This is a genomic window from Mycobacterium shunyiense (genome assembly GCF_058270035.1).
In genome coordinates this window covers 277,037-330,450 of sequence record NZ_JBZDPT010000022.1, presented here as the reverse complement: position 1 = coordinate 330,450, position 53,414 = coordinate 277,037, and the positions used below count along the sequence as shown (strand labels likewise).

Annotated in this window: 61 protein-coding genes and 4 tRNA genes (1 of these 65 cut by a window edge); 29 read left to right on the top strand and 36 right to left on the bottom strand. The window is 66.5% G+C overall.

Going from position 1 to position 53,414, the window contains the following annotated elements; all coding sequences use genetic code 11:
- Nucleotides 1-848: the 5' portion of an acetyl-CoA hydrolase/transferase family protein gene (locus AC4ELS_RS16720; RefSeq protein WP_064957300.1), read on the bottom strand. The gene continues 466 nt to the left of window position 1, outside the view; 848 of the gene's 1,314 nt are visible here — the first part of the coding sequence; the start codon lies at nucleotides 846-848; its stop codon lies beyond the left edge, outside the window.
- 73 nt (nucleotides 849-921) lie between these two features.
- Here AC4ELS_RS16720 and AC4ELS_RS16715 point away from each other — a divergent pair, with 73 nt between their 5' ends.
- Nucleotides 922-2,145, top strand: a complete 1,224-nt coding sequence (locus AC4ELS_RS16715; protein ID WP_499048199.1) for an MFS transporter — start codon at nucleotides 922-924, stop codon at nucleotides 2,143-2,145.
- Here the strand turns inward: AC4ELS_RS16715 and tgt are convergent.
- A complete protein-coding gene (gene tgt / locus AC4ELS_RS16710) occupies nucleotides 2,138-3,382 on the bottom strand; it encodes a tRNA guanosine(34) transglycosylase Tgt (protein ID WP_499048197.1) in 1,245 nt (414 codons plus the stop codon). The two genes, AC4ELS_RS16715 and tgt, sit on opposite strands and share 8 nt — an antisense overlap.
- Nucleotides 3,383-3,448: 66 nt before the next feature.
- On the opposite strand from tgt, the gene AC4ELS_RS16705 reads away from it, so the two are divergent.
- Nucleotides 3,449-3,898: a lipoprotein LpqH gene (locus AC4ELS_RS16705; RefSeq protein ID WP_064885798.1), complete on the top strand. Its 450-nt coding sequence runs from the start codon at nucleotides 3,449-3,451 to the stop codon at nucleotides 3,896-3,898.
- On the opposite strand, the gene AC4ELS_RS16700 is transcribed toward AC4ELS_RS16705, so the two are convergent.
- Entirely contained in the window at nucleotides 3,885-4,793 is a 909-nt protein-coding gene (locus AC4ELS_RS16700; protein ID WP_499048195.1) for a haloalkane dehalogenase, read from the bottom strand. The two genes, AC4ELS_RS16705 and AC4ELS_RS16700, sit on opposite strands and share 14 nt — an antisense overlap.
- Before the next feature lie 138 nt (nucleotides 4,794-4,931).
- Between AC4ELS_RS16700 and AC4ELS_RS16695 the strand changes: the two genes are divergently transcribed.
- The 3 genes from AC4ELS_RS16695 to AC4ELS_RS16685 all read left to right on the top strand — a co-directional run bounded on the left by AC4ELS_RS16695 (nucleotide 4,932) and on the right by AC4ELS_RS16685 (nucleotide 8,650).
- Nucleotides 4,932-5,432 (top strand): lipoprotein LpqH, encoded by a 501-nt coding sequence (locus AC4ELS_RS16695; RefSeq protein WP_064885896.1) that lies wholly within the window; start codon nucleotides 4,932-4,934, stop codon nucleotides 5,430-5,432.
- Nucleotides 5,433-5,539: 107 nt separating this feature from the next.
- Nucleotides 5,540-6,853 (top strand): PE-PPE domain-containing protein, encoded by a 1,314-nt coding sequence (locus AC4ELS_RS16690; RefSeq protein ID WP_448446257.1) that lies wholly within the window; start codon nucleotides 5,540-5,542, stop codon nucleotides 6,851-6,853.
- Between the two features lie 24 nt (nucleotides 6,854-6,877).
- Nucleotides 6,878-8,650, top strand: coding sequence for a penicillin-binding transpeptidase domain-containing protein (locus tag AC4ELS_RS16685; RefSeq protein ID WP_448446254.1), 1,773 nt, complete (start codon nucleotides 6,878-6,880; stop codon nucleotides 8,648-8,650).
- 26 nt (nucleotides 8,651-8,676) lie between these two features.
- Here the strand turns inward: AC4ELS_RS16685 and AC4ELS_RS16680 are convergent, their stop codons facing one another.
- Nucleotides 8,677-10,032, bottom strand: a complete 1,356-nt coding sequence (locus tag AC4ELS_RS16680; protein WP_448446252.1) for a WS/DGAT/MGAT family O-acyltransferase — start codon at nucleotides 10,030-10,032, stop codon at nucleotides 8,677-8,679.
- Nucleotides 10,033-10,142: 110 nt separating this feature from the next.
- Here AC4ELS_RS16680 and AC4ELS_RS16675 point away from each other — a divergent pair, with 110 nt between their 5' ends.
- Both AC4ELS_RS16675 and AC4ELS_RS16670 read left to right on the top strand, forming a co-directional pair.
- On the top strand, nucleotides 10,143-10,553 hold the full coding sequence (locus tag AC4ELS_RS16675) for a hypothetical protein (protein WP_448446250.1): 411 nt from the start codon (nucleotides 10,143-10,145) through the stop codon (nucleotides 10,551-10,553).
- A complete protein-coding gene (locus AC4ELS_RS16670) occupies nucleotides 10,513-12,288 on the top strand; it encodes a peroxidase family protein (protein WP_448446248.1) in 1,776 nt (591 codons plus the stop codon). The genes AC4ELS_RS16675 and AC4ELS_RS16670 overlap by 41 nt, the downstream gene beginning before the upstream one ends.
- A gap of 16 nt (nucleotides 12,289-12,304) precedes the next feature.
- Here the strand turns inward: AC4ELS_RS16670 and AC4ELS_RS16665 are convergent, their stop codons facing one another.
- On the bottom strand, nucleotides 12,305-12,862 hold the full coding sequence (locus AC4ELS_RS16665) for a TetR/AcrR family transcriptional regulator (protein WP_448446246.1): 558 nt from the start codon (nucleotides 12,860-12,862) through the stop codon (nucleotides 12,305-12,307).
- Nucleotides 12,863-12,969: 107 nt separating this feature from the next.
- Between AC4ELS_RS16665 and AC4ELS_RS16660 the strand changes: the two genes are divergently transcribed.
- Nucleotides 12,970-13,836, top strand: a complete 867-nt coding sequence (locus AC4ELS_RS16660) for an SAM-dependent methyltransferase (RefSeq protein ID WP_499048193.1) — start codon at nucleotides 12,970-12,972, stop codon at nucleotides 13,834-13,836.
- Between the two features lie 139 nt (nucleotides 13,837-13,975).
- On the opposite strand, the gene AC4ELS_RS16655 is transcribed toward AC4ELS_RS16660, so the two are convergent.
- The 3 genes from AC4ELS_RS16655 to AC4ELS_RS16645 all read right to left on the bottom strand — a co-directional run bounded on the left by AC4ELS_RS16655 (nucleotide 13,976) and on the right by AC4ELS_RS16645 (nucleotide 15,066).
- Nucleotides 13,976-14,066: transfer RNA gene (locus tag AC4ELS_RS16655), tRNA-Ser, on the bottom strand.
- A gap of 41 nt (nucleotides 14,067-14,107) precedes the next feature.
- Entirely contained in the window at nucleotides 14,108-14,563 is a 456-nt protein-coding gene (locus AC4ELS_RS16650) for a nucleoside deaminase (protein ID WP_064885819.1), read from the bottom strand.
- Nucleotides 14,560-15,066, bottom strand: coding sequence for a tRNA adenosine deaminase-associated protein (locus tag AC4ELS_RS16645; protein WP_064885821.1), 507 nt, complete (start codon nucleotides 15,064-15,066; stop codon nucleotides 14,560-14,562). Before AC4ELS_RS16645 ends, AC4ELS_RS16650 begins: the two co-directional genes overlap by 4 nt.
- A 98-nt stretch (nucleotides 15,067-15,164) precedes the next feature.
- Here AC4ELS_RS16645 and AC4ELS_RS16640 point away from each other — a divergent pair, with 98 nt between their 5' ends.
- Nucleotides 15,165-16,109, top strand: a complete 945-nt coding sequence (locus AC4ELS_RS16640) for a prephenate dehydrogenase (RefSeq protein ID WP_499048270.1) — start codon at nucleotides 15,165-15,167, stop codon at nucleotides 16,107-16,109.
- On the opposite strand, the gene AC4ELS_RS16635 is transcribed toward AC4ELS_RS16640, so the two are convergent.
- Genes AC4ELS_RS16635 through AC4ELS_RS16615 form a run of 5 tightly spaced genes read right to left on the bottom strand, consistent with a single transcriptional unit; the run spans nucleotide 16,072 to nucleotide 20,179 of the window.
- On the bottom strand, nucleotides 16,072-16,659 hold the full coding sequence (locus tag AC4ELS_RS16635; protein WP_064885826.1) for a putative glycolipid-binding domain-containing protein: 588 nt from the start codon (nucleotides 16,657-16,659) through the stop codon (nucleotides 16,072-16,074). The genes AC4ELS_RS16640 and AC4ELS_RS16635 overlap by 38 nt on opposite strands.
- Nucleotides 16,656-17,438, bottom strand: a complete 783-nt coding sequence (locus tag AC4ELS_RS16630; protein ID WP_064957386.1) for an ABC transporter permease — start codon at nucleotides 17,436-17,438, stop codon at nucleotides 16,656-16,658. Before AC4ELS_RS16630 ends, AC4ELS_RS16635 begins: the two co-directional genes overlap by 4 nt.
- The gene (locus AC4ELS_RS16625) at nucleotides 17,435-18,106 is read right to left on the bottom strand and encodes an ABC transporter permease (RefSeq protein ID WP_064885828.1); all 672 of its coding nucleotides are present in this window, start codon (nucleotides 18,104-18,106) and stop codon (nucleotides 17,435-17,437) included. The genes AC4ELS_RS16630 and AC4ELS_RS16625 overlap by 4 nt, the downstream gene beginning before the upstream one ends.
- A gap of 2 nt (nucleotides 18,107-18,108) precedes the next feature.
- The gene (locus AC4ELS_RS16620; RefSeq protein WP_064885830.1) at nucleotides 18,109-19,215 is read right to left on the bottom strand and encodes an ABC transporter ATP-binding protein; all 1,107 of its coding nucleotides are present in this window, start codon (nucleotides 19,213-19,215) and stop codon (nucleotides 18,109-18,111) included.
- Between the two features lie 31 nt (nucleotides 19,216-19,246).
- A complete protein-coding gene (locus AC4ELS_RS16615) occupies nucleotides 19,247-20,179 on the bottom strand; it encodes a glycine betaine ABC transporter substrate-binding protein (RefSeq protein WP_499048191.1) in 933 nt (310 codons plus the stop codon).
- 114 nt (nucleotides 20,180-20,293) lie between these two features.
- Here AC4ELS_RS16615 and AC4ELS_RS16610 point away from each other — a divergent pair, with 114 nt between their 5' ends.
- On the top strand, nucleotides 20,294-20,689 hold the full coding sequence (locus tag AC4ELS_RS16610) for a LapA family protein (protein WP_064957315.1): 396 nt from the start codon (nucleotides 20,294-20,296) through the stop codon (nucleotides 20,687-20,689).
- Between the two features lie 4 nt (nucleotides 20,690-20,693).
- Here AC4ELS_RS16610 and AC4ELS_RS16605 read toward each other — a convergent pair whose 3' ends face one another.
- Both AC4ELS_RS16605 and AC4ELS_RS16600 read right to left on the bottom strand, forming a co-directional pair.
- Complete coding sequence (locus AC4ELS_RS16605; protein WP_448446234.1) at nucleotides 20,694-21,716, bottom strand: phosphotransferase family protein; 1,023 nt, start codon at nucleotides 21,714-21,716, stop codon at nucleotides 20,694-20,696.
- A 9-nt stretch (nucleotides 21,717-21,725) separates the two neighbouring features.
- Nucleotides 21,726-22,334, bottom strand: coding sequence for a histidine phosphatase family protein (locus tag AC4ELS_RS16600; protein WP_064885899.1), 609 nt, complete (start codon nucleotides 22,332-22,334; stop codon nucleotides 21,726-21,728).
- A gap of 48 nt (nucleotides 22,335-22,382) precedes the next feature.
- Between AC4ELS_RS16600 and AC4ELS_RS16595 the strand changes: the two genes are divergently transcribed.
- Nucleotides 22,383-23,138, top strand: coding sequence for an SDR family NAD(P)-dependent oxidoreductase (locus AC4ELS_RS16595; protein WP_064885840.1), 756 nt, complete (start codon nucleotides 22,383-22,385; stop codon nucleotides 23,136-23,138).
- Between the two features lie 60 nt (nucleotides 23,139-23,198).
- Nucleotides 23,199-23,945: a GntR family transcriptional regulator gene (locus AC4ELS_RS16590; protein ID WP_413784931.1), complete on the top strand. Its 747-nt coding sequence runs from the start codon at nucleotides 23,199-23,201 to the stop codon at nucleotides 23,943-23,945.
- 51 nt (nucleotides 23,946-23,996) lie between these two features.
- Here the strand turns inward: AC4ELS_RS16590 and AC4ELS_RS16585 are convergent, their stop codons facing one another.
- The 6 genes from AC4ELS_RS16585 to AC4ELS_RS16560 form a co-directional block, all read right to left on the bottom strand.
- Complete coding sequence (locus AC4ELS_RS16585) at nucleotides 23,997-25,331, bottom strand: MFS transporter (RefSeq protein WP_499048189.1); 1,335 nt, start codon at nucleotides 25,329-25,331, stop codon at nucleotides 23,997-23,999.
- A 185-nt stretch (nucleotides 25,332-25,516) separates the two neighbouring features.
- A complete protein-coding gene (locus AC4ELS_RS16580; RefSeq protein WP_064885845.1) occupies nucleotides 25,517-26,215 on the bottom strand; it encodes a phosphonatase-like hydrolase in 699 nt (232 codons plus the stop codon).
- A 26-nt stretch (nucleotides 26,216-26,241) separates the two neighbouring features.
- Complete coding sequence (locus AC4ELS_RS16575; protein WP_064957318.1) at nucleotides 26,242-27,378, bottom strand: TIGR03364 family FAD-dependent oxidoreductase; 1,137 nt, start codon at nucleotides 27,376-27,378, stop codon at nucleotides 26,242-26,244.
- An 88-nt stretch (nucleotides 27,379-27,466) separates the two neighbouring features.
- On the bottom strand, nucleotides 27,467-29,344 hold the full coding sequence (locus AC4ELS_RS16570) for an alkyl/aryl-sulfatase (RefSeq protein WP_499048187.1): 1,878 nt from the start codon (nucleotides 29,342-29,344) through the stop codon (nucleotides 27,467-27,469).
- Nucleotides 29,345-29,362: 18 nt separating this feature from the next.
- A complete protein-coding gene (locus AC4ELS_RS16565) occupies nucleotides 29,363-30,235 on the bottom strand; it encodes an NAD(P)-dependent oxidoreductase (protein ID WP_499048185.1) in 873 nt (290 codons plus the stop codon).
- Nucleotides 30,232-31,107: an NAD(P)-dependent oxidoreductase gene (locus AC4ELS_RS16560; protein WP_499048183.1), complete on the bottom strand. Its 876-nt coding sequence runs from the start codon at nucleotides 31,105-31,107 to the stop codon at nucleotides 30,232-30,234. The genes AC4ELS_RS16565 and AC4ELS_RS16560 overlap by 4 nt, the downstream gene beginning before the upstream one ends.
- A gap of 102 nt (nucleotides 31,108-31,209) precedes the next feature.
- On the opposite strand from AC4ELS_RS16560, the gene AC4ELS_RS16555 reads away from it, so the two are divergent.
- The gene (locus AC4ELS_RS16555; protein ID WP_499048181.1) at nucleotides 31,210-31,548 is read left to right on the top strand and encodes a winged helix-turn-helix transcriptional regulator; all 339 of its coding nucleotides are present in this window, start codon (nucleotides 31,210-31,212) and stop codon (nucleotides 31,546-31,548) included.
- A gap of 5 nt (nucleotides 31,549-31,553) precedes the next feature.
- Here AC4ELS_RS16555 and AC4ELS_RS16550 read toward each other — a convergent pair whose 3' ends face one another.
- Nucleotides 31,554-32,054, bottom strand: a complete 501-nt coding sequence (locus AC4ELS_RS16550) for a metallophosphoesterase family protein (RefSeq protein WP_064885855.1) — start codon at nucleotides 32,052-32,054, stop codon at nucleotides 31,554-31,556.
- A 64-nt stretch (nucleotides 32,055-32,118) separates the two neighbouring features.
- Here AC4ELS_RS16550 and AC4ELS_RS16545 point away from each other — a divergent pair, with 64 nt between their 5' ends.
- The gene (locus AC4ELS_RS16545) at nucleotides 32,119-32,475 is read left to right on the top strand and encodes a hypothetical protein (RefSeq protein ID WP_064957322.1); all 357 of its coding nucleotides are present in this window, start codon (nucleotides 32,119-32,121) and stop codon (nucleotides 32,473-32,475) included.
- A gap of 103 nt (nucleotides 32,476-32,578) precedes the next feature.
- Nucleotides 32,579-32,992 (top strand): hypothetical protein, encoded by a 414-nt coding sequence (locus tag AC4ELS_RS16540; RefSeq protein WP_110916783.1) that lies wholly within the window; start codon nucleotides 32,579-32,581, stop codon nucleotides 32,990-32,992.
- Nucleotides 32,993-33,119: 127 nt separating this feature from the next.
- Here AC4ELS_RS16540 and AC4ELS_RS16535 read toward each other — a convergent pair.
- Nucleotides 33,120-33,192 (bottom strand) — tRNA-Arg (locus AC4ELS_RS16535).
- A gap of 37 nt (nucleotides 33,193-33,229) precedes the next feature.
- A tRNA-Ser gene (locus AC4ELS_RS16530) sits at nucleotides 33,230-33,321 on the bottom strand.
- 88 nt (nucleotides 33,322-33,409) lie between these two features.
- On the opposite strand from AC4ELS_RS16530, the gene hisC reads away from it, so the two are divergent.
- A complete protein-coding gene (hisC, locus tag AC4ELS_RS16525) occupies nucleotides 33,410-34,492 on the top strand; it encodes a histidinol-phosphate transaminase (protein WP_448446219.1) in 1,083 nt (360 codons plus the stop codon).
- Nucleotides 34,489-34,962: a DUF4334 domain-containing protein gene (locus AC4ELS_RS16520; RefSeq protein WP_064885863.1), complete on the top strand. Its 474-nt coding sequence runs from the start codon at nucleotides 34,489-34,491 to the stop codon at nucleotides 34,960-34,962. Before hisC ends, AC4ELS_RS16520 begins: the two co-directional genes overlap by 4 nt.
- On the opposite strand, the gene AC4ELS_RS16515 is transcribed toward AC4ELS_RS16520, so the two are convergent.
- Complete coding sequence (locus tag AC4ELS_RS16515) at nucleotides 34,959-35,504, bottom strand: TIGR03086 family metal-binding protein (RefSeq protein WP_448446216.1); 546 nt, start codon at nucleotides 35,502-35,504, stop codon at nucleotides 34,959-34,961. The genes AC4ELS_RS16520 and AC4ELS_RS16515 overlap by 4 nt on opposite strands.
- Nucleotides 35,505-35,523: 19 nt before the next feature.
- Between AC4ELS_RS16515 and AC4ELS_RS16510 the strand changes: the two genes are divergently transcribed.
- On the top strand, nucleotides 35,524-36,339 hold the full coding sequence (locus AC4ELS_RS16510; protein ID WP_448446214.1) for a crotonase/enoyl-CoA hydratase family protein: 816 nt from the start codon (nucleotides 35,524-35,526) through the stop codon (nucleotides 36,337-36,339).
- Here the strand turns inward: AC4ELS_RS16510 and AC4ELS_RS16505 are convergent.
- Together AC4ELS_RS16505 and AC4ELS_RS16500 are read right to left on the bottom strand one after the other, a co-directional pair.
- Complete coding sequence (locus AC4ELS_RS16505; protein WP_448446212.1) at nucleotides 36,326-37,234, bottom strand: NAD-dependent epimerase/dehydratase family protein; 909 nt, start codon at nucleotides 37,232-37,234, stop codon at nucleotides 36,326-36,328. The two genes, AC4ELS_RS16510 and AC4ELS_RS16505, sit on opposite strands and share 14 nt — an antisense overlap.
- A complete protein-coding gene (locus AC4ELS_RS16500) occupies nucleotides 37,235-37,669 on the bottom strand; it encodes a hypothetical protein (RefSeq protein WP_064847794.1) in 435 nt (144 codons plus the stop codon).
- Between the two features lie 46 nt (nucleotides 37,670-37,715).
- Between AC4ELS_RS16500 and pdxR the strand changes: the two genes are divergently transcribed.
- Nucleotides 37,716-39,113: a MocR-like pyridoxine biosynthesis transcription factor PdxR gene (gene pdxR, locus AC4ELS_RS16495; protein ID WP_499048175.1), complete on the top strand. Its 1,398-nt coding sequence runs from the start codon at nucleotides 37,716-37,718 to the stop codon at nucleotides 39,111-39,113.
- 13 nt (nucleotides 39,114-39,126) lie between these two features.
- Here pdxR and AC4ELS_RS16490 read toward each other — a convergent pair whose 3' ends face one another.
- The 4 genes from AC4ELS_RS16490 to bsh form a co-directional block, all read right to left on the bottom strand.
- Nucleotides 39,127-39,276 carry a hypothetical protein gene (locus tag AC4ELS_RS16490; RefSeq protein ID WP_499048173.1) on the bottom strand — a complete coding sequence of 50 codons (150 nt, stop codon included), beginning with the start codon at nucleotides 39,274-39,276 and terminating at the stop codon, nucleotides 39,127-39,129.
- A gap of 58 nt (nucleotides 39,277-39,334) precedes the next feature.
- Nucleotides 39,335-40,060, bottom strand: coding sequence for a cutinase family protein (locus tag AC4ELS_RS16485; protein WP_055118496.1), 726 nt, complete (start codon nucleotides 40,058-40,060; stop codon nucleotides 39,335-39,337).
- 140 nt (nucleotides 40,061-40,200) lie between these two features.
- Nucleotides 40,201-41,118: an acyl-ACP desaturase gene (locus AC4ELS_RS16480; RefSeq protein ID WP_055118498.1), complete on the bottom strand. Its 918-nt coding sequence runs from the start codon at nucleotides 41,116-41,118 to the stop codon at nucleotides 40,201-40,203.
- A gap of 115 nt (nucleotides 41,119-41,233) precedes the next feature.
- A complete protein-coding gene (gene bsh, locus AC4ELS_RS16475; RefSeq protein WP_064885873.1) occupies nucleotides 41,234-42,259 on the bottom strand; it encodes a bile salt hydrolase in 1,026 nt (341 codons plus the stop codon).
- A gap of 89 nt (nucleotides 42,260-42,348) precedes the next feature.
- On the opposite strand from bsh, the gene AC4ELS_RS16470 reads away from it, so the two are divergent.
- The 4 genes from AC4ELS_RS16470 to AC4ELS_RS16455 all read left to right on the top strand — a co-directional run bounded on the left by AC4ELS_RS16470 (nucleotide 42,349) and on the right by AC4ELS_RS16455 (nucleotide 44,555).
- The gene (locus AC4ELS_RS16470) at nucleotides 42,349-42,624 is read left to right on the top strand and encodes a hypothetical protein (RefSeq protein ID WP_064885875.1); all 276 of its coding nucleotides are present in this window, start codon (nucleotides 42,349-42,351) and stop codon (nucleotides 42,622-42,624) included.
- Between the two features lie 66 nt (nucleotides 42,625-42,690).
- A complete protein-coding gene (locus tag AC4ELS_RS16465; protein ID WP_499048172.1) occupies nucleotides 42,691-42,999 on the top strand; it encodes a hypothetical protein in 309 nt (102 codons plus the stop codon).
- A gap of 146 nt (nucleotides 43,000-43,145) precedes the next feature.
- Nucleotides 43,146-43,937: a hypothetical protein gene (locus tag AC4ELS_RS16460; protein WP_498883710.1), complete on the top strand. Its 792-nt coding sequence runs from the start codon at nucleotides 43,146-43,148 to the stop codon at nucleotides 43,935-43,937.
- A 96-nt stretch (nucleotides 43,938-44,033) separates the two neighbouring features.
- Entirely contained in the window at nucleotides 44,034-44,555 is a 522-nt protein-coding gene (locus tag AC4ELS_RS16455; RefSeq protein WP_448446201.1) for a DUF1990 domain-containing protein, read from the top strand.
- A gap of 44 nt (nucleotides 44,556-44,599) precedes the next feature.
- Here the strand turns inward: AC4ELS_RS16455 and AC4ELS_RS16450 are convergent.
- Nucleotides 44,600-44,689: transfer RNA gene (locus AC4ELS_RS16450), tRNA-Ser, on the bottom strand.
- A 19-nt stretch (nucleotides 44,690-44,708) separates the two neighbouring features.
- The gene (locus AC4ELS_RS16445; RefSeq protein ID WP_055118620.1) at nucleotides 44,709-45,221 is read right to left on the bottom strand and encodes a MarR family winged helix-turn-helix transcriptional regulator; all 513 of its coding nucleotides are present in this window, start codon (nucleotides 45,219-45,221) and stop codon (nucleotides 44,709-44,711) included.
- 67 nt (nucleotides 45,222-45,288) lie between these two features.
- On the opposite strand from AC4ELS_RS16445, the gene AC4ELS_RS16440 reads away from it, so the two are divergent.
- Nucleotides 45,289-46,266, top strand: a complete 978-nt coding sequence (locus tag AC4ELS_RS16440; protein WP_499048171.1) for an NAD(P)H-quinone oxidoreductase — start codon at nucleotides 45,289-45,291, stop codon at nucleotides 46,264-46,266.
- 5 nt (nucleotides 46,267-46,271) lie between these two features.
- Here the strand turns inward: AC4ELS_RS16440 and AC4ELS_RS16435 are convergent, their stop codons facing one another.
- On the bottom strand, nucleotides 46,272-47,468 hold the full coding sequence (locus AC4ELS_RS16435) for a cysteine desulfurase-like protein (protein ID WP_064885881.1): 1,197 nt from the start codon (nucleotides 47,466-47,468) through the stop codon (nucleotides 46,272-46,274).
- Between the two features lie 125 nt (nucleotides 47,469-47,593).
- On the opposite strand from AC4ELS_RS16435, the gene AC4ELS_RS16430 reads away from it, so the two are divergent.
- Genes AC4ELS_RS16430 through wzm form a run of 5 tightly spaced genes read left to right on the top strand, consistent with a single transcriptional unit; the run spans nucleotide 47,594 to nucleotide 52,638 of the window.
- On the top strand, nucleotides 47,594-49,552 hold the full coding sequence (locus AC4ELS_RS16430; RefSeq protein WP_448446197.1) for a DUF6541 family protein: 1,959 nt from the start codon (nucleotides 47,594-47,596) through the stop codon (nucleotides 49,550-49,552).
- A gap of 23 nt (nucleotides 49,553-49,575) precedes the next feature.
- The gene (locus AC4ELS_RS16425; protein ID WP_064885884.1) at nucleotides 49,576-50,091 is read left to right on the top strand and encodes a bacterial proteasome activator family protein; all 516 of its coding nucleotides are present in this window, start codon (nucleotides 49,576-49,578) and stop codon (nucleotides 50,089-50,091) included.
- 6 nt (nucleotides 50,092-50,097) lie between these two features.
- Nucleotides 50,098-50,895 carry a galactan export ABC transporter ATP-binding subunit Wzt/RfbE gene (wzt, locus tag AC4ELS_RS16420; RefSeq protein WP_055118629.1) on the top strand — a complete coding sequence of 266 codons (798 nt, stop codon included), beginning with the start codon at nucleotides 50,098-50,100 and terminating at the stop codon, nucleotides 50,893-50,895.
- Nucleotides 50,855-51,811, top strand: a complete 957-nt coding sequence (gene glfT1, locus AC4ELS_RS16415) for a galactofuranosyltransferase GlfT1 (RefSeq protein WP_064885909.1) — start codon at nucleotides 50,855-50,857, stop codon at nucleotides 51,809-51,811. Before wzt ends, glfT1 begins: the two co-directional genes overlap by 41 nt.
- On the top strand, nucleotides 51,808-52,638 hold the full coding sequence (wzm, locus tag AC4ELS_RS16410) for a galactan export ABC transporter permease subunit Wzm/RfbD (RefSeq protein ID WP_064885886.1): 831 nt from the start codon (nucleotides 51,808-51,810) through the stop codon (nucleotides 52,636-52,638). Before glfT1 ends, wzm begins: the two co-directional genes overlap by 4 nt.
- Nucleotides 52,639-52,642: 4 nt before the next feature.
- Here wzm and AC4ELS_RS16405 read toward each other — a convergent pair whose 3' ends face one another.
- A complete protein-coding gene (locus AC4ELS_RS16405; protein ID WP_064957340.1) occupies nucleotides 52,643-53,062 on the bottom strand; it encodes a pyridoxamine 5'-phosphate oxidase family protein in 420 nt (139 codons plus the stop codon).
- A 100-nt stretch (nucleotides 53,063-53,162) separates the two neighbouring features.
- On the bottom strand, nucleotides 53,163-53,414 hold a 252-nt coding region (locus tag AC4ELS_RS16400; protein ID WP_499048170.1), incomplete at its 5' end, for an MspA family porin.

Here is a 53,414-nt window from a genome sequence, read left to right as displayed (position 1 = left end):
GAATTGCCGTCGAGCCAGGCGTAGAGCTCGGACGAGCCGAACGCGAACGTCGTCACGCTGACACCGTCATAGAGTCCCTTGCCTGCGTTGGTGACCTTGCCGGCCCGGTGCAACTGCATGCAGCCGTCGGTGAACATCTCGCTGTGCAGCCCGTAGTCTCCCCCGTCTCCCTCGGCGAGCAGCGCGGCGATCTGGCTGGGAATGGAGCCGATGCCGGTCTGCAGGGTCGCGCCGGACGGGATGTAGGCGACCGCGTGCCTCGCGATCGCCCTGTCGACGTCGGAGGGCGACGCCGGGGGAAGCGCGAGCGGTGTGTCGGTCGAGTGCACGAGGACGTCGATCTCGTCGACGTGCAGCGCATGTCGATATCCGTCGAGCCCGAATGTCCGCGGATAGGCGTCGGACGCCTCGACGACGAGCAACCGTTGCGGATCGGCACCGGCGCGGCGTAATTCACCCACCGTGGCACCGGCATGCAGCGACAGGGAGCACCAGCCATGCTCGTCGGGCGCTGCCGCCACGGTCGTCATCACGCGCGGTGCCTGACGCTCGAGCAGCGGAGCGAACCGACGGAAATCCGCGGGGGCGAATTCCACGTCGGCGCCCATGTCCCGCAACATCCGCTCGAAGGGACCGAAGAAGCCGGACAGGTAACGGACACCGGAGCGGTTGAACAGTTCGGTCCCGACTCCGAGCAGTGCGCCGTAGACACGCAGGTCGGTCCAATCCGTGCGCTCTCCGAGTGCACGGAGGAACGCGGGCGGCTGGCCGGGCCCCAGCGGGATCCCGAGCGTGTCGGCGGTCGCCAGACGCGTGGCGGCCTGTTCGGCGGTGAGCTCTTCCGGCATGGCGCCACTCTCCCACACCGCATGGTCCGATTTCCGCCAGCACGCTGACCTGGGCGCCCATAGCGTCAGCGGCATGACATCGCAGCCCCAGATGACCCGAATCACCGTGTGGTTCATGGCGATTGCCGCCGCACTCGGTACTGCCGCGATCTATCCGCTCCAGCCGGCGGTGTCCGATGTGGCCGACAGTCTTGACATCTCGGTTGCCCACGTCGGTGTCGCGCTGGCGTGCGGCCCGGTCGGCTATCTGTTGGGGCTCGCCCTGCTGGTACCGCTCGTCGACCGGTTTCCACCGAAGTACGTCCTCGCCGCACAGTTCGGCGCCTTGGCCGCAGCCTTGGCCGCCAACGCCGCCTGCGGCACGATGTGGTTGCTGGCGCTCACCATCATGCTGATCGGTGCCTGTTCCACGGTCGGTGCGCAGTTGAGTTCGATCACCGCGCGGTTCGTCCCGGAGGGGCGCCGGGCCACCGCGCTGGGCATTGTCACGGCGGGCATTTCGGCCGGGATCATCGGGGGCCGCATCGCCGGCGGCTGGCTGACCGACGTATCGGGATGGCGCGGCGCTCTGCTCGTGTTCGCCCTCGTATCGGCCGTCACCGCAGTTGTCGCCGCACGGACCTTGCCTGCCACCGCCGGTTCCACCGCGAGCGGCATCATGGAGACGCTTCGCGGCCTGCCCGGTCTCTACCTGCGATTCCCGACGTTGCGCATGGCCGCGGTACGCGGCGCGCTCTGGTTCTTCGCGTTCTGCGCGGTGTGGGCCGGGCTCGCTGTTGCGCTGGCACAACCGCCGTATTCGTACACAGCCGAACGGATCGGCCTGTACGCGCTCGCCGGCCTCCTGGGCATCCTCGCAACGCGCATCGCCGGCACGTGGACCGATCGCGTGGGCCCGCGTCGAGTGATGTTGGTCGGCCTGGGCGTCGCGGCCCTCGGCGCGATCACCCTCGCTGTGTGCCTGTCGAACACGGCGGCCACGCTCATCGGTCTGGCCGTGTTCGACGCCGGGCTCTTCGCGGCTCAAGTTGCCAATCAGAGCAGGGTTTTGGCGATCGACGCCGCCGCACCCGCGCGCTTCAACAGCGCCTACATGGTGGTGTACTTCGTGGGCGGCAGCCTGGGCACCGCCTTCGGCGCGGCCGCGGTCGGGTGGATGGGATGGCCTGCGACCGCAGCCGTAACTGCCGGGGCAATCGTTGTCGCGCTATTGCTCGGCGCCACCGACCGTCACGCCAGAGTGGCTGCCGTCGCCGAATGCCACGCCAGCGTGACAAAGTGCGGGCGGGTCAGTTGACAGGCACCCCGTAGTACCGCCCCAACACATGCGACCGGAGCTCATCGAATTCGCCGGCCAGGATCGATGCCCGGATCTGATCGACCAGCCGGATCACGAACCGCTCGTTGTGGATCGTGCACAGCGTCGCCGACAACATCTCCTTGGCCTTGAACAGGTGCCGGATGTAGGCGCGGGAGTAATTGGCGCAGGTATAGCAATCGCATTCGGCATCGATCGGGGTGAAATCCCCCTTGTACCGCGCCCCGGTGATGTTGAAGCGGCCGGTCGCCGAGTACACCGCCGCATTGCGCGCCACCCGTGACGGCGACACACAGTCGAAGGTGTCCGCTCCGGCGGCCACGGCGTCGAACAGGTCATCGGGCTCACTGATGCCAAGCAGGTGCCGGGGCTTGTCCGCGGGCAGTTCACTGCTGACCCAGCCGACGATGGTGGCCAGATTCTGCTTCTCGAGCGCGCCGCCGATGCCGTAGCCGTCGAAGCTCAGTCCCTCGGCGGGCCCGGCCTCCTGCCCGATCGAGGCCAGCCCGCTCGCGGCCTGCCGGCGCAGATCCTCGTACTGCGCGCCCTGCACCACCCCGAACAACGCCTGCCGCGGCCGCTCCGGTGCCAACGCCTGCAGCCGATGATGCTCGGCCAGGCACCGCACCGCCCACTCATGGGTGCGCTGCACCGAGCTTTCCTGGTAGGCGCGGGTGTTGACGAGCGTGGTGAGCTCGTCGAACGCGAAGATGATGTCGGCGCCGAGCTTGTTCTGGATGCCGATCGAGATTTCCGGGGTGAACCGGTGCTTCGAACCGTCCAGATGCGAGCGGAACGTGACCCCGTCGTCGTCGACGTGAGCCAACCGTTCTTTGCCCTTGGCGATGATGTCGTCAGCCTGCAGCCGCTCGGTATCCATCGCCAGGACCTTCTTGAACCCCACACCCAGCGACATCACCTGGAACCCGCCGCTGTCGGTGAAGGTCGGTCCGGGCCAGTTCATGAACGCCCCGAGCCCGCCGGCCTCGGCCACGACATCCGGGCCCGGTTGCAGGTAGAGGTGGTAGGCGTTGGCCAGGATCGCTTGGGCACCAAGCTGTTTCATGGTCTCGGGCAGCACCGATTTGACGGTGGCCGCGGTGCCGACCGCGATGAACGCCGGAGTCTGGATATCGCCGTGCGGCGTGTGGATGGTCCCGACCCGACCGAGTCGGCCGGGCAACTCGGCCTCCACGGTGAAATACGGCTGGTCCACACCTGGTATTCAACCGGATGCGCGTCCGATTTCCGTCACGGGGGCGCACGCGGCCATACTGCGGACGTGAATTTGGTCATGCGCCGCCCCATTGTCATTGCCACCGGATTTGCTGTGTGTCTGGCTGCAGTCGCCGGATGCTCGTCGCAGGAATCGGGTTCATCAGGAAAGTCCGGCCAGGGGCGGGTGACCTTCGGTCCCAACGACGCCGGCCCCGTGACCAGCGTCAGCTGCGAGACCAAGGACGGGCTGACCACGATCGGCGTCAAGGGCAAGATGCCGGCCTCCGTGGCGCTGACCGACGGAGAGGCCCCCGTGGTGCAGTCGGTGAACATCGGCGACGTCAACGGCGAGGGGGCTTCGCTGACCTACCTGTCCGGCCTGTCGGGCGCACCGGTCGTGGCCGCACGCGACGGCAAGGCCTACACGATCACCGGCACCGGCATGGGCATCGACCCCAACCAGCCGGGCGAACCGGTGGACATGCCGTTCGACATCGCGATCACCTGCCCCTGAGGAAGGTCACGATCGCCCCGGCAAGTTCCTCGCCGGCATCCTCCTGCAGGAAATGACCCGCGTTCGCGATCGTCGGATGATCGACGCCCTGTGCGCCCCGCATGTCCCGTTGGAAGATGGGCGCCATGGCTCCGGTGATCGGGTCGCCGTCGCTGAACGCCACCAGCATCGGGGTTTCGCTGGCCGTCAACGCTTTCCAAGCTGACCGGTTGGCGGCCGCGGCCGGGTCGTCGGGTGCGGTGGGAACAAGACCGGGCATAGCGCGCGGACCCGCGCAAAAGGTGTCGTCGGGGAACGGCGCGTCGTACGCCGCCCGGACCTCGTCGCTGACCGGGCGACGGCATCCGGCCTCCACGAATCTGCCGACATCGATGGTCGGCAGATTCTGGATGGCCTTGCGGAACTGCCACCAGATTTCCGGCATGGGAATGTCGCCGCTGGGCAGCCCGGTGTTGGCAACGACGATGTTGGCGAACCGGTCGGGATTCTCAGCCGCCAGTCGCAGCCCGATCAGGCCACCCCAGTCCTGACCGACCAGGGTCACCCGCCGCAGGTCCAAGACATCGCAGACCAGCGTCCGCATCCACTCGACGTGCCGGGCATAGGTGTGATCCTCGATGCGCGTGGGTTTGTCCGATCTGCCGAAGCCGACCAGATCAGGACAGACGACGCGATGGCCCGCCGCGGCCAGGATCGGGATCATGCGCCGGTAGAGAAACGACCAGGATGGTTCCCCGTGCAACAACAACACCGGGTCGGCTTCCGGTGGGCCGGCCTGCACCCACGCCACCCGCAATCGGCCACCCTCGCCGTCGTCGATCTCGGAATAGACTGGTAGATAAGCAAACTCGGGAAGATTAGCGAACCGGTCATCTGGAGTACGCAACGTCTGCATGACGCTGAACTTACGACCGCCTCGCGTCCGCGGGGAACGATTCTTCCAATCCCATGCCCATGACCTGCATCAACCCCAATACTTCTGCCTGACAGTCCGCCACTGACGACGGGCTGCACAACCGTGAGGAGAGCAGTGGTGAAGCGTGAGTTCCTGGTTGCCGTCGGCGGCGCCGCGATCGTCATCGCCGGCCTGTCCGGCTGTTCGTCGAGCGACAAGAAAGACACCTCAAGCGAGACGAAGGCCACCGCAACGGCGTCGGCAACGGCTTCGGTCGAGGCAGGCGACGCCAAGGCGACCACGGGTGCAGGCACCGCCCGGGTCAGCATCGACGGCAAGGACCACAAGGTCGAGGGCACGGTTGTGTGTGCCACGGTCGCAGGCAATGTCACCTTGACCGTCGGGCAGGGCATGTCCGCGGTCAGCGCCACCCTCGGCGAAGGCGACCAGCCGTCGGTGACCGCAGTGGCACTCGGCAACATCGACGGCGTCAGCCTCGGCTACACGCCCGGCGTACCCGGCGGCAGTGCGGAAGCCACCAAGGATGGCAACAAGTACACGATCAAGGGTGAGGCCACCGGTGTGGATGGAATGAACCCGGTGACCAAGCCTTTCGAGCTGGAAGTCTCCTGCCCGTAGCAATCCACTCACTTTTAGCAAACATCTGGCATAGTGTGGGCCCGGACTGATCCCGGGCCCACGCTCTGTTCTCAGTCGTTTTCAGTTCGGACGACCTGAGGAGCACCGTGGCCGACCAACGTAAGCGCGCACGATCATCGACTGCCGTGGTGGCCGGTGCTACCGCAGGCCTGGCCGCGGTGCTCACCTTCGGACATGTCGCCGACGCGCTGGCGGCCACCCTGCCGGGCGGCAATGCGGTGGTCGGTGTCGGCGGGGCGAAGAACCCGAACAGCGACCGGATCCCGAACAAGTTCCAGGGCAACTACGTGCCGTACGGCGGCGAGTTCGTCGGTACCGACCCAGGCCAGTTCTACGGCGTCAACTACCCGGCCACATTGCCGATCGATGACAGCGTCGCCGAGGGCCGCCAGCCGCTGATCGACACAGTCGCCCAAGCGCGCACCGCGGCCGGCCCCGGCGGGACCGTCTACATCGTCAGTTACTCCGAGGGGACCATCGTCGCCGAGAAGTACAAGCGCGAACTCGATGCCCAAAACAGCCCTGACACCGGCGCGTTGAAGTTCGTGTACATCGCGGCGCCCACGGTTCCCAACGGCGGAATCTATGCCCGCTTCCCGAATATGGGACCGCTCGGGCTCCTCGGATTCACCAGCACCGGCGCAGCCGAACAGTCGCCCTATGACGAAACCTTCATCACCATCGAGTACGACCCGGTCGGCGACTTCCCGGCCTACGCCAATCCACTGGCACTAGCCAATGCCGCGGCCGGGTTCGTCTATCTGCACGGCGACCCGACGCCGGATGCCACCGACCTCAACAATCCCGACGCCGTCATCGTGAAGACCGTCACCACGCCGGGTGGCGGGACAGACACCTACATCCTGGTCAAGACCGAGCACCTGCCCTTGCTGCAGCCCATCCGCGACGTGTCGACGGCGCTGCACACCACGGCATTCACCGAGCCGGTGCTCGGCGCGATCGAGCCCACCCTCAAGCTCGCCGTCGACATGGGCTACACCGATCGCGACTACTCCGATCCCGCCACGCCGACCCGGTTCTCGTTGATCACGCCCCCCAAGCGGATTGCCGAGACCCTGAACCAGGTCCCCGGTGCCTTGCAGCAGGGAGCGGACAACTTCAAGGATGGATTGCCCTCGACGACACCACCTTCGACGGCTCCGGCACCCACCGTCCGTATCGCGGCAAAGGAAGCCCCCAAGGCAGTCGAGACGAATGCCGACGCCGAGACCCCGAAGAGGCCCATCAAGCGCGCACCCGTGCAGCGGCGCGACGAGATGCGAAACACTATGTCGGATGTGGCGAAGAACGTCAGGGACTCTTTCAAGCCCAAGCCCAAGTCCGAGCCCAAGCACCGGGCCAAGCCGCAACAGGCGTCAGACACGGACAAGGCTGCCTAGAGCCCGGGATGTCATGCTGGGGGCATGACTCGACGGCACCGCCCCGCCATCGTCTGGTTCCTGCTACTCGGCCTGTTTCTTCCCGTCGTGGGATGCTCGTCGTCCCCGGACCCGGCTGACCGATTCACCGCATTCGCCGAAGCCCTGCAACGCAAGGACGCTCACGGCGCGGCCGTGCAGACCGATGACCCCGCAGCTGCCGAGCCGGCAATCACCTCGATGTTCAACGGCATGGGCGACGCCGCCTCGGTCAAGGTCAGCGCCGAACCCGATGACCAGACCGGCGCGACCCTGAAGTATCAGTGGTCCTGGGGTGAGGGCCACGACTTCGGCTACGACACCACCGGCACCGCTGCCAAGACCGGCGACGACTGGCTGATCACCTGGACCCCGACGCTGTTGCACCGAGATCTGCGGGACGGCTTGCGCTTTCAGTACAGCACCGACAGTGACCTGCAGACCCCGGTGCTCGACCGGACCGGCCAGCCATTGATGACCTGGCAGACCGTTGGCGTCGTGTCGCTGGACCGCGCCCACGTCGGTTCCGCCGCGCCGCTTGCCGCGCTGTTGAACCGCTTCGATGCCACTACGACCGCGGAATCCATCGGCGCGCAGTTCACGTCGAACACCGACGACCGCGTGACGGTGATGAAACTGCGCGAAGACGACCTCGCCCAGGTGCGCGACCAGCTGGCCCAGATTCCGGGGGTCACCGTGGCCGAGCAGGGTGACTTGCTGACTGCCGACCGCCAGCTGTCTTCGCCGGCCATCGGCGGGCTCACCGAGCTGTGGCACGACCGGATCACCAAAGCCGCCGGATGGTCGGTCTATCTGGTCGACGCCGAGGGCGCGGCCGCGCAGCGGCTCACCGCGCAACCGCCCGCACCGACCGACCCGATGCGCACCACGATGGACCTGCGGCTGCAACTGCTCGCCCAACAGGCCGTCGACCAGGAGACGCGTCCCGCGGTGCTGGTCGCGTTGTCGGGCAAGACGGGCGGGATTCTGGCTGCCGCACAGAACACGGCGGCGGATCCCCAAGGCGCCATTGCCTTTTCCGGGCTCTACCCGCCGGGGTCGACGTTCAAGACCATCACCACCGCAGCCGCGCTGGAAGCGAACCTGGCCACCCCGGACAGCCCGGTGGCATGCCCCGGTCGGTTGACGATCGAGAACCGCACCATTCCCAACGACGATGACTTCGACCTGGGAACCGTGCCTTTGGCGTCGGCGTTCTCCCACTCGTGCAACACCAGCATGGCGGCACTGTCGGAGAAGTTGCCCGCCGATGCGCTCACCAAGACGGCGCGCGCGTTCGGTATCGGGGTGGACTTCACCATTCCGGGGCTCACCACTGTTACGGGCCGCGTTCCCAACGCCGACACGGCCGCCCAGCGGGTGGAGAACGGTATCGGCCAGGGCACGGTGACCGTCAGCCCGTTCGGTCTCGCCGTCGCCGAGGCGAGCTTGGCGCACGGCTCGACAGTCCTGCCCAGCCTGGTCGACGGTGAGAAGGTGACCGCCGATACGCCCTCCGAAACGCTGCCGGCCGGGGTCACCGCAGCGCTGCGGGACATGATGCGCAAGACCGTCACCGAGGGCACCGCCAGCCAGTTGAGCGATATCCCGGATCTCGGTGGCAAGACCGGTACGGCGGAATTCGGCGACAACACGCACTCGCACGGGTGGTTCGCCGGGATCGCCGGTGACATCGCGTTCGCGACGCTGGTGGTGGGCGGGGACTCCTCGACGCCCGCGGTCAAGATCTCGGGAGATTTCCTGCGGTCCGCGGGCTGATCGACGCGGAGGATGTGAGCATGGCGTCAGGCGCCCGACGCCACCTCCAGCGCCTTGAGCGAGTCCTCCAGATGGCTGAGCATCCGCTGCAGGTGCGGCACACTGCGCCGGCATCCGACCAGCCCGAAATCCAGGTTGTCGGCATTGTTGGCCAAGGTGATGTTCATCGCCTGCCCGTCCAGCGCGATCGACAGTGGATAGTTGCCGTCAAGCCGAGCGCCCTTCCAGTACAAGGGATGTCGCGGCCCGGGCACGTTGGAGATGACCAGGTTGAACGGCGGTGCCGTGGCCTTGACGAATCCGGGAACCGCAGCCAGGCCCAGCGGGGCGATCATCAGCGCCGACAGCGCCAGGGCCTGGACTCTCGGCAGTTCGGAGAACACCTTCTTGTTGCCCCGCATCGACTCCCCGACGACATTCAGCCGCTCGGCGGGGTCATCCACATCGGTACCCAGATTGCACAGGACCGTGCCGACCATGTTGCCGCCGGCGTCGGCCTCGTGTTCGGCGCGCAGACTCACCGGCACCATCGCGATCAACGATTGGTCCGGCAGCGCGTCCTGTTCCACCAGATAGGCACGTAGCGCTCCGGCGCACACCGTGAGCACCACATCGTTGACTGTGAACCCGGCGGCCCGCGAGATCCGCTGGAACCGCTCCAGCGGCCAGGACTGGGCCGCGACCCGGCGGGCTCCGCCGATCTTGACGTTGAACATGGTCTTGGGAGCCGCGAACGGCAGGGTGAGTTGCTGTTCGAGCAGCGCCGAACGGGCCAGCTTGACCGTCGACGGCGCCAGGCCCGCGGCCGAGCCGACGGTATCGGCGACCGTTCGCAGCACCGACGAACTCTGCTTCTCCCGCTTGCGGCGCGGCAGCGACCACGGCACCCGCACCTCGGTGTCATCCGGATCCTGCGACAGGGTGCGCATCAACAGCTTCAGCGCCGACACCCCGTCGATCAACGAATGGTGCATCTTGGTGTAGACCGCGAACCTGCCGTCGGCGAGTCCCTCGATCAGGTGCGCCTCCCACAGCGGACGGTGCCGGTCGAGCAGGCCGCCGTGCAGACGGGAGGTCAACTCCAGCAGATCCCGAACGCGGCCCGGGGTCGGCAGCGCCGACCGGCGCAGGTGGTAGTCCATGTCGACGTCGTTGTCGTAGGTCCAGCCGACGTTGGCGATGCCGCCGAGGATGGTCGCCGGGTGTTTGCGGAACACCGGCTGAATGTCGGTCTGGGCCACCATCTCCTCGTGCAATTCGCGCACGAAGTCACTGCCCGCGCCGGCCGGAGGTTCGTAGAGCGCGAGGCCACCGACATGGAACGGGTGCTCCCGCGTCTCAGCGATCAGGAACATCGAATCGGTCGGCGACATCAGATCCATGGACACATTCAACGCCGTTGCGACGAGCTCTGACGAAGACCGGGCGAATCAGGCGAAACAAGTAGCCGACTACTCATGCACCGGCCGCGGCGAACGCCCAAGATCTAGACATGCTGAGCCCGACAGCAGCACGGACCGCGCTGGCGGTGATCCGGATCCTCAATGGCGCGACCGCCCTTGCGGCGCCCGAAAGACTTCTCACCCGCCTCGGCGTCGACACCGCACGCGATCGTTCGGCCGGCTATCCGTTCCGGATGTTCGGCATCAGGACCGTGCTGATCGGGCTGGATCTGCTCGTCCTGCGGGGCAGCGAACTTCGTCGGGCCGAGAACCTCGCCGTCCTGATCCACGCCACCGACACCCTGTCGGCCGCCGTCACCACAGCGCGCGGCGATCTGCCGCGCCGCCACGGCGTGACGGCCACAGTCATCTCCGCCATCAACACCGCTCTCGCCGTCATCGCCTGGAAAGGATCCCGTCATGCCATCGCTTCTCACGAGGTTGTTTCTCAAAACCACTGAGCTGGTCGACCGGCGGATCGGCTGGGACAAGCTGCCCCCGATCGTCGGCATCTCGGTGCTGGTCGGGATCCGCGATGCCCTGCGCGAGCACAACCTGTACGACACCTACCAGGGCAAGCCACCGGAGGCGCCGCCGCTGGCCCCGACCGAATACCTGACCAACCGGACGGCCAACGGCGCCTACAACGACCTCTCGGCGCCGTCGATGGGCATGGCCAACACCCGGTTCGGGCGCAACGTGCCCCTGGCCGAGGGCCGGGCCGAGACGCTGCCGCAGCTGATGGATCCCAATCCCCGACTGATCAGCACCAAACTGTTGCAGCGCCGCGAATTCAAGCCGGCCACCACACTCAACGTGCTCGCCGGGGCGTGGTTGCAGTTCGAGACCCGGGACTGGTTCAGCCACGGTACCGACGCCAATCGGATGCTCGAGATCCCCCGCCCCAACGGGGACGACGAATGGCCCGAGGACACCATCAAGGTCCCCGCCACGGCCGTCGACCCCACGGCCGCGCCGGGCGGTTCGACCTTTGTCAACACCGAAACCCACTGGTGGGATGCCTCGCAGATCTACGGCAGCAACCAGGATTTCCAGAAGGCCATCCGTAGCGGCAAGGGCGGCAAGGTGCGCATCGACGCCGACGGGTTCATCGACATCGACCCGGCCCTCATCGGCGCTTCCGGTGGCGCGGACGGCTGGTGGCTGGGCATGGAGCTGATGGGCACGATATTCATGCGTGAGCACAACGCCATCTGTGACCGGCTCAAGGCGGCATATCCGAACTGGGACGACGACCAACTGTTCAACAAGGCACGACTCATCAACGCCGCGCTGATCGCCAAGATCCACACCATCGAATGGACCCCGGCGATCCTGGGGCATCCGACCCTGCAGATCGGGATGCGGGCCAACTGGTTCGGCCTAGCCGGTGAGCGGGTCAAGGAGTTGTTCGGCCGGATCGGGTCCAGCGATGTGGTCAGCGGTATCCCGGGCTCGACCACCGACCACCACACCGCCCCGTATTCGATTACCGAGGACTTCGTCACCGTCTACCGGATGCACCCCCTGGTGCCCGATGACTATGAATTCCTCAGCCTGACAACCGGAGTCGAGCCACGCCAACTCACCTTCGGCGAGATCCACGGCGGGGCGAACTCCCGCGGTGTCCTCAAGAGCATGGGTGTGGCCGAGTGCCTGTACTCCCTGGGCGTCGCCCATCCCGGCGCGGTCACCCTGCACAACAGCCCGAATTTCATGCGGAACTTCCAGCGCACCGACGAACACACACTCGACATGATCGCCACCGACATCCTGCGCTCCCGGGAACGAGGAGTCCCGCGCTACAACGACTTCCGCCGTGCATTGCGACTGAACCCGGTGACCAGCTTCGACCAGATCAGCGGCGGCGACGCTTCCACCGCCGCTGTGATGGCCGAGATCTACGGCGGCGACATCGAGAAGGTGGACACCACCGTCGGCATGTTCGGCGAGAAACTGCCAGAGGGATTCGGGTTCAGCGACACCGCATTCCGGATCTTCGTGCTGATGGCCACCCGTCGCCTCAAGAGCGACCGGTTCTACACCGTGGACTTCACGCCGCGCGTCTACACCCCCGAGGGCATGGACTGGATCGACCACAACGACATGACCTCGGTGTTGCTGCGGCACTATCCCGAGCTCGAGCCGTCACTGCGCGGGCAGCGCAACGCCTTCGCGCCGTGGGCGCGGATCTAGTTGGGACATCGGGCCGCTAGAAGGTGCGCTCGTAAATGTCCGCGGCGATCGCGATGGCCGTGTCGTTGCACTGCTCATCGGTGAGCGGCAGGTCACCCATCATTGCCACGCTCCAGGAGATGGTCAGCAGGGCCTGGCGGGCGTGATACACCGCGACGGGATCGTGGGCGGGGGCAGTCATGGCGTCGGAAACGGTGCGGAACTGGTAGCGCAGGTCGGCGCCGACCCCGAGCCGATTGAACGCCGCATAATTCTCGTGCATGAACCGCGTCATGGCCCGGCCGGTGCCGTGCAGAACCGTGCCGTACCGTCGCAGGACCTCGAGTCCGGTTTCCCTGCCCGCAGGTTGATCGGCAGCCCAGCTCAGGATCTCGTCCACACCCGTACGCAAATCGTCGGCAAGGCTCACCACGATGTCCTCTTTTGCCGGGAAGTGGTAGTAGACAGCGGCCTTCGTGATCCCGAGACTTTCGGCAATCTGACGGATCGAGGTGTGGTCGTAGCCGTGGGCCGAGAACAGCTCAAGGGCCACGGCGCGGATCTTGTCGCGGGTGTCGGTCCGTCGACCTGCCATCCAGCCCCTCCCATTACTTGACGCCCGGTAAGGGATGAGCTTAGCGTGGCCGGATCCATTACTTACCTGCCGTCAAGTAATGAATGTGACGCATCGAGGGGGAATCCATGCACGGTTCAGAGCTGCCCACAACACTGACCGGCCCACCACTCACCGCCGTCGGGGTCGCGGAGATCCGAGCCCGGGAATCCGAACGGGATGACCGCCTCTATGCCGATCCTTACGCCGCCCGCTTCGTCGCGGCAGCACAGCAGGCATATCTCGCCCCGGACGCGCCCGAGGGTGCCGCCGAAACCTGGGCGACCGTGTTGCGATTGGCCGCGGTGATGTACGAATCCCGCACAGTCGGTGTCCGCCTGGTCGACGACGCCTTGACCCAAGCGGCCGATGCCGGGCGCACCCAGATCGTGTTGATCGGCGCCGGGCTGGACACCCACGCGTTCCGGCTGACCTGGCCCGGGTCCGTGCACCTGTTCGAGGTCGATCTACCCCAGCTCTTCGCCTTCAAGGAACCGACCCTGCGCGACGCCGTCGCGACCTGCGAGCGCCACGTCATCGAGGCCGACCTGTCCGACGGCGACTGGGCAGAATCCCTGGTGACCAACGGGTTTGATCCCGCCATCCCGACGCATTGGGTCGACCATGCCCTGATGACACTGCCGAGGGCCTCGGCTCGCGCCGGGGTCGAGGCGATCACGCGACTGTCCACGCCCGGCAGCCGGTACGAATTCCCGACCATGGGTAGCCAGAGCTTCAACACCACACTGAAGTCGGTGGACGGCGCCGCAGACCTGTATCGCGGCACGTCCAATGTCGATCGGGGCCTCGGTGACGACGCCCGGCACTGGATCGAAAGCCTGGGGTGGTCAACGTCTTTCACCAGCTTCGCCGAACTGGCCGCACGCTATCCCCGCAAGGTCGGTTCAGACGCCGGCAGCGGAACCGTCACCGCCACCCGGTTGGAAACCCTGTGACGAACGTGCAGGTTGTTGTCGCAATTTCGCCATCAGCGACAGAAAGGCTGCACGCTCGACACAGCGCCCAGGCGAGTGATCTGCGTCGCGCGTTGATCGCAAAAAATCCCGCTACCTGCGAGAACAGGTGCGGGATTTATGGCGGTGGCGGAGGGATTTGAACCCTCGGACGGGGGTTACCCGTCACACGCTTTCGAGGCGTGCTCCTTAGGCCGCTCGGACACGCCACCGTGTGGCAGCTTACCGGGCGAGCGCGCCAAGCCCTAATCGCTTACCGCTGGGCCGCGAAGAACTCCTCCAGCAGGGCCGCACACTCGTCGGCCAGGACCCCGCCGACCACCTCGGGACGGTGGTTGAGCCGGCGATCACGGACCACATCCCACAGCGAGCCGACCGCCCCGGTCTTGGGTTCCCAGGCGCCGAACACCACCCGCGCCACCCGGGCAAGCACCAACGCGCCCGCGCACATCGTGCACGGCTCGACTGTCACGGCCAGCGTCGCACCTTCCAGCCGCCACCCGTCGCCGAGCACCCGGGCGGCCTCGCGCATCGCCACGATCTCGGCGTGTCCGGCCGGGTCGCCGGTGGCCTCACGGACGTTCGCAGCGCGCGCCAACTCGGTCCCGTCGGCGGCGAACACCACCGCACCGATCGGCACGTCGCGCGGACCGGCTGTCCGGGCAGCCCCGAGCGCCGCGCGGATCAGGGATTCGTCTGAGGCACTCACCGACCGAGCCGGTCGAGCACCGCCGACAGCTCGTCGGCGAAGCCCATCTCGCGGGCGATCCGCCCGATCTGCTCGTCGGCGTACAGGTCGGTCTCCGACAAGATCACCCCGAGCACGTCCTCGTGCAGACCGATGTCGGACAGCACCGCGAGGTCGCCTTCTTCGAAGGGATCCGAGTCTTCGAGATCCTCTTCTTCCAGGTCAGCGTCCAAATTCTCCAGCGCCTCTGCGGCGATGTCGTAGTCCAGTGCCGCGGTGGCGTCCGACAGCAGCAACCGGGTACCCGCCGGTGCGGGCCGCACGATCACGAAAAATTCGTCGTCCACATCGAGCAGTCCGAACACCGCCCCGGCGCTGCGCAGCTCGCGAAGCTCGGTTTCGGCGGCGGTCAAACTCTTCAACGATGACGACCGCATCGGGGCACACCGCCACCTGCCGTCCTCCCGGACAACGGCCACCCCGAAACCATCGGGCAGGTCTGCCGGTGCACGCTGCGCCTCCATGCCCGCCTACGGTAGTCGCCGACCAGCAATTTTGACAGGGATCACCCTCGGCCCCGGCCGGGTCGGTATGCCAACCTTGATGCGTGACGAACACACCCGTGTGCGTGTTGGGCCTCGGTCTGATCGGTGGCTCGCTGATGCGCGCCGCTGCCGGGGCGGGCCGTGAGGTCTTCGGCTACAACCGGTCGCTGGAGTCCGTCGCGGCCGCCAAGTTCGACGGGTTCGACGCCACGGCGGACCTCGACGAGGCGCTGCGCCGGGCGGCCGACTGCAACGCGCTGATCGTGGTGGCGGTGCCGATGCCGGCCCTGCCGCAGATGCTCGACCGCATCCGCAGCACTGCACCCCAGTGCCCGTTGACCGACGTGACCAGTGTCAAGGGCGCGGTGCTCGCCGAGGTGGAACAAGCCGGCCTCCTGCAGAACTTCGTCGGCGGGCATCCGATGGCCGGTACCGCGCACTCCGGCTGGTCGGCCGGTGATGCCACGCTGTTCACCGGCGCCGCGTGGGTGGTCAGCGTGGACGACCACGTCGACGCCGGCGTCTGGTCCCAGGTGGCCCAGCTGGCCCTGGACTGCCACGCCGTCGTGGTGCCGGCCCGCTCCGACGAGCACGATGCCGCCGCGGCCACGATTTCGCACCTGCCGCACCTGTTCGCCGAGACCCTGGCCGTGATCGCCGGAGAAGTTCCGCTGGCCTTTGCCCTGGCCGCCGGATCATTCCGCGACGGCACCCGGGTGGCGGCCACCGCACCAGACCTGGTGCGGGCCATGTGCGAGGCCAACGCCGACCAGCTGCTGCCCGCGCTGGAACACGGCATCGAACTGCTGACGCGAGCCAAGGAGACACTGGCGGACACGGGTTCGGTGGCCGATCTGGTCGAGACCGGGCATGCCGCGCGGATGCGCTACGACAGCTTCAGCCGCCCCGAGATCATCACCACGGTGGTCGGCACCGACAACTGGCGGGCCGAGCTGGCCGCCGCCGGACGAGCCGGCGGGGTGATCAGATCCGCTCTGCCAGTCCTGGGTAATCAAGGATGAAGCCGTCGGGATCAACCGTGATGGTGGTGTCGGCGACGGGCGAGCGCAGTTTCACCGCGGCTCCGGGCCCCGGGCTGCTGTAGCTGATGTTCGCGGTCTCCACCGACAGGTCCGGCAACCGCACGTAGACCACCGGCAGCGTCACCGACTCCGCGCGTTGGTGCAGGCCCGTCCGCCGGATCGGCAGCGCGTTGAAGAACGGGCTGAACACGAGATCCACATCGAGCGCACCGCCGAAGTCCGAGCGCTTGGTCTGGGTGTGATCCTGCACCAGCCACATGTTCTCCTCATCGCGGGCGATGGAGAGCTGGCGTTCCCGCTCGGCCAGCGTGACAGTCAGAGACAACCGCTTGGTGGCGCCGGTCTCGTCGGTGACCAGGTCATAGGAGGCCGAGAAGGCCGGGTGGGAATCGGTGGAAGCCGCCACGATCCGGCCATAGGCCTTGATCCTGTTGCCCGACAGCTGAACCCGAGCGGATTCCATCCGGGGTTCGTCGTGCGCCCGCCAGGTCAACACTGCTGGCCAGGCACGATCCTTCTCGTCGCTCACCCGTCTACCGTATGCGACGACGCGCGGCCTTCGTAGCCGAGTCCGGAACTCCCCGCCGGACGCGACTCGAGCGCCACCTCGTCGCCGAGCAACGGCTGCGGAATCCGTCGTCGACCTCCCAAGCGGCCACTACCGGGTACCGAGAGCCACACCGCGAACGCCAGCGCGGCATCGAGAATCAAGGCCAGCGCCGTCACCATCAGCGCACCCACCAGCGCGATGTGGAACTGCCGCACCTTGATGCCGTCGATCAGATACCGGCCCAACCCGCCGAGACTCGCGTAGGCCGCCACCGTCGCGGTCGCCACGATCTGCAGCGTCGCGGTTCGCAGACCGCCGACGATCAACGGCAGCGCGTTGGGCACCTCGACCCCGAACAGCACCCGCCGCTCCGTCATGCCCATCGATCTGGCTGCGTCCACCACGGCGGGATCGACGTTCGCGATCCCGGCGTAGGTGCCGGCCAGCAACGGAGGAATGCCCAGCAGCATCAGGGCCACCGTCGGCGGCACCAAGCCGAGCCCCCACAACAACACCCCGAGCAGCAGCACGCCGAGCGTGGGCAGGGCGCGCAACGCGTTGACCCCGGTGACGACCAGGAAGGTGCCGCGCCCGGTGTGCCCGATGAGCAGGCCGACCGGGATCGCGATCACCGCCGAAGCCGCCACCGCGACGACGGTGTACTGCAGGTGTTCGACGATGCGGGCAGTCAACCCTGCGGGCCCGGCCCAGTTGGCGGCGGTGAAGATGAAGTCGAGTGCCTGTTGCAGGAAGTTCATGCTGCCGCCTTGGCGCGCGTGGCCCGCGGCGTTCGAGGCGTGCGATTCCACGGCGTGATGGCCTTGCCGGCCAACATGATCAGGGTGTCGATGACGACGGCCAGCACGAAAATCGCGATGATCCCCGCGATGATCTGGTCACTCTTGTTGGACTGATAGCCCTCGGTGAACCAGGTGCCGAGGCCGCCGATGCCGATCACCGAGCCCACCGACACCATCGAGATGTTGGTGACGGCCACCACCCGCAGCCCGGCGATCAGCACCGGGATGGCGAGCGGAAGTTCCACCTTGAGCATCCGCACCCACGGCCGGTAGCCGATCGCCGTTGCCGCGTCACGCACCTGATCGTCCACCGCGTCGAGCGCCTCCGGCACCGCCCGCACCAACAGCGCCGTGGTGTAAAGCGTCAGCGCCACAATGACATTGGCCTCGTCCAGGATGCGGGTCGGGATGACCAGCGGCAGCACCACGAACAACGCCAGCGACGGGATGGTGAAGATGATGCTCGCGGTCAGGGTGGTCAGCCGCCGCAGCGCCGTGGTGCGTTGAACCGCCGCGCCCAACGGCACCGCGATCAGCAGCCCGAGGACGATCGGCACCAGTGACAACCGCAGGTGCACTATGGTCAACACCCACAGGTCGTCGAGATGGTTCAGTAGATACCGCACGGCTACCCCAGCTCCGGGACGCGGCGCTGCTCCTTGAGTGCCTCGAGCACGTCGTCGGCGCGCACACCTCCGACGAGCCTGCCTTCCTCGTCGACCGCGACACCGAGACCGCTCGGTGACGACAGCGCCGAGTCCAGCGCCTGCCGCAGCGTGCCGTCGGGTGGAAAGAAAGACCCGCCGCCGATGGTGCTGTCGTAGAGCGCGTTGCCCTTGCGATGCACCTCGACGCCCTCGGCGTTGATCCACGCGAACGGCGCGCCTGATTTGATGACAAGCCGCCACTGGCCCGGACTCAGGTCGAGCGCGTCGATATCGTCCTCGTCGACGTGTTCGATCTCGTGCAATGGCAGTCCGCTCGCGTGAAAGAACTGCAGTCCGCGGTAACCACGGTCGGCACCGACGAACGCCGATACGAGTTCGTTGGCCGGATTCGACAGCACAAAGGCAGGATCGGCGTATTGCAGTAGCGCCCCGCCGCGGCCGAACACCGCGACCTTGTCCCCGAGCTTGACCGCCTCGTCGATGTCGTGCGTGACGAACACGATCGTCTTGCGCAATTCGCTTTGCAATCGCAGGATTTCGGCCTGCAGGTCCTCGCGGACCACCGGGTCGACCGCACTGAACGGCTCGTCCATCAACAGGATCGGCGGGTCGGCGGCCAACGCGCGGGCCACCCCGACCCGCTGCTGCTGCCCGCCGGACAGTTGTGCCGGATACCGGTCGGCAAGTTTCGGGTCGAGCCCCACCCGTTCCATCACGCCGATCGCGGCCTTGCGGGCCTTGCGCCGGGATTCGCCCCGCAGCACGGGCACGGTCGCGACGTTGTCGACCACCCGCAGATGCGGCATCAGGCCGGCGCTCTGGATGACGTAGCCGATGCCGAGACGCAGCTTGACCGGATCGACCGTGCTGATGTCGTCCCCGTTGACGGTGATGGTGCCCGAGGTGGGGTCGATCATCCGATTGATCATCCGCATCGAGGTGGTCTTACCGCAGCCCGACGGACCGACGAACACCGTCAGCGTGCCTTGTGGCACTTCCAGATTGAGATTGTCGACGGCGACCGTGCCGTCCGGGTACTGCTTGGTGACGTTCTCGAAGGTGATCACTCGGGCCCTCTGTTCTTCGCGCCAGCGCTCATCACTTGGTCACCGGTTTGTCGAATCCGTTGTCCCTGATCCACTTTTCCGCCGCCTCGTCCGGGTCGACGCCGGCATTGCCCTCGACCGCGGTGTTCAACTCGATCAGGGCCTCGGTGGTGAGCTTGGCCGACACCGCGTCGAGCACGGTCTTGAGTTCATTCGACATCTTCTGCGAGGCCACCAGTGGAACGACATTGGCGGCCAGGAAGACGTTCTCGGGATCCCCCAGAGGCACCAGGTGGTACTGCTCGATCGCCGGTGAGGTGCTGAAGATGTTGGCGGCCGTGACGGCCCCGCTGTTGAGAGCTTGAACGGTGGCCGGACCGCCACCGTCACTGATCGCGACGAAATTGACGGGCGCGATGTCCAGCCCATACCGGGACTTCAGGCCGACCAGTCCGGTCTGACGGGTTTGAAACTCCGATGGTGCACCGACTTTCACCTCAGGCGAATGCGCAGCCAGATCGGCGACGGTCTTCAGGTTCCAACGCTGGGCGGTCTCGGCGGTGACCGCGAGGGTGTCCTTGTCTTCAGCCGGTGACGGATACAGGATCGACAGGTCGCCCGGCAAGGCCTTGAACAGCGCGATCAGCACCTGGTCCGGAGTGGTGGCAGTGGCCTGGGCATCGAAGTACTGCAGGAGATTCCCGGTGTACTCGGGGATCAGATCGATCGAGTGGTCCTGCACCGCAGGCACATACGTCTCGCGGCTACCGATACCGAACTGCCGGCGGATCTGAAAGTCATTGGCCTCCAGAGCCTGGGCATAGATCTCGGCGATGATCTTGGACTCTGGGAAGTCGGCCGACCCGACGGTGATCGACTTCAGGTCACCCGAGATCGGCCCGCCGCCCAACGGATTGGCACTGCCACAACCGGACAAAAAGAAGGCAACCAGTATTGCCAGAGTCGCCAGGGTTTTGCGGTGCATCCGCGTCCTTTCGGCGGTTCAGCCTTTCTCCAGACCCTAACGGCACACCCGACATGCCGCCGCGCTTTACCTCAGGGTGTTTGCTTTGACGCCGCGACGGGCAAAGATGTCAGTATGACCAGCGATCCGTCTGCATCGCCCGATCTGCCTGAGCCGACGCCGAATGTTCCGGTGACGCCGACTCCTGACCCAGGCAAAGTCCCCGATGCCGGCAAGCCCCCCGCCAAGTCAGGTAAGGCCGCCGAGCCCAAACTGACCCGCGCCGGGGCCCTGTGGTCAGCATTGATCCTGGGTTTCCTGGTGCTCATCGTGCTGCTGATCTTCATCGCGCAGAACACCGAGCCGGTCCCGATGACGTTCCTGGCCTGGCACTGGTCGCTGCCGACAGGCGTGGCCATCCTGGGCGCTGCGGTGGCCGGCGGATTGCTGACCGTCGCCGCCGGATCGGCGCGAATCTTCCAGTTGCGCCGCACGGCCAAGAAGAACTTCAAGGCCGCGCAGCGCGACTGACTCGTCAGCCAATGGCGCGTAGGCCCGAGGCGATCGCCGGGGCCACCGCCTCGCCGACACTCGAACCGCCGGGCGCCTCAGAGCCTTGGCGTGCACGGAAGTCGATACCCGCGGCGATGATCGCTGCCTTGAAGTACGCCAGCGCCATGTAGAAGTCCCAGTGCGCCAGGTCCTGGCCGGACTGCACCGAGTAGCGGTTGGCCAACTCGTCGGCCGACGGCATCTGCGGTGAACTCCACGCCGCTTCCATGCTCAGGATCAGGTTGAACATCGGGTCGCGGTACACGCACATCAGCGCGGCGTCGCTCAGCGGGTCGCCCAGCGTGGAGAGCTCCCAGTCGAGCACCGCGAGGACCTTCGTCGGATCCTGCGCGTCCAGGATCGTGTTGTCGATGCGGTAGTCACCGTGCACGATCGAGTTGCGGCTCTGGGCCGGAACCGAATCCGCCAGGGCCTGATGCAGGCGCTTGACGTCGTCGTCGCGGGGGTCGTCGGGCAGCCGGACCAGGTCCCACTGCGAACCCCAGCGACGTACCTGCCGTTCCAGGTAGCCGGCGGGCTTGCCGAAATCGCCGAGACCGACGGCCTCGGGATCCACCGCGTGCAGGTCGGCCAACACGCGGATCAGGGCGTCGACGCTGTCGCTGATCACGGTCTCGTCACCCAGCTCGGCAAGCTCAGATGCGCTGCGGACCACCCTGCCGTCCACGTTCTCGACCATCTGGAACGGAGCACCCAACACGGAGTCGTCGTTGCTCATCGTCACTGCCCGGGCGACTGGTACCGCGGTGCCGGCCAGCCCCGCCACCACCTTGTACTCGCGGGCCATGTCATGTGCGGACGGGGTCAGACCGTGCAGCGGCGGACGGCGCAGCACCCAGGCGGACTCGTCGTCGCACACCCGGAACGTCAGGTTGGAACGGCCACCGGCGATCAGCTCGGCGCGGAGTTCACCGCTGCGGGCGATGCCCTCCGAGCGCAGATGCCGGTCCAGGGCGCTGAGGTCGAGACCCTCCAGATTTGTCACCGTCACTGTTTACCACCGGACATTTCGAGGCAGCAGGTCCCATACGTGTTCGGTCCCGTTGACCGAGGCGACGGCCAGCTTGCCGGAGCGCGACGACAGCAGCCGGGTGACCGAGGCGTAGTCGACGTGGAACGACAGCAGCCGCTGGGTCTGCAGGATCTGGTGCAGCAGCACGTTGATCACCCCACCGTGGCTGAACACCGCGACGGTGCCGTCATGGTCACCGGCCTCCACCAGGTCCTCGACCGCGGCGCCGATCCTGGCCATGAACGCGTTCTCGTCCACGCTGCTGGGCAGGTGACCGTTCACCAACCGCGCCAGCTCCTCGGGGTTCTCCTTGGCGATCTCCTCGATCGGCACATAGTGCGACATGTCGCGGTCGTACTCGGCGAGCCGCTCGTCGACCTCGACCTGCAGGCCCAGCTCCTTGGCGACCGGTCCCGCGGTCTGGATCGCACGCCGCTGCGGGCTGCTGACGAGCCGGCTGACGGGAAAGCGAGCCAGGGCGGCGGGCAGCCGCTGCGCCTGGGCGATGCCTTCTTCGGACAGGTCGGGATCGGACCCTTGACCGGGCTCGCTGCGCAGCGGTAAAGCATGTCGGACCAGAAGCAGTTGCACCGTGTCACCATAGGGCCGCGGTGTAAGCCGGCCGGAGAGGGTCATCACATGGGATATGCCGACGAGTTGTTCGACCTCACCGACCGGGTGGTCCTGGTCACCGGCGGCAGCCGCGGGCTGGGCCGCGAGATCGCGATGGGAGCCGCGCGGTGCGGCGCCGACGTGGTGATCGCCAGCCGCAACCTGGACTCATGTGTGACCACCGCGGAGGAGATCAGCGCGGCCACCGGTCGCGCTGCCCTGCCCTATCAGGTGCACGTGGGCCGGTGGGACCAGCTCGACGGTCTGGTGGACGCGGTGTATGAGCGGTTCGGCAAGGTCGACGTGTTGGTCAACAACGCCGGCATGTCACCGCTGTACGAGTCGCTGGGCTCGGTCAGCGAGAAACTCTTTGACTCGGTGTTCAACCTGAATCTCAAAGGGCCGTTCCGGCTTTCGGCCCTGCTCGGTGAACGCATGGTTGCCGACGGCGGCGGCACGATCATCAACGTCAGCTCATCCGGCTCGCTACGGCCCGACCAGTACATGCTCCCCTACGCCGCGGCCAAGGCCGGGCTCAACGCCATGACCGAAGGGCTGGCCAAGGCGTTCGGTCCGACCGTGCGGGTCAACACCCTGATGGCCGGGCCGTTCCTCACCGATGTCAGCAAGGCCTGGGACATGGCCGGCGAGCCGTTCGCCCACCTCGCCCTGCAGCGGGCCGGCAACCCTCCCGAGATCGTCGGGGCTGCACTGTTTCTGATGTCTGATGCGTCCAGCTTCACCACGGGATCGATCCTGCGGGTAGACGGCGGCCTGCCCTGAGCAGGGCGCGGTAATGTAGCGCGGGTAGCAAACTTGTCATGACACCCTGACCGGAAGGTGATGCGGATGGCGGGGCCCGTTTCGCGCCACGAGCACGTCGCCTCCGAACTGCGTCAGCGCATCAGACGCCGCGACTACGCCATCGGAGCGCCCCTACCCACCGAGAGCGCGCTGTGCGCCGAGTTCGACGTGTCGCGCGGTCCGGTGCGCCAGGCTCTCGCGACGCTGAAGAACGAGGGCCTGATCCGGGTCTCGCGGGGCAAGCCGGCGGTGGTCCGCAGTCATGACGCCACCCAGACCCTGGACACGTTCACGCCGTTCACCCAGTGGGCCGAGCGTGCCGGGCGCGTCGCGGGCAACCGCACGATCGAGGTGGCGCGCCGCCGTGCCTCCGAAACCGCCATCGAGGCATTGGGTTTGACGGCCGACGACTTCGTGGTCGAGGTGTTGCGTGTCCGCCTGCTCGACGGCGAACCGGCGATGATCGAGCGCAGCACCTTCATCGAATCCGTGGGTTCCCTGCTGTTCGAGTTCGATACCGACTCCGGGTCGATGACCGACTATCTGGCCAGCCGTGGCGTGTACTTCGACTCGATGGAACACGTGCTCGACGCGGTCGCCGCCGGACCGGACGACGCCGCGAATCTCGGGATCGCGCCGGGCAGTCCGTTGTTGCGGGAGCGACGAGTCTCGCGGGACCAGCACGGCGTCGTCTTCGAGTGCGCCGACGACCGCTACCGGCCCGACGTCGTCACATTCAGCATCGTCAACGCCCGCACCAAGTTTTCCTCCGCCGAACAGACGTGAACGCACCCCAAACCGGGTGATTTGGGGTGCGTTCACGTCTGCTCGCGGGAATCAGTCCGCGGCGGGCATCCGATTCCAGTGCGGGATGAGCAGCAACGCGGACAGCAGTGCGGCGCCGGCGAATCCGTAGAACAGCGTCGAGGTGCTCAGGTAACCGGGCAGCAGCCCACCGAGGATCGCGCCGACCGAACCGCAACAGTTGATAAACCCGGCCGCGGTGCCGGCGTGCTTGGAAGTGCCGAAGTCGACCGCGGCGACACAGGAGATCATCGCGTCGGCGCCGTACACGCTCAGGCCGATCAGCCCGAGCACCACCACCATGACCCAGGCACTGCCGGTCGCGGTCAGCGGACCGAACAACGCGAGCACCGCCACCAGGATCCCGAGACTGATCACACAGGCGGGCACGCGTCGCGCACTGAACACGCGGTCGGAAATCCGGCCGAGCAGGATCGGGGCGATCACGCCCGCCACACCGAACGCCACCGGGATGGTCACGGCCTGGAATTTGTCACCGTCGGCCAGTCGCTCCGCGACGATCACCGGCCCCCACAACAGGATCGCGTAGCGGGCGGGCTTGAGCAGGAAGTACGACGCGCCAAGGGTTCTCACCATACTGTCACTCAGCACCACCTTCAGCGACTCCCGCCACGACGGGGTCGGTTCGGCGACCGCCTCGGCCTCGGGCGACTCGTCGAGTTCGACGCCCTCCCGGGCATCCTGGGCAGCGCGGTACTCCTCGATCGGCGGCAACCCGACATCCTGCGGCCGGTTGCGCTGGAACAGCAGCACGAGCACGAACACCCCGACCACGATGGCCGCCCCGGTGAAGAACGCCGCCCGCCAGGTGCCGAACACGTCGTAGGCGGCCCAACCCAGAATCGGTGCGGCCACCAGGCCGCCGAATGCGTAATTGGTGCTCCACAATCCGAGAACCCGACCCCGTTCTCCGATCGAGAAGAACTGGGCCATGTTGCTCAGCGTCGGGGACCAGCCGGTGGACTGGGCCAGGCCCTGCACGATCATCAGCGGCAGCAGGAACACCAGCGCGGGCAACAGCCCCATGAAGACGGTGGCGATCGCCGATATCGCGAGACCGCCGAGAATGACCACCCGCGGGCCGAAGCGGTCGGAAACCTGCCCCCAGACGAACTGCCCGGCCGCATACGCCGCGAGGTAGGCGGCATCGAGGTTGGCCAGGGTGCTCTTGGTCAGGTGCGTGCTCAGGATCGGGTCTTCGAGGATGCCGAGCTTGGCGACAGAAAAGGCCTGCCGGGTGAAATAGAAACCGGCGTAGGCGATCCAGGTGACGGCGAAGATCTGGAACCGCCAGCGCTTGTAGCGCGGAACGATCGTGGTAGGAGCGGGAATCGCGGTTTGGGTCATGAGATTGCACCTCTGGTGGGCGTGCTGCAGGCAGGCGGTGTGCTGACGGGCCGGGGCAGATTGCCGAGCGAGTGTGGCCGAACGTCAAAGGCAGGTTTCTCTTGCGAGAACGGTGCAGAGGGGGCGCGGCGGTCGGGAGGCGCGGCCTGCGACCGACCGCCGCGGGGGCGGTGGAGGGTGGCGGACTACCGGAGGGCTGCCACCAGAGCGGGGAGATCGGCGACGCTGTCGAGGATGTGGGTGGCGCCGGCCTCGGACAGCTGAGCCCGGTTGTGGGCTCCGGTCAGCACGCCGATCGAGGCTCGCGCGCCGGCACGCAGCCCACTGATGACGTCCGAGGAGGAGTCGCCCAGCACGATCATCGAACGCACCGAATCGGTTTCGGTCTGCATCAGCGCGGTCAGCGGCATGTCCGGGTACGGCCGGCCGCGGACGCCCGGGGACGGACACAGCACCACGTCGGCCAAGTTGTGCCAGCCCAGGGCATTGATGATGGCCGACTGGGTCTCATGGGCGAACCCGGTGGTCAGCGCGGTCTTGATACCACTGGACCGCAAAGATGTAATGACATCTTCAGCGCCGGGGATCGGGCTGCAGTTACCCTCGGAGACCAGCTGGGCATAGCAGCGTTCGAACTCCTTGTTGGCGGCCTGCGCCTGTTCCTCGTTGCCCTTGGCCAGGTGCCGGAAGACCACGATCTTGGACTGGCCCATGGTGTCGGAGACGTAGCGCAGCATCTCCTCACGGTCGGCGTCGGTCTTCGACAGACCCGCATGACTGTCGGCGGCCAGGAACGACTGCTGAACCAGCCCGCTGTCCTCGACGGTGGTGCCGGCCATGTCGAAGACGACGAGGCTGATCGGATCAGTTGCTTTGGTACCCATTGGTTTATCCCTTCGGTTTGGATCGTTCAGACGGTGGCGGCGAGTCGGTCCAGCGCGTTGCCGACGCCGGCGTGGGCCAGGCCCATGCTGGTGGTCATGCCGATACCGGTGGTGACGGTGACGACGTGGGTGCCCTCGATGGGCTGCTCGACCAGGAACTCCTGCCCGGGCGCCGAGGTGTAGACGCCCTGCCAGCGCTCGGTCACCTCGATGTCATTGACGCCGAACAGTTTCCGGGCCTCGTCGAGAAGGACGGCAAATCCCTCTTCGGACTGGAACGGAGGTGCGGAGATGTCGCGATAGTGGGTGTCGCCGATCAGCAGTGAGCCGTCGGGCTGCGGGGTGTACATCTGATGCAGGTCGATCGCGAGGTAGTCGGGGTGCTCGGCGCGCAACCGATCGGCGACGGCCGGCGTGCTCGGGAGCCCCTCGAATCCGGAGTACCTCAGCAGCGACCAGCCGGTGAACAGTGGTGCGGGCAGCGCGAAGGCCAGCGGCAGCCGAGCCCGCAGCATGTGGAGCCGGCAGCGCAGCAGGCCGTCACGTTCGGCCAGCTCGGGGAACAACCGGTCGACGTCGTAGTTGACGGTGACGAACGTCGTGCCCGCATGCAGCGGCCCGCGCGAGGTGTGCACCACGCCGGGTTCGAACCCCGAAGCCGCGGTACGCCAATGGAAGTCGACGCCCTCGGATTCGAGCCACCGAGCGATCGACGGGGCGGCGGTACGCGGATCGACCTGTAGGTCATTCGGCAGGTACATGCCGCCGGTGACATCGGTCGGCACCACCGGGATCTTCTCGAGGAGCAGCTCGCGGCTCAGTAGGCGCACCTCGCCGTCCTCGCGGGTGGTGGCGAACTCATCCATCACCGCGAGCTCGTCGTCGTGGCGGGCGACGCAGAACGTACCCGACTCGGCCGACCAGAACCCCGCCTTGCGGGACAGGTCGAGCCAGTGTTGCCGGCCGTTGCGGGCGTAATCCCGCGCGACGCCGGACTGCGCGGTGATGCAGGCGTGGCCGAAGTTCTGGACCGACGCGCCGACGACACCGTCGGCGTGATCGACCACGGCGACGCTCAGTCCCCGCTGATGCGCGTGATAGGCGTGCGCCAGGCCGACGATGCCTGCACCCACGACCACGACGTCGTAGCTGTGTTTTCCCATGCGGACACTGTGGTCCACATCACCGCAACTTGTCAATACAAGTTACGAGTTTTTACCTCGTGTCTATATATGTAAAGTTCTGTTCACCTCACGGCGTGACGATGTTGAAGTCCGGGTCGGGTCGGTCCAGAGCGGCCAACAGCGACGGCAGGGCGTCGGTGTCACCGGTGACCTCGAGGCCCGGTGACGTGGCGTCGCCGGTGGCGAAGGCCAGCAGTCGCAGCTTGTTCGCCAGCTTCACGGTGGTCAGCGCACTCGCCGCGTCGGCGTCGGCCTTGCGGTAGACCAGCACCCCGTTGCGGACCGTCACGCGGTAGTTCGTCGCTGTGTCGAGGAACGTCACGTCGACGGCCAGGTCGAGATCCCAGGCCCGCGGCCCGTTGAGGCTAATGGCGAGGACGTCGAACATCTGCTCGGGACTCAACTGGGCCAGCATCGTCGGCGCGGTGACCTGCCCGACCGTACCGAACTTGCCCTCACGCAACTCAAGAGCGCCGGAGAGGAAGTAGTTGCGCCACGTGGCGTTCTCCGAACCGTAGGCGAGCTGTTCCAGCGTGTCCGCATAGAGCGCGCGGGCCGCGGCGTGCTCGGCATCGGTGAACATCACATGATCCAGAAGTGTTGCCGCCCAGCGGTAATCACCTTCATCGAAGGCCTTGCCGGCCAGCTCGACAACCCGGTCAGGGCCGCCAATCGCGTCGACGTAGCGCGGTGACAGCGCTTCGGGCGGGTGTGGCCACAGGCGGGCCGGGTTGCCGTCGAACCAACCCATGTAGCGCTGGTAGATCGCCTTGACGTTGTGATTGACCGAGCCGTAGTAACCGCGGGCATGCCAGGCCCTCTCCAGCGCGGGCGGCAACTGGAACTGCTCGGCGATCTCGATGCCGGTGTAGCCCTGGTTGAGCTGGCGCAACGTCTGATCGTGCAGGTACGCGTACAGATCCCGTTGCAGCGAAAGGAATTCCACGATCCGTTCCCGGCCCCATGTGGGCCAGTGGTGCGAGGCGAACACGACGTCGGTCCGGTCGGCGAAGGTGTCGATGGCCTCGGTGAGATACCCGGCCCAGCCGTGCGGATCACGTACCAGAGCACCGCGCAGGGTCAGCAGATTGTGGAGATTGTGGGTGGCGTTCTCGGCCATGCACAACGCGCGGAACTTCGGGAAGTAGAAGTGCATCTCGGCGGGCGCCTCGGTCCCGGGCGCCATCTGGAACTCGATCTCGACGCCATCGATGGTGTGGGTCTCACCGGTGCGGCAGATGTCGATGGTGGGGACGATCATCGCGACCTCGCCAGTGGACGTGCTCTGGCCGAGCCCGCACCCGACCTGGCCTTGCGGCCCGCGGTCCAGCCGCCCGCCGTATTGGTAGGTGGCGCGACGGGTCATCGCGGTGCCGGCGTAGACGTTCTCCTGCACCGCGTGTTCGACGAATCCCTCGGGCGCCAGCACCGCGACCTTGCCCGCATCGACGTCGGCCTGGTTGGTGACGCCGAGGACTCCGCCGAAGTGGTCGCCGTGGCTGTGGGTGTAGATGACCGCGACCACGGTCCGGTCCCCGCGATGCTCGCGGTACAGCTTGAACGCGGCCGCGGCCACCTCGGTGGAGATCAACGGATCGATGACGATGACGCCGGTATCGCCCTCGATGAAGCTGATGTTCGAGATGTCCAACCCGCGCACCTGATAGATGCCCTCGACCACCTCATAGAGGCCCTGCTTGGCGCACAGTTGCGACTGGCGCCAGAGGCTCGGATGCACCGACGGCGGCGCCTCACCTTCGAGGAAGGCATAGACGTCGTTGTCCCACACCACAGTTCCGTCCGCCGCTCGCACCACACACGGGTCGAGCGCGGCAATGAAACCGCGGTCGGTGTCGTCGAAGTCGCGCGTGTCATCGAAAGGCAGGCTCGCCAGGTGCTCGCGGTGGGCGGCGTCGATGACGGCGGCCGGTGGCTTCTGCTCCATACCGACGAGCCTGCCACTTCAGAGTGACGGCACGGTCACGCTTGCCGGAATGATCCGGCTGATCTCGTCTCCCCCGTGCCCCGCGTCGACCGCCGCGTCCACGTAACCGCGGAAGGCTTCCAGCGCGCCTGCGTCCAGACCCGCCGCCTGCGACGCAGCGATCAGGTGCCGCACCGAGGCGGCCACCGAGGACACCGAGGCGCCGGCGTCGCCGTGACGGTCGTCCTCGACGCGTTCGGCGATCTCGCCGAAGATCGGCGGCAGGATCGCGGCGATGTTGTTCGCGTGCGGCAGCAACTCGGTGGGTGGGATGCCATGCGCACCCGCCATCGCGAGGGCATGCACGAACCCGCTGACCGAGGTCCAGAACACATCGAGCAGGGCCATGTCGAAGGCCGCGGCCCGACCCACATCTGCGCCGACCCAGCTGACCGTCGCCAACGCCTCGAGCACTTCCCGGTGGGCGTCGAACACGTCGCGCGGCCCGGCGAGAAGAATGCTCGCGCTGCGGGTTCCGATGGTGTCGGTCGGCGTCATGATGGCCCCGTCCAGATAACGTCCGCCGCGTGCGATCACCAGGTCCTCGGTGCGCTGCGCCGTATCGGGGATATCTGAGGACAATCCGATGACCGCCCGGCCCGCGAGTGCGTCGCCTGCCGCAGTCAGCACCGCGTCTGCGGCCGACTGATCGACGACGTTGACCAGGACGAGGTCGCCGGCCGCGGCCGCCAGCGCGGGTGTGTCGGCCCACAGCGCGCCGCGGGCACGGAGCGCGTCGGCCTTGGCCGCTGTCCGATTCCACACGGTAGTGCGGTGTTTCGCAGCCACCAGCGCGCTCGCGAGCGCCTGGCCCATCGGTCCGAGACCGAGCACGGTGACGGTGGTGGTCATGCGGCCGCCCTGTTCTTGATGCTCTCGATGATGCGGGCGAAGCCGTCGTTGCCGTGGCCGGCCTCGATCTGCCGGTGGATCAGCCGTTGCACCATGTCGACGACTTCGGTACTGATCCCCTGGTCCCGGCTGGCGTCGACGATGTCACTGAGATCGGAGAAGTGCAGACTCTGCTGGCCGGGTACCGAGTAGTCGCCACCGTCGATGACGGTCGCGTACCCGGCGATCGCGGGCATCAGGGCCGGCAGCCACGCGGCCGTGCGGGCGGCGAACTCCTTCGCAGGCACTCCGGCCGCTCCCACCATGGCGGCTCCGTGTGCGAATCCCGCGAACATCACGTACATGGCCGACAGCAGCGCCAGGTCATACAGCGACGCCAGGCCCGCATCGTCCCCGAAGTACTCAGTGCTGCCCCACAGTTCGAAGAGCTCGCGATGGTCTTCGAACAAGGCGGCCGAGCCGCTGTAGAGGATCGCCGACTGCGGCGTCGCGATCATCTCCGGCGTCGCCATGATGCCGCCGTCCAGATAGTCGGCACCGTGGGAAGCAACCCAGCGAGCCAATTCGCGCGCACCATTTGGGGATGTGGTGGTCAGGTTCACCACACGGCGGCCGGCCAGCAGGTCCACGACGGGTTCGAGAACCTCACGCACCGAAGCCTGGTCGAACAGGCAGACCACGATCACGTCCGCGTCGAGCGCCGCAGCCGGATCTGCCGCAGCGGTGGCTCCTGCCTCGACGAGTGCGGCGGTCCGTGCAGCGGTCCGGTTCCAGACGACGGTGGGGTGGCCCGCCTTCACGGCGGTGTCTGCCAGGGCTGAACCCATCTCACCGAGACCGAGAAAACTGATCGTATGGCGTGTGGTTGTCATGCCACCATCGTTGGAGAGACACTGACCACCCGACAAGTACCCACTTAAAAGTGGGATACTTACTTTTTCGAAACTATTGGCCCTGAGCAGGGAGAATCTTCGATGGCCCAACTGGGCAAGTACACCTGCGGACTCGATGCGGCATTCGCCGTGGTGGATGGCAAATGGAAACCGCTGATCCTCTGGGAGCTGCAGGAAGGCCCGAAACGATTCAACGCACTGCACCGAAGCCTGCCCGGGGTGTCCCAGAAGATGCTGACCCAGCACCTCAAGGAACTCCAGCGGCACGGCGTCGTACATCGGGAGAGCTATCACGAGGTTCCGCCGCGGGTGGAGTACTCCATGACGCCCGCGGGCCGGGAGCTACTCGAATCCCTTGAACCACTCGGAGATTGGGCCACCAAACACATAGAGCTGATCTGCACGGGAGAGGCGAGCTAGCCGCATCACGGCCGATCCAGCGTGTGCAGGCTGACGTCCGACAACACGCCCGAGGCGATACGTGCCGTCATGTACGTGCAGTACGGCTGGCGACGCCGGTCCGTCGGCGATCCCGGATTCAACAGGCGCAGACCGGTTTTCGCGGTGGTATCCCAGGGGATGTGACTGTGGCCGAACACCAGGACGTCGGTACCGGGATAGTCGCGGGCCATCCGGGCCTCCCGACCTGTGGCCGCACCGGTCTCGTGCACGACGGTGAATCGCAGCCCGTCGAGCGTCACGTCGGCACGCTCGGGTAGTCGCCTGCGCAACTCGGCCCCGTCGTTGTTGCCCCAGCAGCCGATCAGGTGCGCCGCGCGTGAACTGAGCGCGTCGAGCAGTGCGGGGTCGACCCAATCACCGGCGTGGACAACGACATCCGCCTGGTCCACCTCCTCCCACACCTGAGCCGGCAGATCCTTGGCGCGCTTGGGGACATGGGTATCGGCGATCAGCAGCAGCCGCATGCCAGCCGAGCCTACGTGACCGATACCGGTGAGCCCGGGATCTCGTACCGCTTACACTCCGACCATGGATCTACTACGCAACGTAGTTGTTTATGCGCATCTCATCGGTTTCGCAGTCATGGTCGGCGCCTGGATCACCGAGGCCGCAGCCCGACGCTTCCTGATCACCCCGGTGATGACCTACGGCATGGTGCTGTCGCTCGTCACCGGCATGGCACTGGCCGCGCCCTGGCCCGCCGGCATCGTGCTGAACTACCCCAAGATCGGCACCAAGCTGGTCATCCTGGTGGCGCTCGGTGCGGTGTTGGGCATCGGCACGGCACGGCAGCGTCGAGCGGGCGGCCAACCGGTCATGGCACTCTTCATCGCCGCGGGCGTGTTACCCCTGCTCGCGTCGGCGATCGCGGTGCTCTGGAACTGAGACCCCGGGCCCGAACCTGAGCTGAACCTGAGACGTTCCCGTAAAGTTAACTGGCAAACAACTTTTGTCGGCAGGTACGGGAACGATGGGTCACAGACACGCCATGGCAACCGCCAAGGTCATGCGCACGGCGGCATTCACCGGATGCGCTTCACCACACGGTGACATCCGGGTGCGCGCGCGCACGCGTCCCGCAGAATCGGCGCGTCAGACCCACCACGGCGCGTTCGAGCAGCCGCGGAAGCGCCGCTACATCGGGCAGCTGAAGAGCTCGACATCCACGGTGGCCGGCCGGTCACCGTGGATGAACGATCGCGTCACCGTGCTGCGCGGGTTCCTCGCAGAGTTGCACGGGCTGCATCTGCCGCCCGAACTCGCCCGGGTCCAGGTGGCCGGCCACATCGAACTACTGGTCTCCGTGCTGCGGCTGGACCGCCAGAGCGCGCGTCAGTTCGTCACCGACGACGTTCTGCGCGAGATGGCGGTCGACATCGCCACCGCCGTCGCTTCCGACTGAGGCTTCGCCCCTGTAGTCGCCGAGATCGACGCCAGGGTCGCTGTCTCGCAAGAAGCACAGCCCTGGTGTGGATCTCGACGAAAAAAAGCGAGGCGCGGTCCGCAGACCACGCCTCGCTTTTTCAGAGTGCGCCCGAAGGGATTCGAACCCCTAACCTTCTGATCCGTAGTCAGATGCTCTATCCGTTGAGCTACGGGCGCCTAGCGTTATTCAGTTGTGCGGTTGACAAGTCAACCGTGGCGGAGGCGAGAGGATTTGAACCTCCGGTCCCCTGTAAGGGGGACAACTCATTAGCAGTGAGTCCCATTCGGCCGCTCTGGCACGCCTCCTTCGAACTTCTGTGAGGGTACCGGACTCCGTCCTGTCGCCCGAAACCGCCGAGGGCACACAGTACACAGCCTCCCCTATTCTGGCCAAGTGAGTATCCGTTTGCGCCCCGAAATGGCCGACCTCCCGGCGTACGCACCAGGCAAAACAGTTCCAGGCGCAATCAAGATCGCGAGCAACGAAACCGTGCATCCGCCGCTTCCCAGCGTGCGCGAGGCGATCGTGCGAGCCACCGAGAACATCAACCGCTACCCCGACAACGGGTACCTTGACCTGCGCGAACATCTGGCCAAGCACGTGGGTTTCGCGCCAGAGAACATCGCCGTCGGCTGCGGTTCGGTGAGCCTGTGCCAGCAGTTGATACAAATCACATCCGCTCCCGGCGACGAAGTCGTGTACGGATGGCGCAGTTTCGAGATCTATCCGCTGCAGATCCGCACCGCCGGCGCGACGGGCGTGCCGGTGCCGTTGCGTGACGAGACTCACGATCTCGACGCCATGCTCGCGGCGGTCACCGACCGCACTCGGCTGATCTTCGTCTGCAATCCGAACAACCCGACTTCCACCGTCGTCGAACCCGAGGCGCTGGCCCGGTTCGTGGCGGCGGTGCCCGACGACATCCTGATCGTGCTCGACGAGGCCTACGTGGAGTACATCCGCGACGGGCTGCTGCCCGACAGCCTCGGTCTGGTCCGCTCGCATCGCAATGTCGTTGTTCTGCGCACCTTCTCGAAGGCCTACGGGCTGGCCGGTCTGCGGGTCGGGTACGCCGTCGCCGATCCGGAGATCGTGACCGCCCTGGGCAAGGTCTACGTGCCCTTCAGCGCCACGAGCGTGTCCCAGGCCGCGGCCATCGCCTCGCTGGAGGCCGCCGACGAACTCCTGGCCCGCACCGACGCTGTCGTCGCCGAGCGCATCCGCGTCAGCGCGGCCCTGCGTGAAGCCGGATTCACGCTCCCACCGTCGCAGGCCAACTTCGTCTGGTTACCTTTGGCCGAACGCACGCTGGACTTCGTGGCCAGGGCCGCCGACAACCTCCTCATCGTGCGCCCGTACGGTGAGGACGGCGTGCGGGTCACCATCGGAGCCCCGCACGAGAACGACGCCTTCCTGGAATTCGCCACGCGTTGGATCGCGGGTGACGCCGGGACTCGGACAGGAGAGACGAAGTGAACGGTGTACGCGGCACGTTCGACGGATTCGTCAGCCGCGAGGGTCAGATCCCCGACGCCGAACTCGACGCGTTCTGGGCGCTGCTGCGGCCCGCGAGCATCGACTTCATGCTCGGCGAGTGGAAGGGCGGCGAATTCCAGACCGGCCACAAGGCGAACGGATTCATGAACCGGCTCAACTGGTTCGGCAAGACGTTCCGGTCGGCCGCCGAGGCCCAGCCGCTCGTGTGCCTGGACGCCGAGGGCAATAAGTTCTCCAACACGGAGGCCATGAACGGCGAGGCCAGCCTGTGGCTGGAGGAGTTCCGCGGCGAGGTGACCGCGACCATGGTCTACGACGGCCGTCCCGTGCACGACCACTTCAAGGTGGTCGACGACAACACCGTCGTCGGCATCATGAACGGCAAGGGCGCGGTCGACACCACCTCGGGGGCGGCTCGCTACCTGTACTTCTACCTGCAGCGCGTCTAACCCTGCGGCCGGCGGCCGGTGAAGGCCAGCAGCTGGTCCAACACCGGCGCCCCATCGCCGATCTCGACCGGATCGTCGAACCCGGCGCGCACCCGCCCGTCGGGCGTGATGATTCCGCGCGCCCACTCCAGGACACGCTGCGGTTGATCATCCGACACGTCGACCGTCTGTCCGGTGGCCGCGGCGTAATCCCAGGCGTGCACCAGGAATTCGAGTGACAGGATCCGGGCCATCATCCGCGCCGGGGCCTCCCCCGGACCGAACGGAACGGTGCCGTCCACTCCGCGTCGGCGCCAAGCCGCCACGGCCGGGCGCGCCGCGCTGAGCACCTGCTCCTCCACCGAGGTGTCTGGGTTGCGTTCGGGGAGCTGCGCATCGGCCGCAGAGCCGATCAGGGTGATGGAGTTCAGCAGGTGGTCCGTCAGCCCCGCCACGTCGAACTCGCGACACGGTGTCGGACGGGACAGATCGTCCGCAGTGATGCCGCTCAGCACGCGTTGCAGCACGTCGAGGGTGGCCTCGGCGCTATCGAGTTCATCCATACTCGGTAGTGTCCACTCCATGTCTGACACGTACGAGTCCGTTTCCGTCGAGATCAAGGACTACGTCGCCCAGGTGACGCTGTTGGGTCCCGGCAAGGGCAACGCGATGGGTCCGGCGTTCTGGGCGGAGATGCCCGACGTGTTCGGTGCTCTCGACGCCGACCCGGACGTACGCGCGATCGTGCTGACCGGCTCGGGCAAGAACTTCAGCTATGGCCTGGACCTGCCTGCCATGGGCGCGACGATGCCGGGACTGGACGCCGGCGCGAAGGCCCGGGCCGATTTCCACACCACCCTGCGCAGGATGCAGGGCGCCATCACCGCTGTCGCCGACTGCCGCACCCCCACCATCGCGTCGATCCACGGCTGGTGCATCGGCGGCGGCGTCGACCTGATCAGCGCGGTGGACATCCGCTACGCCAGCACCGACGCCAAATTCTCGGTGCGCGAGACCAAGCTGGCCATCGTCGCCGACGTGGGCAGCCTGGCCCGCCTGCCGCTGATCCTGTCGGACGGGCACCTGCGCGAGCTGGTTCTGACCGGTAAAGACGTGGACGCATCGCATGCCGCGCGCATCGGTCTGGTCAACGACGTGTACGACGACGCCGATGCCTCATTGGCGGCGGCGCACGCCACTGCCAACGAGATCGCCGCCAACCCGCCGCTGACCGTCGCCGGCGTCAAGGACGTGCTGGACCAGCAGCGCACCGCCAGGGTGGCCGAGAGCCTGCGGTACGTGGCCGCGTGGAACTCGGCGTTCCTGCCGTCCAAGGATCTGGCCGAGGCGGTCACCGCGATGTTCCAGAAGCGCCCGCCGCAGTTCACCGGGGAATAGGCGTCCAGCCGAGTTCGGCCTTGGCTTTCGCGTTCGACAGCGGAAGCCACGCCTGCCCGAACGCGGTCGCCGGGTACGAGGCGACCAGTCCTACCAGCCGGTGCGAGATCGGCACCGGTGGCGGCCTGTGTAGCTTGCGGCTGAGCTCCCTGGCGTAGTCGCCGAAGGACTGCGGGCGGTCGTCGACGATGTTGTAGATCTGCCCGCCCCGGCCCCTGTCGAGGGCGTCGGCGGTGGCCCGGGCGACGTCGTCGATGTGTACCCAGGACAGGACTCCCGGACCGGTCAGTGCCGGCAGGGCCCACCACTTCGCGAGCCGGTGGAACAGTTCGTCGTGGATCACCCCAGGCCCGTAGAAGACGCCGTAGCGCAACACGATTCCCTCGGTGCCGCTGTGTTCACCCGAGCTCAACACCGTGCGTTCCATGCCACGAAGCGCCTCCAGGAACTCGGCGCCGTGCGGCGGTGGCGGCCCCGGGTAGGGATCGCTCTCGTCGATCCGGGGCGGCCCGTCTGCGCCATAGCCGTAGGCGAAGATGACCGATTCCGCGACCACGCGGCGCACGCCCGCACGTTGGGCCGCTGCCACCAGGTTCGGCGCCCCACGACTCCACAGTTCGGTGGCGGGGCCGAAGTCCTTGGGGCGCTTCGGACCCCACTTCGGCAGTGTGGTCAGCAGGCTCACCACCGCCTCCGGTGCGAATTCGGCCAGCACCGCGTCGATCTGGCCCGTATCGAGGACGTCGGCCACCACCGGTTTGGCACCCTCGGCGGAGATCTGGGCGGTCTTGCCCGACGAGCGGGTCACCCCGATCACCTCGTGACCGCGTGCGGTGAGCTCCCGCAGCAACGGGATTCCCGGGACACTGGTTGCACCCGCCACCAGGACACGCATCTATGGTTCTCCTGCCTCTACGTTGAATTTCTGGTCGGACATGCTGATACGTAAGGCAATTGCCAGTAGCACCGTGGTCAGCACCAGACCCGCAGCTTCCAACCAACCCACCCAGTTGCCTGCGGCGTGGTTGGTGTCGATCAGGTGACTCAACGAATGCAGGACCCAGTGCGCGGTGGCGAAGGCCAGCGTGGGCACGCGCCAACGCGGCCACTTCAGCGCCGCCAGCATCATCAGCCCGAGCGGTAACTCGAACGAGGCGTTGTCGAGGATGTAGTGATCGTTGCGTGTGCCGAACGCGCCAAGGGTGTCGAAGAATGTGCCCGGCGCGAACAACATGAACAGACCGAGGATCACCGAGTAGGCGCCGAACACGGCGAGGACCACTTCGGGGTAGCGCCGGGTCTGCGGCACCGGCGGCGCGGCATTGGCCATGTCATCACGCTAACGCTGCAGTGGTCTCCGAGTAGGCTCCAATTCCATGGCAGATTCGGGTACCAGTTCGGGTCCGGAGCTGTTGGTCGAACTCGACCGGGGCAGCAAGGCGCCGCTGCATCGTCAACTCGCCGACGGACTGCGCGATGCCATCCGTTCCGGTCGGCTGGCTCCGGCGTCCCGGATGCCGTCCACCCGTGTCCTGTCCGCCGACCTCGGAGTGTCGAGACGGCTCGTGGTCGAGGCCTACGGGCAACTGACGGCAGAGGGATTCCTGCACAGCAGCCAGGGCGGCAGCACCCGGGTCGCGGCCGTCGACGCCGCCCCCTCCGGCAGCTTCGGTCCTGACCGCGTTCGCCCCCGCTTCGACATCGACTTCGCGCCAGGCTCACCGGATCTCGCCAGCTTCCCGCGTCAGGCCTGGCTACGGGCCATGCGCCAGGGCCTGGCCGAGATCGAATCCAGCGCATTCGGCTACGTGGCGCCCCACGGGCTGCCGGCCGCCCGGAGCGCGGTGGCCGACTACCTGCGCCGTACCCGCGGCGTGGTCGCCGATCCACGCCGCATCGTGTTGTGCTCGGGCGCAACCCAAGCCGTCGCGCTGCTGGCCCGATGCCTCGACGGGCCGATCGCGGCAGAGAATCCCGGATTCTGGTTGCACCGGATGATCCTGCGCCACAACGGTGTCGAGCCGGTCCCGATCCCGGTGGACGACAACGGTATCGACGTCGCCGCACTGGCCGCCGGCAATGCCACGGCGGTGCTGACCACTCCGGCCCACCAATCGCCGACAGGGGTGGTGCTCTCGGCCGTCCGGCGCACCGCACTTCTCGAATGGGCCCAGCCCGGGCGGTTGATCATCGAAGACGACTACGACGCCGAGTACCGCTACGACCGGGCGCCGGTGGGCGCTCTGCAGGGAGTCGCGCCGGACCGGGTGGTGTACCTCGGCTCGACCAGTAAGACCTTGGCCCCGGGGCTGCGCATCGGCTGGATGGTGTTGCCCGCCCACCTGATCGAGCGGGTCAGAACCGCCAAAAGCCTTGCCGACACCGGGAGCTCGGTGATGGATCAGATCGCGTTCGCCCAGTTCCTGACCTCCGGTGGCTACGACCGTCACCTACGGCAGATGCGCCGACGCTATCCGGCCCGCCGCGCCGCGCTGCTGACAGCGTTGTCGCGGCACCTACCCCAGGCCGAGGTTCTCGGCGCGGCCGCAGGCGTGCACCTGACCGTGCGATTTCCGGAAGGATTCCCGCTCGAGGAGCTGACCCGACGCGCCGCCGAGTCACGTATCCGACTGGAGCCGTTGGGGCCCTGTTACGCCGATCCGGCGACCGCGCCCCCCGGGCTGATCCTCGGGTATGCCAACCTGACCGAGGACCAGATCGCGACCGGTGTGGAAATGCTGGGTCAGGCCGCACGCCAATCGGGCGCGGCCTGACCGTGACGCCGTGTCAGCCTGCTTCTTTGGCCGACTTCCGCTCTGCCATCTTGTACTTCACGAGAGCGACCAGCGCATTGGGATTGCGCGCGAACGCGCCTGCGGCCTGAAGATACAGCTTGGCCTTCTGGCCCGCCGTCAACTGTGGCTCTTGATCCGTCACTGACTCTCCCCTATCCGAGAACGTGCCCGAACAGTAGCGTGTGTCAGCTTCGGAGCTCCTACCGCCCGGCAGCCTGGTCGACACTGCGGTCGGCAGGCTTGACACCCAGCTTGCCGGCCACATAGTCGGCAGCCTGGTCCGTCAAGCCGTTCGCCGCGTACAGGTTGTGCGCATTGCTGTCACCACCGGTCGGCGAGCACACCGGGTCCTCCGGGATACACAGATCATCGGTCTTCCCGGCGTACCGGGGGCCAACCGTGATCGGCGGTGCGCCGGTGTAGATCATCTGGAGGAAGCCGCTCGACGGCTTGCCGAACAACGCCACCGCGGCGACATGATCGGCCACCTCCGCGGGCAACGGGCCACTGATGCTCGGCGGCAACACGAACCCCTGCGGCACCGCATCCTCGGTGAGGTAAGCGGCCACCGCAGCACCCTGGGAGAAACCGCCCAGCACGATCTTGGTGTCGGGGCAGGCCGCCACCGTTGCCCTGACCTTGTTGCTCGCGTCGGCGACACCGTCGGCTGCAGTCGCAAAGTCAAGTGAGGCAGGGTAATTCACCGCGTAGACGTCGACGGACTTCCCGCCGGTCCTGGCCTGCAGCGCGTTGACGAACGCGTCCCCGACACCACCCACGCCCGGCGGCTCGAACGTGCCCCGCGCGAATACCACCTGCACGTCCGCACACGAATCCGCAGAAGCCTGCCCGGCAGCGGCGATGCACCCACCCGCCACGAACGCCGACGATGCCACTGCCGCCAACCAACGACCAATCCGGTTCATTTCTCGACCCCACTCGTTCCGACCCGCGACAACTTTTCGCACCAACTACTCCTCGATACCCAAGATCAAGGCGGAGTGAATCTCCCCGAAGGTGTGATGTGCGACACGTTTAGTGCGGCGCGGTGGCGGCCTTCAGGTTGCTAGGAAGCCGCGCCAACGCGCTGGCGCTCGCGTTTCTCCTCGTAGAACCGGGCGCGCTCGTCGACCGCATCGAGGAACTGGGCTAGCTCCTCGCGGGCCTTCTCACCTTCCGGCCCGAAATCGGTTCGGTCGAAAATCCGCCAGAAGCGCAACACCGGCTGCACCACGTCGTCGTGATGGACGCGCAGATCGTAGATGCCGGCCTTGGCGATGGTGATCGCATTCTGCGCGAAGTCGGCCATCCCCAGACCCGGCATCGCGAAGTTCACCACCTCGTCACGGATGGCGATCATCGAGGCGTCAGGCGCGATGTCCAGCGCCGCCGCCATGAGATTGCGGTAGAAGACCATGTGCAGGTTCTCGTCGGCGGCTATCCGGGCGAGCAACTGATCGGCAATGAGGCAACCGGATGCCCGCCCGGTGTTGCGGTGCGACACCCGCGTCGCCAGCTCCTGGAACGACACATAGGCCATCGCCGCAAGCGGCGTCTTGTCGCCAGAGTCGTACCCTGCCACCGTATGGGCCATGCGAAGACGTTCCAGGGCAACGGGATCCACACCGCGCGTGACGACGAGGTAGTCGCGCAGGGCGATGCTGTGGCGCCCCTCTTCGGCGGTCCACTGCCCGACCCAGGTGCCCCACGCGCCGTCGCGGGAGAAGCGCGTGGCGATCTCACGGTGGTAGGACGGCAGGTTGTCCTCGGTCAGCAGATTCACCGTCATGGCCACTTTGGCGACGTGATCCAGCGGCGAATCCTCGGGTTGCCAGTCTTCCCCGTCCAGAAAGGCGAAGTCGCGCCCCCGACTCCACGGGACGTAGTCGTGCGGGAACCATTCCCGCGCCATCGAGAGATGGCGGTCGAGATTGCTCGCGACAACCGGTTCCAGTTCGTGGAGCACTCCGCTCTGGGCGTCCATTCCAGTCCTCCCAAGGTGTTGGCGACACAGCGGCGTCAACGCGCCATTCCGTAACCTACGGTAGCGTAGGTTACGGGACCGTAGGTTATTTTTGGATGAACGGTTCAGAGGTGGCTCACTTCGCCCCGGCCGCACCTTCCTCCAGCTCGCGGAGCATCGCCAGCGACAAGAAGGTCATGGCACCTTTGTCCTCGAATTTGTGGGCCACGTTGCCGGCGATGCCGCCTTGCACGGCGAGCTCACCGATCAGGTCGAGTTTGAGCTGCGGACCGCCCTCCGAGAAGTCGAGATCCGCCAGATCCACCCACACGATGTTCGGACGGGTGGTGGACTCGTAGACGTACCGCTTGTTGGTGAGATCCAGGACCACCTGCCAGATGGTCTGCGAGGCATCGGGCTTGCCCGGATCCGGGATGCGGAACGGCTGCGCGGCGTTACGGATCACCGAGAACATGCCGGCGATGGCCTCCACCTGGCCGGCCGGTTTGGGCAGTCGGCCGGCGTAGTAACTGGCCCGGGCGAAGCGGTCGCTGGCCAGGGTGGAGCCCGGGATCGGCTGATCGCCACCCAGACCGGTGAAGGACTTCACCAGTTCCAGCTGCTGATCGAACGTCGGCGAATTGGTCATCACCTTGTAGTCCTTCGAGTGGTACACCCGGGCCTTGCCGTCGACGTACTCGATGATCGCCGAATCCCCGGTCGCATCGTCGAGCGCCAAGTGCAATCCGGGGCGGACCCCGCCGGTCGGATCGTCCATCTGTACGACCTGGACATCGGTCTCCGCGATCCACGCGGTCGCCTCCGCCACCGTCGCGAAGTTGTCCAGGAAATACTGCAGCCAGATGCCCTGGCCGAGTTGGGTGCGCGAATCGTCAGGCTCACCGTAGGTCGACTCCGCCAGCCACAGGATGTGTCCGGCCAGGCCCGCCTCGTTCATGCCGTCGACAGAGGTGATGTCGAAGGCCGTGGCGACCACGCTGCCGTACTTCGAGGTCCAGGTGAGCTTGCCCGAAACCCCGTCATCCCGTTTGACGCCGCGGGGTTGCTTCCACAGATTGGTCATCAGGTCCTTGTGGAAGTCCATGTTCCTGCCGACCAGAACCGCATCGCCTGCTTCGGGCCACATGACTCTTGTGCACATGCGAGCGAGCCTAGTGTCGGCACACGTAGGTGTACGGCGAACCCGCGGAACACATCTCATCGCGCAGTTAACCGCTATCGTTTCAAGGCATGGCGTCGACGACGTTGTTCAAGTTGCCTTCTTCGCTCCCGGCAACTCTGTGTACGGTCCTCGCGGCAACGGTGCTCGCCGCCGCGACCGCGCTGTCGGGCGCCGTGAGCGCCATGGCCGATCCGATGACCGTGTGCCCGCCGAACCAACCGTCCTACTGGAATGGGCAGCCGTGCTTTCCGCAGCCGTGCGTGCCGCCGTACGCGCCGGGCATCCCGCCGTGCTTCATGCCGCCGCCACAGATCGGCCCGAACGGATTGCCGGTATTCGGTTGAGCCCCAAGAAGTTGATCGCGTAGTTCTACTGATCCGGTCGTCCACTCCGTGACCCACGATGGCGTCATGAATCACGAACCGAGTCGCCGCGGGCCGCTGTCGTTCATCGGCATCGCTGCGATGGTTGTCGCGGATCTACTGGTGTTCGCGGTGCTCTCCGACACGGACATGGCATCCAGATTCGAGAATGGCGTCGCGCCACCAGGGACCGACGTGTTGGGTAACCGCATCGCCGCAGTGAGTGGCGTCGTGGCCGGAGGGTGCGCATGGGTGGCAGTTGTCGCGGGTCGCATGGTCGTCCCAATAGTGTTGGTACTCATGGCCTCTGCGCCGCTGGCGCTTCTGTCGCTCGTCACGCTGCAACTTGCGTTCTGATCGACCTTCGTCGGCCGTGCAGACCTACCCAGCACCTCGTGTTCGTTCGCTGCTCGCGCGCTGCGATCAGGGCCGGCACCTTCATCGGGAGACACCCGCTGCAATGCGCCGCGACTGGCCGCAGCCGACCGATAGGATTCACCTTCATGTTGCCGGCAAGACTGGTCACGGCTGCCGCAGTAGCCGCTGTCACCCTCACAGGTTGCGGGCCGACCACCGCACCGTCGCCACCAGCCGTCCCGACAAGTGCGACAACCTCTGCGGCACCGGCCAGTACGACGCCATCGAGCACGAAGCACGAACCGTCCGCCGCAACCTCGGCCCCACCACTGGCCACCGATGCGCACGGTTACACGGTCACGTCGATCACGGAGCCAGGCTCGCAACCGGACAAGTCGGTGACCATCCCTCAGCTGTCCGGCGGCGACCCGGCCGTCACTGCGCGCTTCAACGCTGCCATGCAGGCCTCGCGGGCCGGGATGCCCGCACAGTCCGCCGACATGAGCGTGGACGACGGGGAGCTGCCCGGCGGGTTCGGCAGCGGCGTGACCAGGATCGGGTCCGGCGTCGTCGCCGGGCGCATCGTCCTGCTCTGGTACGGCAAAGGCGCCGCGCACCCCAACCAGAGTCTGGGCACCGTCGTGATCGCGACCCACACCGCGACGCCGGTCACCGTCGATGACCTTTACCAGGATCGCCCCGCCGCGCAGGCCCGGCTGCGGACGCTCCTGCCGCAGCTGGACACCAGCGGGCGGCTCAACGAGAGCTCGGTCTCGGGCGAGGACATCGACGCCAACTGGTTGCCCACGTCGAGCGGGCTCGAGGTCTACGTGTCAGTGGCCCACGTGATGGGTGACTACGTAGTCGTGACCGTGCCTTGGGACCAGATCGCAGATCAGCTGCGGCCGGGGATGCTCGATGTGCTGCGGGCGGACTGAGGGCAGCCCCACTCAACGTCTCCGGCATCGAACTTGACTACACCCCAAGCTCATTGAAGCCCGTGGATGCCATCCTCGAGCCGTACCCTTGTTCCCATGCCGACATTTCCGGCGGAACTGACCTATGCCGGTGCAAGCCTCACCGAACCCGGCCGCGATGTCTGGACGGCCAATCCACCGACCTTCCGCCGCTTCGAGCACACGATCGTCGTCGGCCACGGGAATGCTGTGTGGATCTTCGCGGCGGCCGAGGTGATGCAGTGGGGCATCAAGCGGCGCAGCGGCTTCGATGTCGCACCGAACAGTGTTGCCGTTGAAGGTTCCGACTTCTGCATCACGGCAAGGTGGGGACCTGTCGTCGTACGGGAGCCGGTACGGGTCGTCGCTGTCGTCGACGACGACGATCGTTGCGGTTTCGCGTACGGCACGCGACTCGGACACCCGGTCTGTGGCGAAGAGGCATTCATCGTGCACCGAAATGCCGTCGGCACAGTATTTCTGACACTGCGCTCCCTGACGCGGCCTGCACCCGAGTGGCCCTGGCGGCCGCTGTTTCCCGCGTTGCTGATCGCGCAACGCTTCTTTCGCCGCCGCTATCTGCGGGCACTTGCTGTCTGAGCGATCGACTCATCGCCTGACGGCCGGCGGGCTCACACGCCTTATGGCGGTGGCGGAGGGATTTGAACCCCCGGACGGTGTTAGCCGTCTCTCGCTTTCAAGGCGAGTGCATTAGGCCGCTCTGCCACGCCACCGCCGACAAGAGTACGGGCTTCACACCCGGCCGATGTGCGCGGGCGGCGATCCGTTCTTCAGCGCGACGCTGATGCGGCGACAGTTCTCCCCCATTGCCGCGATCTGTGGACGCGAAAGCCTGCCGAGGAAGTGCGAGCGGACGCCCTGCCCGTAGGTCACCATCGCCTCGCGGACGGCGACCCTGCCTTCTTCGGTGATCGTGGCGACCACGCCGCGCCCGTCGTCCGGACTGGCACACCTGGTCACCAGGTTCTGAACTTCCAGCCGTCGGATCTGCCGGGTTACCCGGCTGGGCAGAGACATCAGCCGCTCGGCCAAGTCACCCATCCGCGCCGACCCGGTCGACGACTTGTCCAAGATATCGAGCAGGCGCACATCATTCAGCGTCAGATGATGCGCATCTACCAACGACCGGTTCAAGGTCGCATACATTCGCAACGCCGAGTCGAGGTAGTTCTGCCATGACCTCTGCTCGGCGATGTCCAGGCCCGGCATGTCACCCGCCGTGCGCCCCGCAATCATCCCCGCCATGGGCGCAATCGTAAGGGACGTCAGTATTGCTGCGCTTGGGAAACAGAAGGCTTGTAGCGTGGAAAAAATGCATGCAATTGTCGCTTCCGTCGATGGCCATCTGACCTGGGAAAACGTCGCTGATATCACACCAGCAAACGACGAGATTCTGATCCGGGTTCACGCCGCGGGCGTCAATCGGGCCGACTTGCTGCAAGCGGCGGGCAAGTATCCGCCCCCGCCAGGCGCCAGCGAGGTCATCGGACTGGAGGTGTCGGGCACCGTCGCAGAGCTCGGCGCGAATGTTACCGACTGGTCAGTTGGGCAACCCGTATGTGCATTGCTCGCCGGCGGCGGCTACGCGGAATTTGTCGTCGTACCCGCCGCCCAGGTGCTGCCATTGCCTGATGGCGTTGCCCTGAGCGAGGCCGCAGGCCTACCCGAAGTGGCCTCCACAGTGTGGTCGAACGTCGTGATGACGGCAGGTCTGCAGGCCGGCCAGCTCGTCCTGTTCCACGGCGGCGCCAGCGGCATCGGCACCCACGGCACCCAGGTGGCCCACGCACTCGGCGCGCGGGTCGCCGTAACTGCAGGGTCGGCGGACAAGCTCGCCCTGTGCCGCGAGCTCGGCGCCGACATCACCATCAACTACCGGGACGAGGACTTCGTCGAAAGGGTGCGGGCCGAGACCGGGGGCTCCGGGGCAGACGTGATCCTCGACATCATGGGCGCCGCCTACCTCGACCGCAACGTCGACGCACTGGCCACCGGCGGCCGGCTGGTGATCATCGGCATGCAGGGCGGCATCAAGGCCGAGCTGAACATCGCCAAGCTGCTCGGTAAGCGCGCTGGCGTCATCGCCACCTCGCTGCGTCCCCGGCCCGTCGACGGACCCGGCGGCAAGAGCGAGATCGTGCGGGCGGTCCTCGACAACGTGTGGCCGATGATCGCCGACGGGCGGGTGCGGCCGATCATCGGTGCCGAACTGCCCATCCAGCAGGCTCAGCAGGCCCACGAACTGCTCGCCTCCGGCGAGGTGTCGGGAAAGATCGTCCTGACCGTCTAGCGCGATCAGCCCAGCGAGGCCAGTGCCCGCACGAGCTGATCGACCTCGGCGCCCGTCGAGTAGTGCGACAACCCCACGGTCACCGCGCCACCGATGTCGTTCACCCCGATCACGTCCAGCACGCGGGAGCTGGCATTCGAGATCGCCAGGATGCCGTTGTCTGCCAGCCGTTGCACCACCCGCTCGGCCGGCACGTCCCGCACCACGAAGCTGAGCACCGGAATCTGCGACTCCGGCCTGCCGATCACCATCACCAACGGCAAGGAGCGCAGCGAGGCCACCAGGTACTCGAACAGGCGGTCCAGATACGCCCCCGCCGACTGCATCGACACGGCCAGCCGTTCGCGCCGCGAGCCGCTGGCCGTGTCATCGAGGTTCGACAGGTACTCGATGCTGGCCACCACGCCACCGAGGAAGCCGTACTGGTGCATGCCCACCTCGAGCCGGGCCGGGCCGGTCGCCTGGGGGTTCAACGACACCGAGGCCAGCGAGTCGATCACCGACGGGTCGCGGAACACCAGGGCACCGATCGGAGGGCCACCCCACGGCACAGCGTTGAGGGCGACGACGTCGGCGTCGATCTCGTTGATGTCGATCAGCCGGTACGGAGCCGCGGCCGAGTGGTCGACGACCACCATTCCGCCGACCTCATGCGTGAGCTTTGTCACCTCGCTCAGATCGGTGACGGTTCCCAGCGTCGACGACGCCGAAGCGATGGCCACCAGACGGGTCGGCTTGTCGATCAGCCCTTCCCACTGCCAGGACGGCAGCTCTCCCGTCTCGATGTCGACCTCGGCCCACTTGACCTTGGCGCCATAGCGATTCGCCGCCCGTAACCAGGGCGCGATGTTCGCCTCGTCGTCCAGGCGGGTGACCACCACCTCGTAGCCGAGGCCGACCCGACTGGAGGAGGCCTCGGCCAGCGAGGTCAGCAGTTGGGCCCGGTCTGCGCCCAGCACCACGCCCCGCGGATCGGCGTTGACCAGGTCGGCGACAGCCTGACGGGCAGCGGTGAGGACGGCCGCGCTGCGGCGTGCCGATGGGTGCGGTCCCACTGCCGTGGGCATCGAGCCTCGGAACGCAGTGGACACCGTCGTCGCGACGGAATCGGGCACCAGCATGCCGTTCTGGGCATCGAAGTGGACCCACCCATCGCCCAATGACGGGTGCAAGCCACGCACCCGGGCGACGTCGTATGCCATGCCAGCCACCTTAGAGCGTCCGCAAATATCACAAACCGACACGATTTGGTGAGCGCCCGACCGCACGTTTGCACTTGAAGAGACCGTGCTCGGACCGGGTCGCCCTGGGCAGCCATACTAGTCCAGTGGGCTTCGGGTTCGGAGTGCTAATCGCACTGTTGTTGCTGGTAATACCCGGGGCGCTGATAGCCAGGGCGGGTGGACTCACCGTGTCGACGGCGGTCGCAGTGGGTCCAGCCTTGACCTACGGCACTGTCGCGTTGACGATCGTTCCACTCGGGGCCGTCGGCGTCCCGTGGAATGCATGGTCAGCATTGTTTGCTGTAGCCATCGTTGCCGCCCTGGCGGCCGGGTTGCGGAGGCTGCTTGTCCGCTACCGGGACCGCGACGCCGAGGCGTCGGGCATCGCCATCAAGCCGGCATTGGTGGTTGCGGCGGGGGTGGTGCTGGGCGCCGTCCTGATCGCCGCCGCCGCTTTCGCCGGGCTCCCGCACTGGCAATCCATTCCCAGCACCTGGGACTCGGTGTGGCACGCCAACACCATCCGGTGGATCCTCGACACCGGCCAGGCTTCTCCGACCCACATGGGTGAACTGCGCAACGTCGAGACCCACGAGGCGCTCTACTACCCGTCGGCCTTCCATGCTCTTGCGGCCGTCTACTGCCAGCTCACCGGTGCCGCCGCGACCACCGCGTACACCGTGAGTTCGGTCGTCGCGGCAGTATGGCTGTTCCCGGTGAGCGCGGCAGTCCTGGCGTGGAAGATGGTTCGCCCGCACACCTGTCAGATGCGCACCGCCGTGGTTGCGGGCACCGCGGCAGCACTCGCCGCATCGTTCACCGCCGTGCCCTACGTCGAGTTCGATGTGGCGGCAATGCCCAACCTGGTGGCCTACGGCCTCGCGGTACCGGTGTTCGCCCTCATCGCCTCGACCCCGGCCCATCGCGACCGCATCGGGCTGGCCGCACTCGCCACGGTCGGCGTCTTCTCCGTGCACCTCACGGGTGGCGTGGTGACGGCGCTGCTGGTGGGCGTCTGGTGGCTGGGGCATGCACTGTGGCAGCCGGTGCGCGGCCGGCTCTCCGACTTCCTGACGCTGGCCGCCGTCGCGGTACCGGCCCTGGTGATCCTGCTGCCCCAATTTCTCGCGGTCCTTCAGCAAGCCGACATCATCGTCGGCCACGCCTTCGTCAACCACCTCGGCAAGAAGCACTCGCTGTTCGCGGCCGTCGTCCAGCACACCCGCCACCTCAACGACTTCCCGATCCAGAACGCCCTCATCGCTCTGGCCGCCATCGGCGGAGTGGTCATGCTGGTCAAGAAGATCTGGTGGCCGCTGGCGGTGTGGCTGATCCTCATCGCGTCGATCGTGCATTCCGGCGCACCGTTCGGCGGGCCGGTGGGCGCCATCACCGGAAAGTTCAGCGACCTGTTCTACAGCGATCCGCGCCGGTTGTCGGCAGTGGTCACCCTTCTGTACGCGCCGATGGCGGCGATCGGTCTGGGCGCACTGGTCCTGCTGGGCGCCGCTGCGCTGCGCCGGGCCGGCGCCCGACCGACCTGGATCCACGCGGCGGCCGCCGTCGCACTGGTCGCCACCACAGTGGGCCTGGCCTGGCACTACTTCCCCCGGCACAAGTACCTGTTCGGACAGAAGTACGACTCGGTGATGATCGGCGCCAAGGACCTCGAGGCCTTCGCCTACCTGGCTGAACTGCCGGATGCCCGCACCACGTTGATCGGCGACGCCAACACCGACGGCACCGCCTGGATGTACGCGGTTTCGGGGCTACACCCGCTGTGGACGCACTACGACTATCCGATGCAGCAAGGCCCGGGGTATCACCGGTTTATTTTCTGGGCATACGCAGATGATGCCGACACCGATCCCCGCGTTGCCGAGGCCGTCGAGGCGCTCAACATCCGCTACGTGCTCACCAGCACACCGGTGGTCCGCGGGTTCGTGATGCCCGACGGACTAGTGTCGCTAGACAGCTCACGGTCGTGGGAGAAGATCTACGACAACGGTGAGGACCGCATCTACCGCTGGCACGGAGAGAACGCGGCGAAGAAGACGAACTGACACGACCGATCCAAGGGAAGGCCATGACCATCAACCCCGACGATGACAACATCGAGATCCTCGCCAGCACGGCCGATGAGACCGATGCCGAAGCTGACGGCAAGTCGCTGACAGACCTCGTCGAGCAGCCGGCCAAGGTCATGCGTATCGGCACCATGATCAAGCAGCTCCTCGAAGAGGTGCGCGCCGCTCCGCTCGACGACGCCAGCCGCAACCGGCTGCGCGACATCCACCGCACCAGCATCCGCGAGCTCGAGGACGGTCTGGCCCCCGAACTGCGGGAAGAACTCGAGCGGCTGACGCTGCCCTTCACCGAGGACAGCATTCCGTCCGACGCCGAACTCCGCATCGCGCAGGCACAGCTGGTCGGCTGGCTGGAAGGCCTGTTCCACGGCATCCAGACGGCGTTGTTCGCCCAGCAGATGGCGGCCCGCGCGCAGCTCGAGCAGATGCGCCAGGGCGCCCTTCCGCCAGGACTGCAGGTCCCGGGCGGGCAGCGCGGCGGCCCGTCGCACCCCGGCACCGGTCAGTACCTGTAGGTCGCGTTGTCTGATCCGTTTATCTCGACGCGCGAAGCATGGGTGGAGTTCCCCATCTTCGATGCCAAGACCCGCTCGCTGAAGAAGGCGTTCCTCGGCAAGGCCGGCGGCGCCATCGGACGCAACGAGTCCAACGTCGTCGTCATCGAAGCACTGCGCGACATCACGATGTCGCTGAAAATGGGCGACCGGGTCGGTCTGGTCGGCCACAACGGTGCGGGCAAATCCACACTCCTGCGGCTACTTTCGGGTATCTACGAGCCGACGCGAGGCTCGGCCACGGTGAGTGGGCGGGTGGCTCCGGTCTTCGACCTCGGTGTCGGGATGGACCCTGAGATCTCGGGTTTCGAGAACATCATCATCCGTGGACTGTTTCTCGGACAGACCCGCAAGCAGATGCTTGCCAAGGTCGACGAGATCGCCGAGTTCACCGAACTGGGCGAGTACCTGTCGATGCCGTTGCGGACCTACTCGACCGGTATGCGGGTGCGCCTCGCGATGGGCGTGGTCACCAGCATCGACCCCGAGATCCTGCTGCTCGACGAAGGCATCGGCGCGGTCGACGCGGAGTTCCTGAAGAAGGCGCAGTCACGTCTGCAGAGCCTGGTGGAACGGTCCGGGATCCTGGTGTTCGCAAGCCATTCCAACGAGTTTCTGGCCCGCCTGTGCAAGACCGCGATGTGGATCGACCACGGCACCATCCGGATGACCGGCGGCATCGAAGAGGTTGTCGGTGCCTACGAGGGTCCGGATGCGGCCCGGCATGTGCGTGAGGTGTTGGAGGAAACGGCCCGTGGAGCCTGAATCCGTCGTCGCGGTGATCGTGACGCACCGGCGTCGGGAACTGCTCACCAAATCCCTTGCCGCGGTGGTCACCCAGGACCGCAAACCCGATCACCTGATCGTGGTCGACAATGACAACGACGAGGATGTACGCGAGCTGGTCCTGAGCCAGCCGGTACCCGCGACGTATCTCGGTTCCCGCCGAAACCTCGGCGGCGCAGGAGGTTTCGCGCTGGGCATGCTGCATGCTCTGGCCCAGGGAGCGGACTGGATCTGGCTGGCCGACGACGACGGCCGCCCTGCCGACAACACGGTGCTTTCCACCCTGCTGGCCTGTGCCGAGCAGTACAGCCTGGCCGAGGTCTCGCCCATGGTGTGCAACCTCGACGATCCGGAGCGCCTGGCGTTCCCGCTGCGCCGCGGACTGGTGTGGCGTCGACTGGTCAGCGAGTTGCGCACCGAGGGTGAGGGTGCCCTGCTGCCCGGTATCGCCTCGCTGTTCAACGGTGCCCTGTTCCGGGCCGCCACAGTGGAGTCCGTCGGCGTCCCCGATCTGCGCCTGTTCGTCCGCGGCGACGAGGTCGAGCTGCACCGGCGACTGGTCCGCTCCGGTCTGCCGTTCGGAACCTGTTTGACCGCAAGCTATCTGCACCCATGCGGGACCGATGAGTTCAAGCCGATCCTGGGCGGTCGGATGCACACGCAATACCCGGACGACGAGACGAAGCGGTTCTTCACCTACCGCAACCGGGGCTACCTGCTGTCCCAGCCAGGTTTGCGCAAACTGCTGCCGCAGGAGTGGATGCGGTTCGGCTGGTACTTTCTGGTGTCCCGCCGCGACCCTGCAGGTCTGCGTGAATGGATCCGCCTGCGGCGGTTGGGCAGTAGCGAAAGGTTTTTTCGGGGCGAGCGAAGCGACGGGAGAAGCAACAGATGACGTTCACCGACGCGGCGTCCGACTCCAAGACCATGGCCCGGGCCGTACGCGATCTCTCCGACGGCTTCAGCAAGCGCGAGCTGTGGCTGCACCTCGGCTGGCAGGACATCAAGCAGCGCTACCGGCGCAGTGTGCTCGGTCCGTTCTGGATCACGATCGCCACCGGCACCACCGCGGTGGCGATGGGCCTGCTGTACTCGAAGCTGTTCAAGCTCCCTCTGGAAGAGCACCTGCCCTACGTCACGCTCGGGTTGATCATCTGGAATCTGATCAACGCGTCGATCCTCGAAGGTTCCGAGGTGTTCATCGCCAATGAGGGCCTGATCAAACAACTTCCGACCCCGTTGTCGGTGCACGTCTACCGGTTGGTGTGGCGGCAGCTGATCCTGTTCGGCCACAACATCGTCATCTTCGTGATCATCGCGATCGTCTATCCGAAACCCTGGAAGTGGACCGACCTGGCGGTCATCCCGGCGCTCGGCCTGATCGTGCTGAACTGCGTATGGGTGTCGATCTGCTTCGGCATCCTCGCCACCCGCTACCGCGACATCGGTCCGCTGTTGGCCTCGGTGGTTCAGCTGTTGTTCTTCATGACTCCGATCATCTGGAACGAGTCGACGCTCCAACAGCAGGGCGCCGGATCGTGGGCGAAGATCGTCGAGATCAATCCGCTGCTCCACTACCTGGACATCGTGCGGGCCCCACTGTTGGGCGCCGATCAGGAGGCGCGGCACTGGATTGTGGTCCTGGCTCTGACGGCGATCGGTTGGGGCTTCGCGGCGATCGCCATGCGCCAGTACCGGGCACGCGTGCCGTACTGGGTGTAGACCGCTACATATCCTCCGGTTCGGAGCCGAACACGAACCTGCGTCCGGAGATCTCCTTCGGGTGGATGCGGACGTAGCGACGTTTTGTGGTGGCAATCCAGGAGAGCAGCTGCCCGCTCTCGGCCGCGGCGATCTCGTCCGGCGTCTCAAGAAGCTGCGGTTCGCCCCGCACGATCACGCTCCAGCCCCCGACCACATTGTGCTCGTCGGCTTCGAACAGCACCCGGTCGTTCCACAGGGCGCTGATCAGCTTGGTGCCCTCGGCAGTCCGGAACAACACGGTGCGGCGCTGGACGACGAAGTTGACCGGGAAGATTTCGAGCCGGGTGCCGACCGTCGTGACCAGACGCCCCAGCGTCACGCTCGACAGCAACTGCCAGCACTCGTCTTCCCCGAGCACCGAAACCGGGCTCTGCGGCGTCATGAGGCCACCGTAGCGCCGAAAAGACGATCGGCGCGCCCGGCTCTTCGAAGAAGAAGCGGGACGCGCCGATTGGCGGGATGACTACCGGACGTTCATGTCCTTAATTCATGTTCCAAGGCTCGCCGTAGGTGGTGACGCTGTCACCGGTCGAGGCGATCAGGCGGGCGAACGGACGCAGCAGCACACCACCGGCCGCACCGGTCACGGTGCCGTGCGCGTTGGACACCGCCACCCCGCCGGCCGCGCCCTTGACGTCCACCGAGAAGGTGGCCACTTCCTGGATACCGGGGCCGTTGCCCAGGTCCGCGCTGATCGACACACCCGGGAACAGGTTCGGCGTGATCACCGAGTT

What these genes read in the sequence shown, in the direction of transcription:
- AC4ELS_RS16445 (WP_055118620.1), bottom strand. Translation starts at nt 45,221, where the DNA reads ATGGCGGGGATGATTGCGGGGCGCACGGCGGGTGACATGCCGGGCCTG.
- AC4ELS_RS16575 (WP_064957318.1), bottom strand. Translation starts at nt 27,378, where the DNA reads ATGGGAAAACACAGCTACGACGTCGTGGTCGTGGGTGCAGGCATCGTC.
- AC4ELS_RS16515 (WP_448446216.1), bottom strand. Translation starts at nt 35,504, where the DNA reads ATGGATGAACTCGATAGCGCCGAGGCCACCCTCGACGTGCTGCAACGC.
- AC4ELS_RS16675 (WP_448446250.1), top strand. Translation starts at nt 10,143, where the DNA reads ATGCTGAGCCCGACAGCAGCACGGACCGCGCTGGCGGTGATCCGGATC.
- AC4ELS_RS16670 (WP_448446248.1), top strand. Translation starts at nt 10,513, where the DNA reads ATGCCATCGCTTCTCACGAGGTTGTTTCTCAAAACCACTGAGCTGGTC.
- AC4ELS_RS16465 (WP_499048172.1), top strand. Translation starts at nt 42,691, where the DNA reads ATGAATCACGAACCGAGTCGCCGCGGGCCGCTGTCGTTCATCGGCATC.
- AC4ELS_RS16630 (WP_064957386.1), bottom strand. Translation starts at nt 17,438, where the DNA reads ATGAACTTCCTGCAACAGGCACTCGACTTCATCTTCACCGCCGCCAAC.
- glfT1 (WP_064885909.1), top strand. Translation starts at nt 50,855, where the DNA reads ATGTGCGTGAGGTGTTGGAGGAAACGGCCCGTGGAGCCTGAATCCGTC.
- AC4ELS_RS16505 (WP_448446212.1), bottom strand. Translation starts at nt 37,234, where the DNA reads ATGCGTGTCCTGGTGGCGGGTGCAACCAGTGTCCCGGGAATCCCGTTG.
- AC4ELS_RS16665 (WP_448446246.1), bottom strand. Translation starts at nt 12,862, where the DNA reads ATGGCAGGTCGACGGACCGACACCCGCGACAAGATCCGCGCCGTGGCC.
- AC4ELS_RS16680 (WP_448446252.1), bottom strand. Translation starts at nt 10,032, where the DNA reads ATGGATCTGATGTCGCCGACCGATTCGATGTTCCTGATCGCTGAGACG.
- AC4ELS_RS16405 (WP_064957340.1), bottom strand. Translation starts at nt 53,062, where the DNA reads ATGACGCCGCAGAGCCCGGTTTCGGTGCTCGGGGAAGACGAGTGCTGG.
- AC4ELS_RS16700 (WP_499048195.1), bottom strand. Translation starts at nt 4,793, where the DNA reads ATGCAGACGTTGCGTACTCCAGATGACCGGTTCGCTAATCTTCCCGAG.
- AC4ELS_RS16565 (WP_499048185.1), bottom strand. Translation starts at nt 30,235, where the DNA reads ATGACCACCACCGTCACCGTGCTCGGTCTCGGACCGATGGGCCAGGCG.
- AC4ELS_RS16560 (WP_499048183.1), bottom strand. Translation starts at nt 31,107, where the DNA reads ATGACAACCACACGCCATACGATCAGTTTTCTCGGTCTCGGTGAGATG.
- AC4ELS_RS16435 (WP_064885881.1), bottom strand. Translation starts at nt 47,468, where the DNA reads ATGGCATACGACGTCGCCCGGGTGCGTGGCTTGCACCCGTCATTGGGC.
- AC4ELS_RS16540 (WP_110916783.1), top strand. Translation starts at nt 32,579, where the DNA reads ATGGCAACCGCCAAGGTCATGCGCACGGCGGCATTCACCGGATGCGCT.
- AC4ELS_RS16645 (WP_064885821.1), bottom strand. Translation starts at nt 15,066, where the DNA reads ATGGAGGCGCAGCGTGCACCGGCAGACCTGCCCGATGGTTTCGGGGTG.
- AC4ELS_RS16460 (WP_498883710.1), top strand. Translation starts at nt 43,146, where the DNA reads ATGTTGCCGGCAAGACTGGTCACGGCTGCCGCAGTAGCCGCTGTCACC.
- pdxR (WP_499048175.1), top strand. Translation starts at nt 37,716, where the DNA reads ATGGCAGATTCGGGTACCAGTTCGGGTCCGGAGCTGTTGGTCGAACTC.
- AC4ELS_RS16585 (WP_499048189.1), bottom strand. Translation starts at nt 25,331, where the DNA reads ATGACCCAAACCGCGATTCCCGCTCCTACCACGATCGTTCCGCGCTAC.
- wzm (WP_064885886.1), top strand. Translation starts at nt 51,808, where the DNA reads ATGACGTTCACCGACGCGGCGTCCGACTCCAAGACCATGGCCCGGGCC.
- AC4ELS_RS16510 (WP_448446214.1), top strand. Translation starts at nt 35,524, where the DNA reads ATGTCTGACACGTACGAGTCCGTTTCCGTCGAGATCAAGGACTACGTC.
- AC4ELS_RS16660 (WP_499048193.1), top strand. Translation starts at nt 12,970, where the DNA reads ATGCACGGTTCAGAGCTGCCCACAACACTGACCGGCCCACCACTCACC.
- bsh (WP_064885873.1), bottom strand. Translation starts at nt 42,259, where the DNA reads ATGTGCACAAGAGTCATGTGGCCCGAAGCAGGCGATGCGGTTCTGGTC.
- AC4ELS_RS16500 (WP_064847794.1), bottom strand. Translation starts at nt 37,669, where the DNA reads ATGGCCAATGCCGCGCCGCCGGTGCCGCAGACCCGGCGCTACCCCGAA.
- AC4ELS_RS16615 (WP_499048191.1), bottom strand. Translation starts at nt 20,179, where the DNA reads ATGCACCGCAAAACCCTGGCGACTCTGGCAATACTGGTTGCCTTCTTT.
- AC4ELS_RS16470 (WP_064885875.1), top strand. Translation starts at nt 42,349, where the DNA reads ATGGCGTCGACGACGTTGTTCAAGTTGCCTTCTTCGCTCCCGGCAACT.
- AC4ELS_RS16480 (WP_055118498.1), bottom strand. Translation starts at nt 41,118, where the DNA reads ATGGACGCCCAGAGCGGAGTGCTCCACGAACTGGAACCGGTTGTCGCG.
- AC4ELS_RS16440 (WP_499048171.1), top strand. Translation starts at nt 45,289, where the DNA reads ATGCATGCAATTGTCGCTTCCGTCGATGGCCATCTGACCTGGGAAAAC.
- AC4ELS_RS16595 (WP_064885840.1), top strand. Translation starts at nt 22,383, where the DNA reads ATGGGATATGCCGACGAGTTGTTCGACCTCACCGACCGGGTGGTCCTG.
- AC4ELS_RS16545 (WP_064957322.1), top strand. Translation starts at nt 32,119, where the DNA reads ATGGATCTACTACGCAACGTAGTTGTTTATGCGCATCTCATCGGTTTC.
- AC4ELS_RS16580 (WP_064885845.1), bottom strand. Translation starts at nt 26,215, where the DNA reads ATGGGTACCAAAGCAACTGATCCGATCAGCCTCGTCGTCTTCGACATG.
- AC4ELS_RS16610 (WP_064957315.1), top strand. Translation starts at nt 20,294, where the DNA reads ATGACCAGCGATCCGTCTGCATCGCCCGATCTGCCTGAGCCGACGCCG.
- AC4ELS_RS16455 (WP_448446201.1), top strand. Translation starts at nt 44,034, where the DNA reads ATGCCGACATTTCCGGCGGAACTGACCTATGCCGGTGCAAGCCTCACC.
- AC4ELS_RS16570 (WP_499048187.1), bottom strand. Translation starts at nt 29,344, where the DNA reads ATGGAGCAGAAGCCACCGGCCGCCGTCATCGACGCCGCCCACCGCGAG.
- AC4ELS_RS16715 (WP_499048199.1), top strand. Translation starts at nt 922, where the DNA reads ATGACATCGCAGCCCCAGATGACCCGAATCACCGTGTGGTTCATGGCG.
- AC4ELS_RS16685 (WP_448446254.1), top strand. Translation starts at nt 6,878, where the DNA reads ATGACTCGACGGCACCGCCCCGCCATCGTCTGGTTCCTGCTACTCGGC.
- AC4ELS_RS16555 (WP_499048181.1), top strand. Translation starts at nt 31,210, where the DNA reads ATGGCCCAACTGGGCAAGTACACCTGCGGACTCGATGCGGCATTCGCC.
- AC4ELS_RS16590 (WP_413784931.1), top strand. Translation starts at nt 23,199, where the DNA reads ATGCGGATGGCGGGGCCCGTTTCGCGCCACGAGCACGTCGCCTCCGAA.
- AC4ELS_RS16550 (WP_064885855.1), bottom strand. Translation starts at nt 32,054, where the DNA reads ATGCGGCTGCTGCTGATCGCCGATACCCATGTCCCCAAGCGCGCCAAG.
- AC4ELS_RS16425 (WP_064885884.1), top strand. Translation starts at nt 49,576, where the DNA reads ATGACCATCAACCCCGACGATGACAACATCGAGATCCTCGCCAGCACG.
- AC4ELS_RS16485 (WP_055118496.1), bottom strand. Translation starts at nt 40,060, where the DNA reads ATGAACCGGATTGGTCGTTGGTTGGCGGCAGTGGCATCGTCGGCGTTC.